Below are 57671 nucleotides of genomic sequence, written 5' to 3'. Positions count from 1 at the left end.
TACTATTGGCAGCCAGGCCAGTTTCCTGATCATTACAGGGTCTAATATGTCGGGTAAGAGTACTTTCCTGCGTAGCGTTGGTTCCAACCTGCTGCTGGCCATGTGTGGCGCGCCGGTATGTGCGGAAAGCTTTGTTTTCAGCCCGGTACGCCTGATGACTTCTATGCGGATCAAAGATTCTATTGCCAGTCATACTTCCTATTTTCAGGCGGAGCTGCTGCGGTTGCAGCATATTATTCAACAATTAAAAACCGGTGAACGCGTATTTATTTTGCTCGATGAAATTCTGAAGGGCACCAATTCAGAAGATAAACTCTCCGGTTCCCGCAGTCTTATAGAGCGTTTCCTGCAATATAACTGCCTGGGGATGATAGCTACGCATGACCTGGAATTAGGTCACCTTGAAGATGCATATCCGGCCCGGATTAAAAACTATTGCTTTGAAAGCACCATTCAGCAGGATCACCTTTTCTTCGATTACCGCATCCGTGAAGGTATAGCACGGAACAAGAATGCGACCTTCCTGATGAAACAGATGGATATCATTTAACGCGTTGTGCTGCCCCCTCCCAGCCTCCCCCGAAGGGGGAGGAGAAAGGAAACGAGGGTTTATTTTGACCTTTGATTACAACCATTTTACGGATATTACGGGAGTACCTTATATGACCAGATGACATAATATTACCTACCCACATTAGATGGCCACTTCAACTACTAAAATAAGCCCTCGTTTCCTTTCTCCTCCCCCTTCGGGGGAGGCTGGGAGGGGGCAGCACAATGCGGTATCATTTAGTCATTTGATGATTTATTTATTTGCTTATTTAGTTTCAGTGGGGAGTCTCGTTCTGAAACTAAATAAGCAAATAAATAAATCACCAAATGACTAAATATTTTAGTATTTTTACTAAAATATTTAGTTTATGACTTTGCCGTTTGAGGAAGGTGCAGCTGAAAATCAATACTACAAAGGTCGTGGTGCGCAATTGAATCCCGCTAATAAGTACCTGAAGGAGGAGTATGTGCAGGAGCATGCGGAAGGTATTGATGAATGGTGGCAGGCGGATGTGCCTACGCAGGTATTTGAGGAGCATGCCAAAACCCTGGTGAATAAGGTGGAGAGTCCGGATGTGGGGATGTGGTATTCCATGAATCCTTACCAGGGCTGTGAGCATGGCTGTATTTATTGTTATGCCCGCAATGCGCACCAGTACTGGGGACTGAGCGCAGGACTGGATTTTGAACGGAAGATCATTGTAAAACACAATGCACCGGAGTTGCTCCGGAAGTTCCTGGATAATAAGAACTGGGTACCCAAGCCGATTTCGTTGTCGGGGAATACGGACTGTTATCAGCCGGTGGAGCGGAAGATGTGGCTTACCCGGCAATTGCTGGAGGTGGCGCTGGAATACAAACAACCTATAGGTATCATTACAAAAAACTCGCTGGTACTGAGGGATCGTTATCTGCTGCAGCAGCTGGCGCAGGATAAGCTGGTTTGTGTGTATGTGTCTATCACTACTATGCAGGAAGACCTGCGGTTGAAGATGGAGCCACGCACTACTACCGCAGCGCAGCGTTTCAAAGTGGTGAAGGAGTTAAGCGATCTTGGTATACCCGTAGGTGTTATGACGGCGCCGATGATTCCCGGTCTGAACGACCATGAGATGCCCCGGATCCTTGAAACAGCAGCGGCCAACGGCGCTAAGTACGCAGGCTACACGGTGGTTCGTTTGAATGATGCCGTGAAAATAATTTTCAATGACTGGCTGTATAAAAACTTCCCGGACAGGGCGGATAAGGTATGGCATCTTATTGAAAGCATGCATGGTGGCCAGGTTAATGACAGTGAATTTGGCCGGCGGATGCGGGGAGAAGGCAATATCGCAGATCTGATCAAACAGCAGTTCCGTATTCACACAAAAAAGAACGGGATGAACCAGGAACGCTTCGAATTCAATACTGGCGCGTTCAAACGGCCTACGAGTCAACTCAGTTTATTCTGATAAACGGTATAAAAGCAACTACGATGAAAATAAATTGTTAACGTTATAAAAAAGTAGGGTGCAATATTGTTAATGAAAAAAATAAAAATTATCTTTGTAACAATAGTAAAATAAAAAGTGCAACTTCTGTCAACATATAAGATTTTTGTAATGGCCTGCAAACAAAAGCAGGTCCAAACTGGAATGCGGGCGCGTTGCACCGATTGTTAACATGAGAAAAGTTATCAAACGATACAAACAAAGGTCCCGCACTAAAAGGCGGGACCTTTTGCTTTTGAAGCAGTACTGAAATGATGGCATTGAAAGAAATTCAAAAGGTAACTGAACAAGATAAAAAATACACCTCGTGGTGTAAACGGGATGGCTTTGCCTTAAAAAAGCCATACGGGCATGGTATGTAGTAATGTAAGCTAACCCTTTACATTATTGAACCGGTCCGTAAATGCGGCCGGTTTTTTTGTGCATTTAAATTCCGGCATAGAAATGGCAAATAATTTTTAAATGATGTTATGTGCTAATCTATTTGATTAGAAACAGGTACAGCACATAACCCCAAAAGCGTTAGTATCATGAGAAACGTTATTCAAGTTGTAAGAGAGGCTTTACTCACAAACTTTAAGGAGTTAGACAATTGGTTTGAAAAAGACCAGGCATTACTGCATTTCAAACCAGACCGTGATCAATGGAACATCAGGGAAGTGTTGGAGCATATTACGCTCACCAACTATTTCCTGCTCCTGATCATTAATAAGAGCACACGTCGTGCGCTGGATCGTAAAAGGAATGGCCATACCGTGATACTTCAGGCAGATTATGAAGATAAATTTAACCAGATTGATGTCATTGGTAGTAAGTCTTTCGGCTGGGTAAGACCTGAACATATGGAACCTACCGGCCTTAAAAATATACAGGAAGTGAAAGCATTGCTGAAACAACAGTATGCACAGTGCATGTATAACCTGTCTTTGCTCAAAAACGGCGAAGGAGTACTGGTATTTACCAATATGTCCGTAAATCATTTGGGCAAGCTGGATATCTATCAGTACATCTACTTCCTGACGAAACATATTGAACGTCATATCCGGCAGATGAAACGGCTGGAGAAGGAGTTTGAAGAGAGCGCGGTCTTAACCTGATTTATGGTCGACCACCAACATCTATTATTGTTATCCTATTCGAGTGTTAATAACCGGAAGTACGCGCGCTTCCGGTTATTTTTGTTTCATGCCCGGATGTTTTTTTAATTTCGTATATGCGATGCCGTTGTATAGTTATTCCGGTGTCGTCATCTTTGCAGGTAAAAGACATTTTTTGTTACATAGAAAAAAAAGTTGGAAAAAGCTGAAAAAAATTTGTGTAATCAAAATATATCCTGTTATCTTTGCATCGTTAAAATTAATAATAAACAAAACGAATAAAAATGAAACGCATTCATCTACATATGGACTCCGCAATACCCTGCAATGTGCAGGATAGTAGAGGGTTCCGGGCGTTTTATGTTTACAGGTAGATCAATAATATTTGTATATATAACGAAAGCCCGGATCGATTGATCCGGGTTTTTTTGTTATCGGTTTGTGATGATGATATTGCCAATGAATACAGGAAACATCCGGTTGTTGCAGCTTCAGAATAGCTGTAGCAAAAGGTTCACGGATAGCATTAATGTGATTAATGCTAAACGGGCTTAGTATGTTTTTAACGTAGTGTATGCGTTAACGTTATAAGCCTGGTCCGTGTAAAACAGGCCGGGTTTTTTTGTATGGTAAAAAGGAACAGAAGATATGTTTTTTTCGTCTCTGTTTGTATTTAACCCCCAACCGTCAGGTTATCAAAAGGATAACCTGTAACTTCCCCCAAAACAGCAGCTGTGTCAGTGCTGTAATGATAACTGTGATTTGCCAGGGGTTATAAATGGCCCTGGTAAATCTTTATCAGATAGATTTAACATTAAAGAGAAGCAGTAAATGAAAGAGATACTTAATAATAACATTGATATTAAAGATGGAGAGCATTTTGATCCAAAAGGGGTGTATACCATTCACTTTAACAGGATTCCCAATATCAATAATATTTACGACATAGATGGTGATAAAGCAGCAACGGTTTTTGCAAAAGAGTTTGAAGCGTTGATCACCAATACTTATCACTATACTGATTATGATAACAAGAAAAAGAAATACAAACATAATCAGACACTGGTGGTATTGAACAACGATTGTGTGATTGCTTTCTGGCAATCATGGTGTGAGATCCTCCACAATGGAACGGATATTGATTTTGTGAATAAGGTAACGGAAACGGTTACACGTTTCAAAGAAAAGCAACGCCGTGAGCCACATGAAATCAACCTGATCACCAGCGGCCGCAAAGGACTGGAACTGAAAAGCCTGGAAATAAAACAGACAAAGCTAGACATTGGCATGTTCTATGAGGATGATTTTAGGGAGATAGATAAAGTAATACAGCAGCGACTAAAGAAGGACAAAGACAAAGGCATTGTATTATTGCATGGCTTACCGGGAACGGGCAAAACAACCTACCTGCGCTATCTCATCGGAAGGATTAAGAAGCGGGTACTGTTTGTATCACCTGATCTTGCCAACAACATTATGAATCCTGAGTTCATGGAGTTGCTCATCGATAATCCAAACTGTGTGGTGATCATTGAAGATGCGGAGAATGTAATTATGGACAGAAAATTTTCCGGTAATTCATCCGTATCCAACCTGCTTAATTTATCTGACGGGTTGCTGGCTGATTGTCTGAATATTCAACTGGTGTGTTCATTCAACAGTGATCTTTCTGCTATTGATAATGCGCTGTTGCGCAAGGGCAGGCTGATTGCCAAGTATGAATTCAAAAGACTGTCCGTGGACAAGGCACAGCAGTTATCAAAACACATGGGATTTGATACGATAGTCAGCAGACCCATGACCATTGCAGAAATTGCCAACCAGCATGAACCTTCTTTTGAAAGCAGGCAACATGTGATTGGTTTCAGAAGAGAAGTGTTGGAAGAGATTGCCTAGCGGTTTTATCTTCCAAAAAAATAACAAAGAATAAACCCAAAAAGATGCTTTCCGCCTTTCGTTTTTATAGTCTACAAAAATGGTAGGATAATTAAATTTTATTACTTAATATTGTAATCGTTTACCACCACCACCAAGCTGCAATATTATCTGTGCATGGACTGGCGCCATGCCGGGAATCTGTGCTATTATTGATTTTCCGGATTTAAAACGTTTTCAGGTGCATTTAAACTATCTGGCATTGGCAGTTCCTTTTTTCCTGACTTTCATAGGTCTGGAATACCTGGTATCACGTAGAAGGGGCAAGCGTTATTTCAAGTTTAATGATTCAATTACCAACATTAGTATAGGTATAGCGGAAAGGTTGCTGGATACATTTACCGTAGGACTATTTTATTTTGTTTATGATTATCTGTACCAGCATTATGCCATTTTTGATATTAAATCCAGTGTGTTATTATGGGTAACGTTATTGTTCTGCACTGATTTTGTGTGGTACTGGTATCACCGGTTGGCGCATGAAGTAACGATATTCTGGTGTGCGCATGTGGTGCATCACCAGAGCGATGAGTTTAATTACACGGTATCTGCACGTATCACCGTTTTCCAGGCATTTATCCGCACCGGTTTTTGGGCGGTATTGCCTGTTATCGGGTTTCCGCCGGCTATGATCACGAGCATGTTGCTGGTGCATGGGTTGTATCCTTTTTTTATACATACACGTACAATAGGAAAGCTGGGCATCCTGGAATATATATTGGTGACCCCTTCGCATCACCGGGTGCATCATGCCAGCAATCCGAAATATCTAGATAAAAATTATGGAGATGTTTTTATTATCTGGGATAAACTGTTTGGCACTTTTCAGCAGGAAGAAGAAGAGCCGGTGTATGGTTTGACGAAGCCGTTAGAGAGCAACAGTTTTTTGTGGCAGCATTTTCATTTTATCCTGGAGATGTTGTATTCCGCCCGTGCAGCCAAAGGCTGGCGGAACAGGCTGCGGGTGATTTTTGGTAAGCCGGATAATGTAGACCCGGCTGCGCGGGGTATCCTGGAAGAAAAGTTTTTACTGCGGGACAGGAGTATCACGGAAACGCCTAAACTGAATAGCTATGTTGTGTGGCAGATAGCTACTACCCTCACTTTATTGTTTTCTTTTTTATTGCTGGAGCATTATGTGCCGGTGTTTATCCAGGTATGTGTTACGTTACTGATCCTGCTGACGCTTATTAACTGTGGCGCTATCATGGAGCAAAAGAAATGGGTGTTTTACCTGGAGCATGCCCGTTTCCTGGTGTTGAGCCTGGCGCTGTATTATTGCTGGCCGCAGCCGGCTTTGCCGTTTGTGGCAGCGTTGATTCTCACAACAGCTATTTATTTCGAGACGCGGCTCAAGGAGCGTTATTTCCGGCTGGTGTACGGCTATACACGCACGTAGATCTTCTTTTTATCCATCCACCATCCTACGGCCGCAAAGAGGCATACATGAAAGAGGGCAAACAGCAGGGAGCCGACCATATTGCCGCCGATTGGGCGGAATATGTGCTGGTATAACCAGCTATAGGTATTTTGTCCTGGTACTGGTTTGATCAGCAGGTATAACTTTATCACTACACCTGAGAGGATATAGATAAACAGCGGGTTTTTGCCGAATACGGTAAAGAAGGTAGTCCACCTGGTTTTGCCGCGAAACTCGATGACGTGCATCAGTACGGACAAGAGCAGCAGCGCAATGCCTACAGTATACAGTACGTAGGAGCTGGTCCATATTTTTTTGTTGATGGGGAATACCAGGTCCCAGCACAGCGCCGCGAATATCATGATACAGCCTACTATCATCAGTCTTGCCAGCATCTCGTATGTTTTCCCCTGTTCCTGGATGAATTTGCCGGCGAGATAACCAAAGATGACGTTACAGATAGCGGGCAAGGTGCTCAGGATGCCTTCCGGATCGAAGGGAACGCCTTCTCCTGTGTACATATGGTTTTCGCCCAGTATTAACTTATCGAGTGGCGTACCCGCATATCCCTGGAGGCTGTATGGATCACCAGTGCCGAGGGCGGTCAACAGGAACCAATATACGAAGAGGATGATACCAGCGGTGAGGAAGGCACCTTTGTCTTTCAGGAAGTGAATGATCAGTGCGGCGGCGCCGTAGCAAAGCGCAATGCGTGGTAGTACGCCCAGGATACGGAGGTGACTGAGTGGTTTTATGGTGAGCCCGGTTTCGCCCCATTTTACAAAGGGGAACCAATTGAGTATAAGTCCTATTACGAAGATGAGTAAGGTACGGGTGAGGATCTTTTTGAGTACAACGATATTACCGGCGGCTTCATATTTTTTCATGGCAAAGCTCATAGCGTTGCCTACGGCGAAGAGAAAGAAGGGGAATACGAGGTCGGTGGGTGTGCAGCCGTGCCATTTGGCGTGATCCAGTGGTGCGTATACATATTCCCAGCTGCCGGGATTATTAACGAGTATCATGGCCGCAACGGTAAGGCCGCGGAATACATCCAGTGAAAGAAAGCGTTGCGGAGTGGTCACGATAGCAGTATTTGGTGTAATGTTAATGCACCAAGGTAATTATTTTAAAGGAATCGTCTTGCGGGCCGGTTAATGTCTTGGCACTTGTGTTTTTAATATTTTCCGGGCGAAGTGGATCCTGCTTTTGATGGTGCCGAGTGGTTCCCGGAGGATATCGGCTATTTCGAAGTATTTATATCCTTCATAGTAGAGGAGAAATGGTTGTTTAAATATTTTTGGAAGATGGTATACCGCCACGTGAATGTCTTTCATGTGCAGGTTGGTGTCTGCCTTGTTGCTGGTGGGGGTGAGTTGGTAGTTCATGAAAAATTCGCTGACGATAGGTTCTGCTATCATCCTGGTTTTCACTTTTTTGCGGTAATGATTGATGAAGATGTTGCGCATGATGGTGAAGAGCCAGGCGCGGATGTTAGTGCCTTCCATGTATTTTTCTCTGTTGGAGAGGGCGCGGAAGAGGGTTTCCTGGTAAAGATCTTTTGCTTGTTCCCCATCTTTGGTGAGGGTAAATGCAAAGGGTTTCAGGAAGTCAGCGTTCCCGATAAGCAAGGTGTTAAATTCAATAGATGACATATTGTTTAAGTTTTGCCTTAACTAATTTAAACAAAAAATTACTCGATTCAAGCGTTCAGAGGCGGTGGAAATAATTGATTTTAAAGGTTTTTTGCGGTTTAGCTTGGTTCTTTTTATGAATTTCCGGACAGTCTGTTTGAAATTTTGGTGGTTATTATTTGATTTTTTTAGTGAATATGAAAACAGGTATTTCTAAGTGACTCTCTAAGTATTAACGAGGAAAGCGGGAAAAAAGATTGTATTGATCAACTTATACCGGATATATATTGTATTATAAATAAAACGATACTATAAGGTATTTATAATTAGTTTTAATACAATTTGAATACTTTTTTTCCCGTTATTGTTACCGGAATGGTAAGATAGGAGTTTAAACGTTTACCATGCCGGAGCTAATGATTTAGAAACAAAACGGTTAGATGATTCTAATTCATGCGACATTTATATGTTATTTTTAATAGATTTGCAATCTTATTTGGCCAAAATCCGGATCGGGTCAGGCTATCAATTGTTTTTCCAAAAAAGAAGTTTTAGATCCTATTATACATGTTCAAAAAGTTATTGCTAATCCAGCTGTTCCTCTTTATTAGTTTTTGTGTGGTTGCCCAGGTACCTGCTGTGATACCCGGTCAGCAGAAGGAGGTGAACGTAGATAACTTACCAGATGATCAGATACGGAAGATTGTGGCAGAGATGAAGCAGAATAATCTGGGTATGTCGGATATTGATACTTATGCGGCGCAGAGAGGGATTCCACAAAGTGAGGCTGATAAGTTGAAGGCCCGTATACAACAGTTGGGGCTAGATAAGATACTGGAGAAAAAGAAAAATGAGGATACTTCACAGCAGAGTTCACAATATCCGGGGCGTCAGCTTAACAGTACGGATACCAGCACAGTAGACCTTTTCAGACAGAATGCTCCTCCGGAAGATACTAAAAGAAAGAAAATATTCGGCGCCGACTTATTCAGCAATAAGAACCTGACTTTTGAACCAAACCTGCGGATGCCAACTCCTCCAAATTACAGGCTGGCGGCTGATGATCAGGTAATGATCGATGTATATGGTTATGCGGAAGTACAGCATAATCTCACCGTAACCTCTGAAGGATATATCCGCATCCCGAACCTGGGCCCTGTGTATGTAAACGGGTTGACGATGGAGGAGGCGAAAAACAGGATTACCAAACAATTATCGACTATCTACTCTACTATTAACTCCGGTAAAACTTTTGTGCAGGTTTCTTTGGGTAATATCCGTAGCATACGTGTTTTGCTGATCGGGGAAATCCAACAACCTGGTACATATACCTTGCCTTCCCTGGCCTCTGTTGTGAATGCATTATACGTATCCGGCGGTCCGGATGAAAATGGGTCCTTCCGTAACATCCAGGTAATACGTAACGGGCAAGTGGTTACCACATTTGATTTGTATGATTTTATAACAAAAGGAGATCTTACCAATAACATCGTTTTACAGGACCAGGATATCGTAAAGGTAAACCCATATAAAACAAGGGTAGAACTCAAAGGAGAGGTGAAAAGACCTGCTATATTCGAAGCTAAGGACAACGAGACGTTGCAGACAATACTGGATTTTGCAGGCGGCTATACGGATGCGTCCTATAAAGAAAATATTACTGCTTATCGCGTCAATAATAAAGAAAGGGAAGTTGTTAATGTACCTGCAAGTGAGATTGCTTCTTTCAAGTTAAAATCGGGCGATCAGTTTTTTGTTGATTCGATCTTGAATCGTTTCAGCAATCGTGTGACGATCAGCGGGGCTGTTTTTCACCCCGGCGATTATGGGATAGAACCCAATATGAGTGTAACGGATCTGATTAAAAAAGCAGATGGTGTAAGAGAAGAGGCTTCCTTGAACCGCGGTATTATCCGCAGGTTACAGGATGATTTTACGCCGGCTATCATTAGCTTTAATGTGCAGGATGTAGTAAGTGGGAAAACATTGATTCCATTAAAGAAGGAAGATAGCGTTATCGTATTTTCCAAGCTGGATCTGCGGCAAACCTACCAGGTAACGATAGCTGGTGAAGTAAACAAACCAGGACCTTTCCCTTATGCAGATAGTATGCACCTGGAAGACCTGGTTTTATTGGCAGGTGGCCTGAGAGACGCAGCTTCGCTTAAACATGTAGAGATTTCAAGAAGGATCAGGAAAGGTGATGATAAAGGAACGGATAGTGCCACAGCGATTATCAAGCAATTTGATATTAATGCTGATCTGAGCAGTATCGCAGATGCAAGGGTAACGCTTGAACCATTTGATGAAGTAGTGATCCGTAAATCTCCGGCCTACAGTGAGCAGACCAACATCAACATTGATGGAGAAGTACTTTATCCCGGACAGTATGCTATTTTAAGTAAGCGGGAGCGGATTTCTGATCTCATCAAAAGATCAGGCGGCCTAAGGCCGGAAGCTTTCCCCGAAGGTGCTGTATTGCTTCGTAAAACTTATATCAACAGTGCCGATAGTGCATTACTGACAAACAAGCTTGATCTGTTTTATAATAAGCTGGAAGATAGTACAAGTATTACCAGTGTGAAGAGAATGGTAGAACGTAAGTATCAGTTACTGGGGATCAACCTGGATGATATTATGAAGAAACCCGGCTCCAAGTATGATATTTTACTGGAAGAAGGAGATGTGTTGAAAGTTCCTAAGAAATTGCAAACGGTGCAGATGTTTGGAGATGTTTATTTCCCTAAGAAGATTCGTTATGACGAAGGGTATAGTTTCAAGGATTATATAAGAGGAGCAGGTGGATTCACATCTTCTGCAATGAAGAGAAGGAGTTATGTTGTGTATGCTAATGGAGAAGTGAAGAGTACGCGTAAAGTATTTTTCTTTAATAAGTATCCGAAAGTGAAGCCTGGGGCGGAAGTGTATGTGCCAGCTAAGAAGGAGAAGAAGGGGCTGTCTGGTCAGGAAATAGTTGGATTAAGCTCTGGTATTGCATCTATTGCGCTGATAATAGTAACAATACTTACGCGGGTAAAATAAAATTATCAAATAATTAGAGTTTAAAGAAAGCGTAATGGAACAATCGGGGAAATCATCCAAGACCAACAGCGAAGGCGATGAAATATCGCTTAAAGAGTTGATTCTCAAGTTGCAGGAATGGTTCAGATACTTATGGCGAAAGAAATTCTGGATCATTGGGGTCGCTCTTATTTGCGCAGGAGCAGGGTTGTGGCTTGCATTGAATTCGAAACCAAACTATACTGCAGAACTCACTTTTGTATTGGAAGATAATTCCAGCAGTCCTTTAAGTGCATATTCAGGCCTGGCCAGCCAGTTGGGATTAGATTTAGGGAATACCGGTACAAGTAGTTTATTTGCCGGAGACAATATTATGGAGTTTCTAAAAACGCGACTTATTGTAGAGAAGGCTTTATTAGCTCCTATCCTTTACCAAGATCAAAAAATGACATTAGTGGAATGTTATATTGAATACAATCACCTGAGAAAGCAATGGAGTAAACTTGATGCTCCTTTTAATGTCCAATACCCTCTTGATGCTGATAGAAGTACCTACTCGCTTAACCAGGATAGTATTTTAAACATTATACAGGCAAAAATAGTTAAACAAAATCTGGTAATTGAAAAAGTGGATAAAAAGCTGAGCTTTATTTCAGTCCACGTACTTTCACCATTGGGAATTTTTTCAAAGTATTTCGCTGAAGCATTGGTCAGAGAGGCTATCGATTTTTATACCAATACCAAGACAAAACGAACCAAAGAAAATGTAGATAGGTTGCAAACGCAGGCGGATTCCTTGAAGTTGTTACTTGATCGTAAAACATATTCAACTGCGGCATTACAGGATTTGAATGCGAATCCTGCAAAACAGGTGGCTAGTGTTAATACGGAGCTTGCCATGCGTGATAAATTAGTGCTGCAAACCATGTATGGTGAGATAGTAAAGAACCTGGAGCTTAGCAAAATAACAATGGCACGTGAAATGCCCGTAATACAGATTATTGATACTCCTATACTTCCCTTGGAAATTAAAAAATTAGGAAAGCTAAAGGCTATCATAATCGGTGCTTTCCTAGGCGGTTTTATAACTACATTAGTATTGCTGCTATCCAGAGTTTATAAAGAAATCATGAATTGAACCTCTTCTAAATCGTTTCCTTCCTTATGAAACAATATGATAAAATAGCAGTTATAGGATTAGGATATGTGGGACTTCCGCTGGCTATTGAATTTGGTAAAAAATACAATGTTTTAGGTTTTGATATTAATGAAGCCCGTATTCATGAACTGAGCTTGGGAGATGATCATACCCAGGAAGCAGATCTCGTTGAACTAAGAGCACTAATAGCAAATAAAAGTGGGGGAGGTGAAACAGGGCTAAGGTTTTCGAATGTGCAAGAGGAATTAAGTGCTTACAATGTTTTTATCGTTACCGTTCCGACACCTATCGATCAATATAAAGCACCTGACCTGAGGCCTCTTTTAAGTGCCTCCAGAATGTTGGGAGAAGTGTTGAAGAAAGGGGATATCGTTATATACGAGTCTACTGTTTATCCCGGCTGTACAGAAGAAGATTGCGTACCTGTACTGGAGAAGTATTCCGGTCTTCAATTTAATCGCGATTTTCATTGCGGGTATTCTCCTGAAAGAATTAACCCGGGAGATAAGGTCAATACATTGACGAAGATACGGAAAGTAACATCAGGCTCCACTCCTGAAATAGCAGACATTGTAGATGAATTATATAAGAGTATTATTACAGCCGGAACACATAAAGCAGCTAACATTAAAGTGGCAGAAGCATCTAAAGCGATTGAGAATGCACAGCGGGATATTAATATCAGCTTCGTTAATGAGCTGGCATTGATCTTCGATCGTATAGGCATTGATACAACAGATGTAATAGAAGCGGCTGGAACCAAATGGAATTTTCTTAAGTATAAACCTGGCTTAGTAGGTGGACATTGTATAGGTGTAGACCCTTACTATCTTGCACATAAAGCGGAGATGATGGGATATTATCCGCAGGTTATTCTCTCTGGAAGAAGGGTGAATGACAATATGGGGATGTTTGTTGCCAATAAAGTAGTGAAGCTGATGATTAAGAAAGGCCATAAGATTGATGGTGCCAAAGCCTTGATTCTGGGCGTTACCTTTAAAGAGAATTGTCCGGATATACGCAATTCACGTGTGATTGACATTTATAAAGAGTTATGCCAGTTTGGTATAAATACAGATGTTTATGATATGCATGCTAATACTGCAGAGGTAGAAAATGAATATGGTATCAAATTGGTAAATAGTATTGCAAGTAAATATGATGCTGTAATATTAGCAGTAGCGCATAATGAATTTATTAACCTTGATTACACCGCACTTAAAAACGGTCATGATACTATTCTTTTTGATACGAAATCAGTATTAGACCGTAGCATTGTAGATGCGAGACTTTAAACGCTATTTTTTGTATGGAAAAAATTCAGATGGTTGACCTGAAAGGGCAGTACATAAAAATTAAATCATCTATCGATGACGCCATCGCTGATTGTATAAATAGTGCTGCGTTTATAAACGGTCCGCAGGTAAAACAATTCGCTGATAACTTGTCGGCATACCTGGATGTTCCCTATGTAATACCTTGTGCCAATGGCACAGATGCTTTGCAGATTGCTATGATGGCGCTTGAGTTGGAACGGGGGGATGAGGTGATTGTACCTTCGTTTACATATGTAGCTACTGCTGAGGTGATTGGACTTTTGGGTTTGGTTCCAGTCATGGTGGACGTAGATCCTTTATCATTTAATGTTACGGCAGATATTATAAAAGGGGCAATTTCTTCTAAAACTAAGGCAATTGTACCGGTACATTTGTTTGGACAATGTGCTGATATGTCATCCATCATGGATCTTGCCAGGGAACATGGATTGTATGTAATAGAAGATACTGCACAAGCATTGAGTGCAGACTATTCTTTTCCCGATGGCCGCATTGTGAAAGCGGGTACTATTGGAGATATTGGGTGTACCTCTTTTTTCCCTTCAAAAAACCTTGGGTGCTATGGTGATGGAGGTGCACTATTTACAAGGGACAAGGAATTGGCTGATAAAATAAGGATGATTGCAAATCATGGGCAGGTAAAAAAATATGTTCATAAATATATAGGGGTTAATTCCAGGTTGGATACTTTGCAAGCAGCTATACTGGATGTAAAGCTTTCGCACCTGGATAGTTATACAACAGCCAGGCAAGCTGGAGCTGCATATTATGATGAACACCTCAAGACCTTGAAGGCCATTAGTATTCCCTCCCATGTATCTTACTCCACGCATGTTTTTCATCAGTACACAATACTGGTAGGGGATAATAAGCGTGATGAGTTGAAGAAGTATCTTGAAAGTAAAGGTATTCCCGCAATGATTTATTACCCGGTACCTTTGAATGAGCAGGAAGCGTTTATGAAAATTGGAAGAACGGCGGGGGGATTGCCAACTACGAGGGAATTGTGTAGCCAAGTACTTTCTCTTCCAATACATACAGAAATGTTAACGCAACAACAGGATTATATTATTGAGCATATAAAGGCTTTTTTTAAATAACTGATCATGAATTATTATGCACATCCAACTGCTATTGTTGATGACGGTTGTACAATAGGAGAAGACACTAAAATCTGGCATTTCTCCCATATTATGACAGGTAGCAAGTTGGGACAACGTTGTAATATTGGACAAAATGTTGTGATATCTCCTGAAGTAGTTTTGGGGAATAATGTAAAGGTTCAGAATAATGTATCTATATATGCAGGAGTTACCTGCGGTGATGATGTATTTCTGGGACCTTCCTGTGTATTTACAAATGTAATTAATCCACGTAGTGCTGTAAACAGAAGAGGACAATATTCCAAAACTCATATAGGAACCGGTGCTTCTATTGGTGCAAATGCTACGATTGTTTGCGGTCATGATATAGGAGAGTTTGCCTTTATCGGAGCCGGAACAGTAATTACTAAAGATGTTCCGGCGTATGCCTTGATGATTGGTAATCCTGGTAAACAAACCGGGTGGATGAGTGAATATGGTCACCGGCTACATTTTGACGAAAATAATCATGCTGTTTGCCAGGAAAGCGGGCAGGTATATGTTTTAGAGAATAATAATGTAAAAAGAATTCAATGATGGTTGATCCTACTCAAAAAATAAAATTTGGAGTAATTGGTTGCGGACATATTGGTAAGCGTCATGCTGAAATGATAAGCAGGAATCCGGAAGCTGAACTGGTCGCATTGATAGATGCTAAGCCTAAACAGGAGCTGAAATTAGATGGATATAACACTCCTTTCTTTAACTCATTGGAGGAGTTTTTTGCTGCTGGAATCGATGTTGATGTCATCAATATTGCCACGCCAAACGGCTTTCACGCTACTCATGCACTTAAAAGCCTTGAACAAAAAAAACATGTAGTGATTGAAAAACCTATGGCATTGAATAAGCAGGATGCCGAAAAGGTAATATATAAAGCATTAAATGTACATAAGCATGTGTTCGCAGTGATGCAGAACCGTTATTCCCCACCTTCTGTTTGGATAAAGGAGATGATTGGATCTGGTCGGCTGGGTAAGATCTATATGGTTCAACTGAATTGTTACTGGAATCGGGATGATCGTTACTATAAGCCTGAGAGCTGGCATGGTAAGAAAGACCTTGACGGAGGAACTTTATATACGCAGTTCTCACACTTTATTGATATCATGTATTGGTTATTTGGAGATATAGAGAACATCAATTCAAGACTCAATTCTTTCAATCACAGTCATTTGACTGATTTTGAAGATAGTGGTTTCGTGAATTTTGATTTTGTTAATGGTGGAATGGGAAGTATTAACTTTTCGACCTCTATTTGGAACTCAAATCTGGAGAGCAGCATGACAGTCATCGCTGAGAATGGAAGTGTGAAAATTGGTGGGCAATATATGGATAAAGTGGAAGTCTGTCATGTAAAAGACTATGTAATGCCAGAGCTGGCACCCACTAACCCGGGTAATGACTATGGAGCTTATAAGGGATCTGCTCAAAACCATCATTATGTAATTGATAATGTAATTGATGTGCTTAAAGGAAGGGCAGCTATTACTACTAATGCGTTGGAGGGATTGAAGGTAGTAGAGATCATTGAAAGGATCTATCAGAGTAATGTTTGATTTTAGATCAAATTGGAATAATTTTCAATCATTAATCCTGCCTAACTAGCTTGGTAATAAGTATTTAGATATGGCTAGGTTATTAGGTGTAATAAGATTACATAATGGAGAAAATTTTATTTTTTTTCACGGAATCATTCCCGTACGGCAAAGGTGAATCTTTTATAGAGAATGAAATAGAATTTCTTTGCGGGAATTTTCAAAAGGTAATAATTGTTCCATCTCAGCAATCTGAGACAACTAACAATATAAGAACTATACCACAAAATGCTGTAGTTTTTCCATTGGGATTTGTTCCCAAATATAAGCTACTACTACTTCTGCCACGAAATTTATTCATTATAAGCAGAGCCTTTTTTTTTGATTTTTTTTCCGAAGAAAAAAAGAATTTTAAAAAGATTAAGCTATTTAGAAAGGGGCTCCATGCTATTCTTTGGGGCCTATATATGAACTCAAAACTAGATCAGGCATTCAAGTCTATAAGTGGAAAATACTATTCATATTGGATGAACAACGGGGCGCTAGCATTGACACTTAGAAGAATGAAAAATCCTGATATAGAGTTTGTTTTTCGTACCCATAGATATGATTTGTACCAGGAGCGATCTAAATACGGTTTGATCCCATTTCAACAACTGAATTGTTACTTTGCTAAATACATTCTACCTGTTTCTCAAAATGGACAGAACTATTTAAGAAATATTAAGCCACAGTTCTCATCAAAAATTATTTCGAGTTATCTGGGAGTCCCAGATAGAGGAATTAACATAATACCTGAAGAATGCAAAACGAATAATTTTGTAATTGTATCATGCTCTTTTATGGTTCCAGTAAAGCGTATTGATCTGATAATAGCTTCCCTGATGCTTTTAGAAATAGATGTAACATGGATTCACTTAGGCGGAGGGCCAGAAATGGGGAAAATAAAGAAGTTGTGCCAATATCTACCAACTAATATTTCGTATAAGCTTTTAGGGGATATGAGTAATTGGGAAATAATGAATTTTTATAAAGAGAATGCAGTGAACTTATTTATTCATTTAAGTGCATCCGAGGGTATTCCTGTTGCCATCATGGAAGCAGTTAGTTTTGGTATACCTGTTCTTGCAACAGATGTCGGAGGTGTTGCGGAACTTGTGAGTACTGAAACAGGTATTCTTGTGAATGAGGATGCTTCACCTGAAAAAGTGGCTTCTAGTTTAAAGATATTTTTACTTTCTGATCGAAATACGCAGGCATTTAGGAAACGAGTTCGGCAGTTTTGGGAGAATAACTTTAACGCGGAGAAAAACTATAATAATTTTATTAGTTCGTACCTTCTTGATCAATAATATAGTATTATCTCAAATAATTCTAATTTTTCTATTCATAAAAAGTGTTTGCTTACAATTATCAGTACCTGGGAACTGAAACAACAGAGAAATGAGTATAAATAAGAGTGTCGTTTCAGGCACTAGCTGGACTGCAGTATCAATGGGGACACAGGTGTTAGTGCAATTGTTAAGATTGTCCATTCTCACTAGGTTTTTATCTAAGTCGGACTTTGGATTGATCGCAATCGTTACCCTTGTACTAGGATTTACGCATATCTTTACAGATTTGGGAATTTCTGTTGCTCTTTTTTCAAGACAAAATATCACCAAAAAAGAATATAGTAGTTTATATTGGATTAGTCTCCTTTCTGGTATCGCATTGTATATTATTATATTACTATTAACTCCACTAATCAGTATATTTTATCAACTTGAAATACTGAATATTCTGATTCCTATCATGGGCTTGGATCTTGTTATAGCAACCGCTGGCAGGCAATTTAAAGTATTTAAACAGAAAGAACTTAGGTTTAAAGAAATTGCACTTATTGAAATCTTTTCAGCATTATTATCATTAATCTTATCAGTAGTGTTGGCATTTAATAATTTGGGTGTTTATAGTCTCGTTTACGCGACTATATTTAATTCCTTCCTTTCTTCTTTTTTGTATATTATTACCAGTCTTAAAAAGCATCCTGTTTCATTTTATATTAATTTTAATGAAAATAGATCGCTTTACAAGGTCGGTGCTTTTCAAACAGGTGCACAAATATTGGATTTCATCTCTAGTCAGATGGATATTATTATTATAGGGAAATTAATGGGACCTGCAGAGCTTGGTGTGTATAATTTAATCAAACAATTGCTTATCAGGCCGAGTAGCTTGCTCGCACAGCTTGTTCAAAATGTAGGGATTCCTGTTCTTGCTAGAATCAGAAATGATGTAAAGGCATTCAAGAGAAGTTACCTTCAATTACTGAAAATTGTTAGTCTCATAGGGTTTCCTATATATGCAATAATTGCTTTATATGCAAAAGAGATTTTATTGATACTGTTTGGTAAAGCATATGTTTCGGCAGCATTACCCTTGCAGATACTTTCTGTCTGGGGGGCTGTCGTTTCTTTATTAGGACCTGCTAGTGTGTTGGTAGTGGTAACGGGGAAAACAAACCTTGGATTTAACTGGACAATTTTTAGGGTATTAACTATTCCGATTTTTATAATAGTCGGTGGATCGTGGGGAATCCTGGGTATTTCAGTGGGACAGGCCATTTGTGTCCTATTATATTTATTTCTTTACTGGTTTGTCTTTATCAAGCGCGTGGTTGATATTCCTTTTAGGGATTATACTTTTTCCTTTCTACCTACGGTTCTTAGTACTGGACTTGGTCTATTGCTTGCTATTATTGTTAAAACCATAGTGAGTAAATGGGTGCATGTATATATAGCAGATGTTCTTGCATTAGTTATTTTTGCCACCTTTTTCTTAAGGTTTAATAAACGTGTAATGATTGAATTTTATAAATTATTTTTCAAAAAGGATTAAATATTACCTCAATTACTAATTAATGAAGTTATAAATTTTATTAATTAGTCCGATCTTTTTCACGCAGGAAATTCTAATATTGAGAAGTTGATAGTGATTGCAATTATTCATAATTGCAATTTTACTTGATTGAGATATAGATGGTAACAGTCGTATTGGATAAAGTGAAATGCAGGCTAAAATGTGGAAAAGTCAGGAGCGAAATTGTTATGTGTTTTGTATAAAGAAATGAGATTTTCACCTAGAATGTTCACCCAAACGATACTTTTCGCTTCAGGGGTATGCTGGCTGGAGTATTATTAGTGTTGCCTGTTTAGTATTGAGAGTGGAAAATATTCGGTTTTGCTCAATTATCATCTTTGCCGACAGTTGCGAATCTTGATTAGCAAAATGGACGTTCCGATTTATCAAAGGCGTCTTTTCTTTATGAGATGACAAGGAATATGTATCATATTTTATTTATTTGAGGAGCCGCTTTAATGCCCATTTGCGAATGGTGAAAAGCGTTTTACGAAAAAAATTAGTTAAGAAGACGACTTTTATTTCGCAATAGTATATAGTGTAATGTTTTAAAGTGTATAACCATTTGTAAATGAGCTGTCATTTGTATTTATAATATATAAATTTATCGTTAATTTAAAATAAAGGAAAAGGAGGCTAACTGATCTATGGAGGTATCGCTATATGATATAACTATTATTTGAACAAATTAAGCAGGGATTTTCTGAGAGGAAGCCTAGAGTACATCAAATATAAATATATAGTGTTAATTACTGATGGTTATGATAAGGAGAAAATAGGCTATCTCTGATAGCAATTCCATAGAGTGGTGCCTACACGGGCAATGTTGGTTTTCTATATATCATCATAATTTTTTAAGTAAGATTAGCCTCCCGGGATATTTACATTTTAATCAAAGACGTTTTTTAATTGGTTTAAAAAAGATTCTTACCTTCGTAGCTATAAATGATAATTTATTATTCATTATACTACATAATCAATGAACGTCATAAATAGACGTGTTAATGCTCAACTATTAATACGCATATTCTAGGCCCTAATTCATAAAGCATGTACCATGCAGATCCAATGCAAAAGTATTGTAATGTACTACAATTCGTATTGGCATGCATTACAAACAGCTGAAATGATGCTTGAAATGGAGCAGGTTGTTATAGAAGAGAAGCCTGATGCCATTCTTGTCTACAGAGATACCAACTCTATTCTTGCAAATACTTTGGTAGCTTTTAAGTTGCATATTTCAGTTTCCCATATTGAGGCAGATTCAAGAAGATTCAATCGAGATATTCCGGAGGAGATCAATCGTGTTCTAATGGACCATGTATCGGAACTGCTCTTTTGCCTTACTGAGATGGCTGTAAAAAGATCTCAATGCGAAAGAAATTGAGAATAACGCATTTTCCTATATAGATAAATGAAAGATATTCTCAGTTTATCTTCAGGATAAATTGGTGGAGAAATCTGATTTACTACTAGATCGGCTTTATAATACGGATGTAATTGAAGGGATATTATTATTCCTGAAATCATTGAATTTTTTAATTGCTCCAGTAGTATTTGTAATTCATCCATGCAAGGTATAGGAATTAGAAGGTCATGACTTCGTCGCTATTACAGATTCAGGTAATATGTAGAAAGAAGCCAGTTGGTTAAAGATAAAATACATCACATTGCGAAAAGAAAAGGATAGGAAGATTGAGACAGTGACATAATAAGCTCATTTTTGACCTGATTACTACTAGAGATGATCAAAGAGGGGATAAGAAACTAGTTCGAAACGATGAGGCATCCATACTGTAAAACTCATAAAAGTGCAGTATGCTTAAGCATTTTTTGAAGAATTGAATAATGTAGACATTTGTTTATAGGAGTATAATAGTTTTTTTAGAAAGATTTCCTTCGATAATAAATAAAATATGAGGATAGCATATATTACTGATATTGATTTAAATGCTCATTCGGGAGTTCGACTTAAGCATGTAATGCAATGTGGAAATTGGGAGAAATTGGGGCATGAAGTTGTAATTTTTTCAATGCCCAATACAGAACAAGTTAATATATCTAAAGTTGATATTCCTATTAAGCATAAAATATTTGATAATAAAATTGCTAGCTATTTCGGAGGAGGCTTTAAAGCGTATTGCAGAAAGATTCTATCTATACCATCGGTTTTAAGAGCATTAAGAGACTATAATCCAGATTTTGTTTATTTGCGAAGTATGATATATTTCCCAGGGTTAATAAGAATTTTGAATGCTTACCCGACTTTTATTGAGTATAATACACTTGTGGAAGAAGAGCTAAAAATGGTTAGTTCTTTTAAAACGCGCCTGATGCATGGAATGGGATACGAGCACTTGAATAAATCAGCAAGAGGATTTATAGGAGTAACAAATGAAATCACTCAGTACTACAGAGATAAGTATGCAAAGCCTTCCATAGCTATAGGGAACGGGTTCGATTTAAATAGCTATCCCGATCAAACTCTTAAGAGTAAGAATCAACGTCCGCAGTTAGTATTTGTAGGTTCACCTGATATGCCATGGCAGGGAGTGGATAAATTTTATCAGATGTCCCAGCGTATTGAAGCGGACTTCCACCTTGTAGGCCCATCTATATCAGATAGTTTGGGATGTAAAGATAATTTTTTTCAACATGGCTATTTACAAAAAAACTTGTTGGATGCACTCTATCTAAAGATGGATATCGCTGTAGGTTCATTGGCATTACATCGTAAAAAAATGTCTGAGGCTACTCCCTTAAAGGTACGGGAGTACTGCGCATATGGCCTCCCAATAATACTTGCTTATAATGATACAGATTTATCTGGGCAAGAGTTTGTATTAGAGATTGATAACACAGAAGATACAATTGATAAAAATATTCAAAGGATAAAAGATTTTATTCAAAAGTGGCATAATCGAAGAGTCCCGAGACAAAATGTCATTCCGTTGATTGATTATTCTGTAAAGGAAAGAATAAGGTTGAATTTTATAAAAGATGTACTTGATAATAATGGGGTGTAATAATTACTATGTGGTATGATGTATCTGCTGATTTTTATTGTTCTGGGAATATTTGGAATCTTAAATCTCGTGTGGCTTCCAAAGGAACAGGCGTACCTTAAAGACATAGGATTAATTAGCTCTTTTTTTATTCTTGTTTTGTTTGCAGGTTTAAGGTATCAGACAGGACCAGATTGGAAAGATTATAATGATTTTTTTTCGGGTATTGCTCCTTTGTATGATTACGGGCAAACAAGTATAGCAATCCGTGATGTACTTGAGCCGGGATTTGTTTTTCTGTGCTCACTATTTAAAGCAGTAATTAACAACAATCAATTTGTTTTTTTGGGGTTGGCTGCGGTTTCATTATCATTCTTTTTTTCCAGAATCAAAGAATATAGCGCATTTCCGTTAATCAGTATTCTATGCTTCTATATTTATGGCTATTCGGGCAATTTTAGTATACTGCGTCAAGTAATGGCAATAAGCATTTTTTTTTGGGCTGTTAAGTATATAGTTAATCGGAATCCTTTTGCATATTATGGAGCTGTAATCTTAGCGTTTCTTTTTCATACTTCAGCTATTATTTTACTACCACTCTATTTTGTTATTAACATACGTTGGAGTGGTAAGCTCATTATGTTTTTTTTCCTGATAGCAATTATTTTATATCAGTTTGATATAGTGTCGCAGCTGTTCTCTTATTTGTTAAGTAGTGTGGGAGGGTTGGCAAGGTATTCTGATTATCTTACTAATCAGCTATTATCTAAGCCCAAACTCTTAGGGACTCTTTTTTTAGAAAGAATGTTAATCTTTGTTCTTCTTTTTTATAAACGCAATGGTTTTGAAAAACAGTACAAATACTTTAATGTTTTTTTTAATATTTATATAATATATATTCTCTGCTACCTCGTGTTTAGTCAGGTACTTGTTTTGTTGAGATTTATAGAATATTTCACATATGCAAGTTGTATATTATATCCTCTTCTATTGCTTTATTTTAAAGAGTCGTATGGGAGGTATATTGTATACATGTTCTTGTTTATAATATTATTTTTTCGAGGTTACACGTCTCTTGTTTTAGATGGCAAAGAAGCAAATGTTCACAGCAGATACCTCCCCTATAGAAGTATTATTGAAAATTAATTGCAATTATGGACAAAAATAACGAGCCAATCCTAATAAGTTGCGTGATGGCGGTAAACAAAGATGATGGTTTTTTGGATGAGGCAATTAACAGTATTCTTGCTCAATCGTTTTCGGACTTCGAATTTATAATAGTTGCAAATAATTGCGATGACATCTTTTTTAATAGGTTGATTGAATATGAACGGAGGGATCTAAGAATCAGGGTATACAGAACCAGTATTCCTCAACTGCCTTATAATCTCAATTTTGGGATCGATAAGTCAAATGGAAAATATATTGCGAGAATGGATGCTGACGATATTTCAGAAAAGAATAGATTCGAAGAACAAGTGCGGTATTTGCAAGCTAATCCAGAAGTAGTTGTTTTAGGAACTAATTTTGAGAGAATTAATGATAAAGGAATGACAATTCCTTCTAACTATATTTTCTATAAAAATTACCTGGATATCAAGCGTAATATGAAGTTAAAATGCTGCATATGTCATCCCACTGTAATGCTTAAGAAAGAGGTATTTTTGAAAACTGGCGGATATGCATATGGTTTTACTGCTGAAGATTACGATTTATGGTTAAGAATGTTGGATCAGGGGGCAATAATTCATAATCATCCGATGAAATTATTGAAGTATAGAACACATCTTAATAGTGTAACAAATAATAAAAGTAATCTGAAAAGAAATATAGCATATACAACTAGTTTACTTTACAGAAAATTTGTTGAAACAAAGGACTCACGTTATCTGTTAGGAATGTTTATCGCTGGTGGATGGGGAATTAGGCTGGTCAGATTCAGAGCATGGTTGTTGCGTTTTTTTCGTTCAATAGGTAGTAAGAATTGAATATTATGAAAAGATATTTTGAAGTCATCAGTATTTGCATAATAACTATGCAATTTACAAGTAGCCTTGCAGCGACTACTGTGGATTTTAAGGATAGTAACCAATTGAATGTAAGAAATTACGGTGCGATTGGGGATGGCGTTTCTGATGATTCTAAAGCTATACAAAAATGTTTTGATGAAGCGAAGAAATTCTCTAAAGCAAAAATTGTATTTCCGGGAGGAACCTATTTAATAAGTACTCCAATTCAATATAATAATCAGAATCCTTTCTCTATTGAAATATCTGGGGGAAAAGGGGAGAGCAAATTACTCTCAAAAAAGTTTTTGAGCTTTTTTATTGTCAGGGGAAATACAACTCCTTCTGGGAATGTTACTATTCATGACCTTTCTATTACTGGCTTTAACCCACCCTACTCTTCCAATCATCCATTCTATGATCAACCCGGAATGTATGCTTATGGTGTTGCCTTATTTAATTTGGCCTCCGCCAATATTTATAATTTAACAATCAGAGACATTTATGGGGAGGGAATTTATATGGTTAATGACCAGAGATCTAAAGCTCCGTTAAGCGCCTCAGCCAGAAATGTAAAAATTACAAATAATCAAATTCTAAATTGTTGGGGTTTGCTTCCTTCTTTAAAGAAAGGATATCAGGACGAATATGGTGATGGCATTTATTTATCCAATGTTCAAGGAGCTCAGGTTCGTAACAATGTAGTTAAGAACGATTTATCTGTAACCAAACAATTTGGGCGAGCCGGGATTGTGTTAGAATTTAATGATGAGGAATGTCTTATAGACAAAAATGAAATATTTGGTTATGACAGAGATATACATATAGAAGGTGATCTTGGTGGTCATATCATTTCAAATAACAAATTAACAGGATCAGAAATTGGTATTTTGACATCTTTATCTTGTAAGGATAGGGCAACTCCTAACCCGATAGTTATTTCCAATAACTATATCTCAAATGAGGGAATTCCGCTTCATAATTCTCTTACGAGGGTGTTTCCTATGGCGAGTAGAGCATTGGTATCATTGAATGGCGATTGGAAAAAGGCCAGGGTGGGAAGTACTTTATCCGGTAACACAATTGTTTTTGATCCCCAAAGCGATTATACTAGCAAGGTATTGGTGAGTACATGGATATCATTTCTTAATTTAAAGGACAATGTATTTTCTCAAGCAAACATACCGGATAAGAAATTATCTGTTGTTTTCGGATATGAAGTAGGGGATCTTATTAATAATTCTTTTAAGAATGTTGCTGACGTGAGATTCCCCGGTGTTAAAGTGAAGGGAGATAGAATAGTTACCGGAAAGAATAGCGGTAATACTAAAACGGCAGGTACTATTTCGAATTTAAAGTTTTAATATAACCTATACGATAAAATTCAATATTTTGAATATTACACATGTAATTACAGGATTAGGCCGAGGGGGAGCGGAGAAATTTCTTTACAATATTTCCAGTGCATTTAATAACCTAGGGTATCCACAGAAAGTTATCGTATTGAATAATGAGCAACTGGACCTGATGCCACTTTTTAAGGATACTAATATTGAAGTAGAAGTATTAAACGTTACTCGAAATCCCTATTCATTAGTATTGAAAGCATATTATTTCAGCCGTAGTTTAAAGAATACAACGTATAATATTTTGCATGCGCATATGTTTCATGCTTTAGTCTTTGCGTGCTTAACGAAGCTTTTTTTGCCACAGACAAGAATTGTCTTTACTTCTCATAGTTTTAATATAGGGTCAAAATTAAGAGAGCGTTTTACATTTTTGCTTAGACCATTTAGAGATATGGATATTCTGTTTTCCCGGAAAATGCATAGAAGATTTTATAAAAGAAATGAATATTCTATTATTCCTAACGGTATACCCACGAGAAATTATTGTTTGGATATTGCTAAGGGACAAGACTATATTTTTATTTCTGTTGCCCGTTTAGAAAAGGTAAAGAATCAAAAAGTTATTATTGATGCAGCAGCAAAATTGGTAAAAGATGGCCTGAAGTTTAAAATATGGTTGGTCGGAGAGGGTGAAATGAAAGATTACTTGCGACAATATACATCATCACTCAACTTGGATGAGGTAGTCCTATTTAAAGGGTTTAGCGAGGATATACCTCGATTATTGAATAAGTCCAATTGTTTTCTGCTTCCATCCTTATGGGAAGGATTGCCATTAAGTTTATTAGAAGCAGGAGCAAGCGGACTACCGATTATTTGTACTCCTGTTGGTAGTATACCAGAATTCTTTTCAAGAGAGCAGGTAGAATATGCCGATATTTACAATTTATATCCTGCTATGAAAAAAGTATTATTAGATCAAGAAGGATATGTCAGGAAGGGAGAACAGTTAAAAAAGTATATAATTGAAAACTTTGATATCCAGATAACAGTTCAACAACATTTAGCTGTATATAAGAAATTAATTAAACAATGACCTCATATAAATGAATATAAAGAAGCGAATTTTGTTCTTAATTACCAAAAGTGAGGTAGGTGGCGCTCAGAAATACGTTAAAGAACAGATAGATATCTCCGTGAATCAATTTGATGTATTCCTTGCAACCAATGAGGTGGGATGGCTAACGGAAAACATAGCAGATAAAACAATGGGTTTGCTATTGGATAAAAGAATTGAAAGTCGAATGGCATTTGGGTATCTGATAAAGTTAATAAAATACATAAAACAGCACCAGATTGATCTTGTTGTTTGCAATTCCGCGAATGGTGGTCTTTATGGAAGAATAGCCGCCAAATTAACAGGGGCATCCAGTATTTATGTTTCTCATGGGTGGTCCTCAGTTTATAATGGTGGACGATTGACGTTCATTTTAAATAGAATAGAACGCTTTCTAGGTAATATTTCGGGTAAAACCATATGTGTCTCAAATAATGATTATTTAACAGCTCAGAGAAAAATTGGTTTAGCTGAGGATAAGCTTATTTTGCTCAAAAATTGTATTTTCCCGGTAGAATTACAATTATCTGCCCCATCAAATAGGCGAGGTGCAGGAAGCCGGTTGAAACTTTTATCACTTGCAAGATTGGCGTATCCTAAGAGGATGGACATCTTGATAGAAGCTATGAGTGGAATAGATTTCGCTGAATTATATCTTATTGGGTTGGGGCCGGATGAGGAAGAGATTAAAAAAGATGTTTATGCTCGTAGATTGGATAACGTATTTTTATTAGGAGAAGTCAAGAGTTTTAACAGTTTTGCAGACTATCATGCTTTTATACTTATTTCAGATAGCGAAGGTTTGCCTATGTCAGCATTGGAAGCTATGTCAGCCGGATTACCACTAATATTGAGTAACGTTGGTGGTTGTAGCGAGATTGTCGTTAACCCCAGTCTTTTGGTTGAGAACTCCGTTGAGGATATTCATAGAGCCTTGTTTGAGCTAAACGAAAATTTCGATTCATATAAATTGCCTGTTAAAGATTTTTTCGATAAGAATTTTAACTTATTGCTTAATAAGGATAAATATTTGAATCTTTATAGTTCATTAATTAAATAAGTGCTACGTTATGGTTTTTATAATAGGTGGATCGGGTTTCATCGGTACAGTATTAAGTAAAGGATTTGTTAGTAATGAAATCACTTTCAAAATTATAGATAAACAAATGTCTACTTCATTTGAGAAGTTCACTGTTATAGGTAATGTGCGTAAGCCTGATGAAGTAGAACAACATTTAAATAAACATTCAGAAAATGATTGGGTAGTTTTATTAGCAGCTGAACATAGGGATGATGTAACTCCGGTTTCTTTATATCATGATGTGAATGTAGAAGGGGCCGAAAATGTATTGAAAATAATGAAGGCAAAGGGAATTAATAAGATTATTTTCACCAGTTCGGTTGCAGTATACGGACTGAATAAAGAAAACCCAACTGAAGAACATCCTATTGATCCTTTTAATCATTATGGCAAAAGTAAATGGCAGGCGGAAGAAGTTTTACGTGAATGGTATAATCAGGACAAAGAGAACCGGACATTAATTATAATCAGACCCACTGTGGTATTTGGCCCGGGAAACAAGGGGAATGTCTATAATTTATTAAAGCAGATTTCAACGGGCAAGTTTCTTATGATTGGAAAGGGACAGAATAAGAAATCCATGGCTTATGTTGAAAATATAACCAGCTTTATTCAATATTGTATTGATGAGAAAATGAATGGTTATAAAGTATTTAATTATGCTGACAAGCCCGATTTAACGATGAACGAATTAGTTAAGGTAGCAGAAGAGACTATGTCAAAAAAATTACCTCCGTTACGGATTCCATATTGGTTGGGATATACCAGTGGAATAGGGTTTGATATATTAGCTAAAGTTATTAATAAAAAATTACCGATCAGCTCAGTGCGGGTCAAGAAGTTTTGTGCTACTACGCAGTTCGCAAATAAGGCTGTTGAATTATCTGGTTTTAAGCCACCTTTCAGCTTGGAAGAAGGACTTTCTAAAACGCTATCTGCAATTATGAATGAATCCTCCACTGCTAACAATAGCATTTAAACAACTATTTATGTAATTTTTCATTCCAGGAGTGAGGACTAATTCTGTTGAAAAATATTTCTAATCATGAAAATCGCCCTTATCACAGGCATCACCGGTCAGGACGGTGCCTATTTGGCTCAGCTCCTACTAAAGAAGGGCTATGAAGTTCACGGTATCAAACGCCGCTCTTCGCTCTTTAACACAGATAGAATAGACCATCTCTACCAGGATCCACATGAAAAAAATGTGCGGTTCAAACTCCACTATGGCGATCTGACGGATAGCACCAACCTCATACGTATCATCCAGGAGGTACAACCGGATGAGATATATAATCTCGGCGCGATGAGTCATGTGCAGGTGAGTTTTGAAGTGCCTGAATATACCGCTGATGTGGATGGAATAGGCACCCTACGTATATTGGAGGCCGTTAGATTGCTTGGATTAGTTAAAAAAACCAGGATTTACCAGGCTTCTACATCAGAGCTGTATGGCCTTGTACAGGAGGTGCCGCAATCAGAAAAGACACCGTTTTATCCCCGTTCTCCTTACGCAGTAGCAAAAATGTATGCTTACTGGATCACTGTAAATTACCGGGAAGCTTATAATATGTTTGCCTGTAACGGTATTCTGTTTAATCATGAAAGCCCGTTGCGGGGGGAAACCTTTGTTACCAGAAAGATTACCCGAGCCATTGCCAGGCTTTCTTTGGGCATGCAGGATAAGCTCTATATAGGTAACCTGAGTGCAAAACGCGATTGGGGTCATGCGAAAGATTATGTAGAGGCGATGTGGCTGATCCTTCAGCAGGAAAAACCGGAAGACTTTGTGATCGCTACCGGTATCACTACTACTGTACGGGATTTTATTAAGATGGCATTTAGTGAGGTAGGAGTTGAAATAGAATTCAAAGGCGAGGGTGAAGCAGAAAAAGGATATGTAAAAAGTAACCGCGATACTGCTTGTCCACTCCAGCCAGGCCAGGAGGTAGTAGCAGTGGATCCGCGTTACTTCCGTCCAACGGAGGTAGATCTGCTGATTGGTGATCCTACGAAATCCAAAACACAACTGGGATGGGAACCTAAGTACGACTTACCCGCGTTGGTAAAAGAGATGGTAGCAGCTGATGTAGAGCTTTTCCAACGGGAAAAGCTGTTGAAAGATGCCGGGTACAAAGTATTGAATCAATTTGAATAGCATATGATGAATCCACAGGATAAAATATACGTTGCAGGGCATCGGGGAATGGTTGGTTCTGCTATAGTAAGGCGTTTGCAAAAGGATGGGTTTAACAATATCATTACCCGTACTTCAAAAGAACTGGACTTACGTGAACAGGCTGCTACGGCTGCATTTTTTGAACAAACGAAACCTGATTATGTTTTTCTGGCCGCCGCCAAAGTTGGAGGAATTATGGCGAATAATACCTACCGTGGGCAGTTCATCTATGAAAATCTGATGATACAGAATAATGTGATCCATTATTCACACACGAATGACGTTAAAAAACTGATGTTCCTCGGGTCTTCCTGTATTTATCCTAAAATGGCTCCCCAGCCTTTAAAGGAAGAGTACCTGCTCACTGGTCCATTGGAGCCTACCAATGAACCATATGCCATTGCAAAGATTGCCGGTATCGAAATGTGTGATGCTTATCGCGCGCAATATGGGAGCAATTTTGTTTCTGTGATGCCTACCAACTTGTATGGCCCCAATGATAACTATGACCTGGCCAACTCTCACGTATTGCCTGCCATGCTGCGTAAAATGCATGAAGCAAAAGTGAATCAGAAAGAAGAAGTCATAATATGGGGAACAGGCACGCCTAAACGTGAATTTTTGCATGCAGATGATATGGCAGACGCCTGTTTCTTCCTGATGCAAAACTATAATGAAAAAGGACTCGTAAATATTGGTGTGGGTGAGGATATCAGCATTGGTGATCTTGCCCGCCTGATCCAAGGAATAGTAGGTTTTGAAGGTAAATTGGTATTTGATACTACCAAGCCCGATGGCACTCCCCGGAAATTAATGGATGTTACCCGGTTACATAGTCATGGTTGGAAAGCAAGTATCCCGCTTGAAGATGGTATCCGCAACGTTTACGCTGAAGTAAAAGACCTGGATTGGTCAAAATAGAATAGATTTGCCCTGACCCGCCACCGGTGCAGGGTATATTTTAATTGTCTACTAATTCCCTGCTGTCACCACAATTTACTGAAAACATTATCTTTGCATCTTAATTAGCTGGCAATTATACTTTTGACAGATTAATTATAAGATGTTTGTGATACCTGATCCCGTGCATTGAAATTTAAGAATCAAAAAGAAATTAATGAAGCATCTTGTTTGGATGGTAGCAATTTTATTGCTGACACGTGCAGTAAATGCACAAGAGAAGTTACCCGTCATTGTCCCCTATAACCCCCAGGACATCAGGGAGCTTTATCTCGACACCAGTAATCATCACACTGCTTTTAAGACAATCCTGCATGAGGATACCAGTGCGATGTACACCCGCCCCGATACCACAAAGCGTAGCTGGGTACACCGGAAATTATTTGATGAACACCTGTTGGAGTACCGTAATAAGGATTATAATGTATTCATCGACTTCCTGCCTGATTTCCAGATAGGGAAATCCCATGACGGTAGTAGAACTACATGGCTGAATACCCGTGGGGCCAGTATCCAGGCAAACATTGGCACTAAATTCTACTTTGAATCTTATTTCTATGAAAATCAGGGTAAGTTTCCTGCTTATCTTGATGAGTATATCCGTAAAAACGATATCGTACCCGGACAGGGAGGAATTAAAAGTTATAGTGAAGGCAAAGCATTTGACTTCAACTATGCCAGTGCTCTTCTTTCCTATACACCCAATAAATATCTTAACCTCACTGCCGGCTACGGACAGAACTTCATTGGTGATGGCTACCGGTCGCTGATCCTTTCCGATATTCAGTTCAGCTACCCTTATCTGAAGATCACTGGTACCCTCGGGAATGTGCAGTATACGGCTATGTGGGCGCAATTCATGGATAAGCACAGCAAAAGCTTTGCAACTGCCTATGATGACCTGGGCTACTATAAAAAATGGGGCGTATTTCACTTCCTGGATTGGAATGTAAGCAAGAAATTAACCATCGGGCTTTTTGATGCGGTAATATGGCCCGATTCCGATTCTACCGGCCGTAAGCGTGGTTTCGATTGGAGCTATATGAATCCGATCATCTTCCTGCGTTCGGCTGAGTTCTCCGAAGGGTCTTCTGATAATGCACTGGTGGGGATGAATGCCAAATTTAAGTTACTGCCCAAAACAACTATTTATGGTCAGATAGTGCTGGATGAATTTAAACTGAAAGAAGTATTTGGTGGTAAAGGCTGGTGGGCAAATAAGCAATCTATGCAATTAGGTTTCCGCTCATTCGACCTGTTCCAGGTTGATAAGTTGGACCTGCAGGGAGAGTTTAATGTGGTTCGTCCGTACACGTATTCCTATAAGAGTACAATGATTAACTACGAACATTACAATCAATCGCTGGCCCACCCACTGGGAGCCAACTTCTGGGAAGTATTGGGTATTGCTACCTATCGCATTAAACGCTGGTATGGAAGGGGTGAATTGATGTATTCCAAATATGGTGATGATCCTGATCCTAAAACGAATTATGGCCATGATATCTCTAAGCCATATACTACGCATCCAACCGAATATGGTAACTGGATAGGACAGGGTGTTAAAACAGATCTGCTGTATGTCCAGGGCACCATTGCTTATGTGCTTAATCCTAAATATAATCTACGGCTGGAAACCTCGCTGGCGGCCCGTCAGCTCACAAATGAGCTGCAAACCAGAAAGGACCTGATCTTTAGTATAGGTCTCCGGACTACTTTCCGCCAGTTCTATTACGATTTCTAAAAACCGAAAATCATAAAAACACGCAAGCCCTTCCGCATTCAGCGTAAGGGCTTTTTTTTATTTTAACGCAAAGAGGGGACAGGATAATGGACAAAGGCCGAAACAAAACTGACAACGAAAAAGTTTATCATTAGGTGCAGGAAATTCAGTCAGTCCGCTTATATCCTTTATTGAATATACGAAAAATCCTGTTATATCAAATACATAATTCCGGATTCCGGGGAGTTTTGCCGATAATGTATAACTTCGCGCCATGCATTATGTTACAGTAGAAGGGCTCACCAAATCGTATGGTACCAAGCCATTATTCCGGGATATTTCATTTCATATAGAAGAAGGCGACAAAATAGCACTGGTGGCGCTTAACGGCACAGGGAAGTCTACCCTGTTACGTATTATACTCGGAAAAGAAGTGCCCGATAAAGGGAAGGTATGGATCCATAAGGATGTGACCGTAGTGATGCTGGAACAGCAATCTGACTTCGATCTCTCTAAAACCGTGATCGAAAACATTTTTAACCACGATAACCCCGTCCTGAATGCCATCAAGGAATATGAGCTGCTCACAGATGAAGACGGTCCCGAGCCTGATGTGAACAAGCTGGCAGATGCTTTTGCCAGAATGGACGAACTCAATGCCTGGCATTTTGATACCAAAGTAAAACAGATCCTTGGGAAGCTGAATATCCATAAACTGGATCAGGTCGTTGGTTCCCTGTCCGGTGGTCAACAGAAAAGGGTGGCGCTCGCTAAGGTGTTGATTGACATCGGGTTCGAACACAAACATGTGCTCCTGATCATGGATGAGCCTACGAACCACCTCGATGTTACCATGATCGAATGGCTGGAAAACTATCTCGACCAGGAACGTGTTACCCTCCTGCTGGTAACGCATGATCGTTATTTCCTCGATAGTGTGTGCAATGAAGTCATGGAACTGGACCAGGAACAGCTGTTTATCTACAAAGGTGATTACGAAAATTATCTTGAAAAGAAGGCTGCCCGCGAGGAAAGTGATAAATCCAGTACAGAGAAGGCCCGCAATACCTATCGTAAAGAACTGGAATGGATGCGCAAGCAGCCCAAAGCCCGTACTACCAAGTCAAAGTCGCGCCAGGATGCCTTTTATGAAGTAAAGGAGCGCGCCAGTGCAAAGGTGGTGGATCAGCAGCTGGAACTCAATGTGAAGATGACCCGCCTGGGCGGAAAGATCCTGGAACTTAAAAAAGTGAACAAAGCCTACGGGGATCATGTGATCCTGAAAGGATTTGATTATACTTTCAAAAGAGGGGAGCGTGTAGGCGTAGTCGGTAAGAACGGGGTAGGTAAATCTACCTTTCTGAATATGCTCCTGGGTACTGAGCAACCGGATTCGGGTAAGATCAATATAGGGGAAACCATCGTTTTTGGTAACTATTCCCAGACCGGCCTGGTAGTAAAGGAAGATGTCAGGGTGATTGAGTTTGTGAAGAATATCGCAGAAAACTTCCCGCTGGCAGATGGCTCAAAAGTAAGTGCCGGCCAGTTCCTGGAATTGTTTCTGTTTCCTGCAGAGAAGCAATATACCTACATCTCCAAATTGAGTGGCGGGGAGAAAAGAAGATTGCATTTGCTTTCTATCTTGTTCCGCAATCCCAACTTCCTGGTGTTGGATGAACCAACGAATGACCTGGATCTGCCTACGCTGGGTATCCTGGAAAGCTTTTTACTGGAGTTTCAGGGCTGCGTGATCATTGTGAGTCACGACCGTTATTTCATGGATAAACTGGTAGAACATTTATTAGTTTTTGAGGGAGATGGAGAAATACGCGATTTCCCCGGGAACTATACACAGTACCGCGAAGCGCAGAAAGAAGAAGAAAAGAAGAAAGCTACCAATAAAAAAGAAGGCCGTGCCGAACCTGTAGTGGTGGCTGCTCCTGTGGCAGCACCTGTGGAAAACACCGCACGTAAAATGTCTTTCAAAGAAAAGCGTGAGCTGGAGTTGTTAGAGAAAGATATGGAAAATCTGGAAAAGGAAAAGAAAATGATCGAGGCTAAACTAGCCAATGGTGATCTGCCTTATGATCAGATGGAACCGCTCACACACCGCATTGGTGAAATATTGCAATTGCTGGATGAAAAAGGAATGCGCTGGCTGGAGCTGAGTGAACTGAATGCATAAAGTAATAGTGAATAACATAAATTAAAGGAATTATCGACCAGGAGGTCTGCAAATTAAATATTTGCAGACCTCTTTTTTTAATGGTAGCCCCATCTCATCTTCCCCTATATCTCATCTCCATTTTCTGAAAAATAATACTACAAATCTGAACAAAAGTGACATAATCGGGAATTGCGGTAAGCTAATTTTGGACTCGCAGGAGATAGAAATGCGAAATTCTTAATAATTGATTTATGGGCAAAGTAGGTGTTAATCATCCAGACAGGGATCCTTCATTTATTACAGGAGCTTATTCGGATGCTGTTTTGGTAGATGGCTTTTTATTCGTTAGTGGACAAGCCGCTGTTGACTTCAAAACCTCGAAGTTTGTTTTAGGAACCATTGAAGAAGAAACAAAACGTACGCTGGAGAATATTAAAGCCATTGTAACGGCTGGAGGAGCTGCTATGGAAGATGTAGTAAAGTGTACCGTGCATTTAACTGACATTGGTGATTTCGATAGGTTCAATAAAGTATACGCCACTTTTTTTCCGGGAATAAGACCAGCCAGAACCACCGTACAATCTGTCTTGGCCGAAAGTATAAAAGTTGAGATTGATTGCATTGTCAAATTACCCACTAAGCCTTAAAATAATGACAGATATTAAAAATATCCATATCGGTATTGTCGGATTGGGTTTGATGGGAAGCAGCATTGTGGCTTCACTTTTAATAGCTGGTCATACCGTAAAAGCGATTGCTCCACTGATGGGTGAAGAGGCCATTGCTGCTGGCCGGATCAGGGATCAGCTTCTTGTTTGCGAGCAGGGAGGACTTTTAATAAAGCCTGTAGAAGCTTATCTATCTTCCCTGACCATCTCTAATAATTATGAAGAATTGCATGATTGCAGCCTGGTAGTGGAATGCATCATAGAGGATGTGCAGATTAAAGAAAAGGTTTTCAAAAAGATTGCAGCAGCAGTAGGACAAGACACCATTTTAGCGAGTAATACCTCGGCCATACCAATTAGTATGCTACAGGGATTTATCCCGGTTCCTGAACGGTTCATTGGCATTCATTGGGCCGAACCTGCGTTTGCGACCCGGTTCCTGGAAATCATTTGCGGTGAAAAAACAGCTACCCGGACAGCTGATTGGGTGTTTGAACTGGCGCATGCATGGGGAAAAGAACCAACCTTGCTAAGAAAGGATATCCGGGGCTTTATTACCAACCGCCTGATGTATTCAGTATACAGGGAAGCGTTGTCGCTGGTAGGAAATGGCCACACCTCCATTGAAGATGCCGATAAGGCTTTCAGATATGATGCCGGCTCGTGGATAACCCTGATGGGGATCTTCAAACGGATGGACTTCATGGGACTGGAAGATTATCTTGTCATCTTCAACACCTTGTTCCCTGCTTTGAGCAATTCTGATGAGGTACCTGTCATCATTCAACGATTGATGAATGAAGATGCCAGGGGGACCCAGAATTCCAAAGGGTTTTATAGTTATACAGAAGAGGATTCCGTAAAATGGGATAAAGCTTTTGCTTCTTTTAATCAGGACATTTACCGCTTGGCAGCTATGTTCCCATCGGAAACGATTACCCCTGCATTAAAAAAATAGCCATCGTTTTTCGCGCATTTTATTATTCATATAACCCCATTTCAATTGTAATGGAAAAGATAAAATATACCCGGTCTGCCGACTTGCTTGAAAGGGCAAAGAAGGTAATGGCTGGCGGTGTTTCTTCAGAGTTCAGGAAATATAATCATCCGCATGCTATCTTTTATACACATGGAAAAGGAAGCCGGATTTATGATGTGGATGATAATGAATATCTGGACTTCACCCTGAGCCAGGGACCATTGATATTGGGGCACTCACATCCACATGTATTGAAATCAATACATGAATATACAGAGCAGGGACAATTGTTTGCCGGGCAACATATAAAAGAAATAGAGCTGGCAGAAACCATCCACCGCTTAATCCCATCTGCTGAACTGATGCGCTTTTGCCTGGATGGATCGGAAGCAGTGCAAACAGCTTTAAGGGTAGCGAGAGCTAAAACAGGCCGCAAAAAATTCCTTCGTTTTGAAGGCCATTATCATGGTTGGTTGGACAATATGTGCTGGGGAATTTCCGCTCCTTCCGTAGCTGCTTTGGGCAGTAAAGAAGCACCGGAAGTACACCCATGGACGGCAGGTTTGCCGGCACAATCCAGAGATGAATTTATCATCGCGCCATGGAATGATATTACGATACTTAAAAAGATTGTAGCCGCACATAAAAACGAAATAGCAGCCATTATTACAGAACCCGTGATGTGTAATAATGGTTGTATCCAGCCTGTAGAAGGGTTCCTGTCCGGACTCCGCGAGCTATGTGATGAGCATGGAATGGCATTGATCTTTGATGAGGTGATCACTGGCTTCAGACTGGGACTTGGCGGTGCGCAGCAATACTTCAACGTTACACCGGATCTTTCCATTTTTGCGAAAGCTCTCGGAAGCGGTTACCCGATAAGTGTAGTGGCGGGTAAAAGGGAGTGGATGAACTTAATAGAAGAGGCGAAGGTGATACATGCAGGTACCATGAATGCAAGTAATCCAACCATTGCTGCGGCCCTTGCTACTATTGAGGTGTTGGAAAAAGAGGCTCCTTACGACCGCATGTTTCAATATGGCAAAAGACTGATGGAAGGATTGCGCGAAGCGGCGGCGAAACACGGCCAGCATTTGGTTGTTCAGGGCCCTGGTCCTATGTTTCACATGGGCTTTACAGACGGCGGTGAAATGCATGATTACAGGGATACGCTGGCGCTGGACCGCGTTAAACTAGGCAAGTTTATAGCAGGAATGCATGACAGGAAGATAAGAATCATTGGAAGAGGCTTGTGGTATATCAGTGCTGTACATACGGAAGAAGAGATAGAGCACGCCATTAAAATTGCATCAGAAGTGTTAAGTGGCATATAGCTCCGGAGTGGGGCATTACTTATGTTCAAATAAATAATGTACATGGAATTGAATGGAATTAAGAAGGAACCTGTATTGATTGTAGGAGAGGGGAAACTGGTGTATAGCGTTGTTGTGTGTTTGTTACAGTCAGGATATGCTGTAGTATTATGTACGGAAAATAAACATAAGGCAGCAGAAAATATTGCTATTCATTATGCAGACTTAACGCAACACACGGCGCAGGTGATCAACCGGAAGCTACTGGACATTACAGATGTACTGGATAGTGAGCTGCCGTACAAAATGGCCATTGTGATAACGGAAGAAGCTGTATTGAAGAAGAAATTACTGATTGAGCAGTTAGAAAATAAGCTACCGGCGCATGCAGTGATAGCGATAAATACAGAAAGTATTCCGTTAAGCACTTTGCAGGAAGGTTGCCATTATCCGGAGCGTATCATAGGACTTAATTGGTCCGAACCTGCGCACACTACTTATTTTCTTGAAATTATTGCTACCGGTAAAAATAAGATGGCCTTGGTTGATCAGTTGGCCGATACTGCAAAAACAAGTTGGGGAAAAGATCCTTATATTGTTTCCGGTGGTCTTGGCATCCGGGCAAAAATGATCGCTGCCATGACCAGGGAAGCTTTTTTCCTGGTATCCAATGGATATGCTTCTATTGAGGATATCGACCGGGCATGCAGAAATGACCCCGGATATTATTTGCCATTTGCAGGGAATTTCAGGTACATAGATCTGATGGGTGGCGCCTGTAGTTATGGCCGCGTGATGAAGGACCTGAACCCTGAATTATCGAAGGATAGCACTATTCCGGAATTTTTTATTGAGAGCATTGAAAAACTAAAACGACCGGCTGAAAAAAATAAGGGTCTTTATCAATACCAGGAAAGCGATTCGAAAAAATTAGCGGAAACATTCCGGAGATTCAGTTATCAGATACAGCGCATCATGGAGAAGTATCCCTTCAATTATAAAAGGGAAAACGCTGTTTCGTCAACCACTATCAATCGTAGCATTAATGAGTAAGACATTCATTTTTGACGCACATCTTGACCTGTCCATGAATGCAATAGAATGGAACAGGGATCTATCCCGTCCGTTGGATGAGATACGGCAAAGAGAGATGCATTTAAAAGATAAGCCGGATAGGGGAAAAGGAACGGTTTGTTTACCGGAGTTACGAAAAGGTGGAATAGGACTGGTAGTGGCTACCCAGCTTTCCCGGTTTACACCGCCGGGGAGTTCTTTACCCGGCTGGCATTCTCCCCAGCAGGCATGGGCTATGACACAGGGGCAACTGGCCTGGTATAAAGAAATGGAAGCCATGGGAGAAATGACCCAGGTAAAAGATCTCGAAGGACTGGAAGCACACCTGGACTTATGGAATGATGCTGCTATCCCTGATGAAACCAAACCTGTTGGTTATATTTTAAGCCTGGAAGGAGCAGATTCGTTCGTTGATATTTCTTATTTACATAAAGCCTACGATTACGGACTACGTGCAGTAGGGCTATCGCATTTTGGTCCCGGAAGATATGCGCCTGGCACTAAGATGGAAGGGCCTTTGACTTCAGCCGGCATAGCATTGCTGAAAGAAATGGAGAAACTGAACCTGATCCTGGATGTAACCCATTTGACGGATGAAGGTTTTTATCAGGCAATGGATAACTACAGTGGTCCGGTTTGGGCCAGTCATTGTAATACAAGAAAGATAGTACCAACACAGCGGCAACTGACCGATGATCAGATAAAACGGTTAATCGAAAGAGGTGCGGTCATTGGTGGTATGCTGGATTGCTGGGCAATGGATATCCGTTTTATAGATACAGTTTCAGATCCCTGGCAACTCAATATAAAACTGGAAAATCTGGTAGATCATTGGGATCATATTTGCCAGATTGCAGGCAACAGTCTGCATGTGGGTATTGGTAGTGACCTGGATGGAATTTTTGGCCGGGAACAATCTCCCTGGGATTTAAACTCCATCGCGGACCTTCAGAAGTATGAAGGTATTCTTTCGCGTCGGGGATATACAGCAGCAGATATTGATAATCTATTCCATAAAAACTGGCTCAGGTTTTTGCGTAAAGCATGGGCGTAAGAGATAGTATCTTAATAAGATAATTTCCTGGCTATATAATTTTTTTTAATGAAAGAGCTGTTTTCTGCGGGAGCCTCACAAGTTGATATTACGCCACCTTTGGGTACACTTGTTAATGGTAATCTTATCACTTATTATGCAAAAAAGATACATGATAATTTGCACGCCAAAGCATTGGTTGTAAAGGACGCCCACACCACTGTGGCGCTTGTTGTGGTAGACATTTGTGCGATGCAGATAGATTTCCTGAATGAAGTTAAATCAGAAATATTCCGACAGACAGGCATCCCGACAGCAAATATTCTTATTTCAAGTACGCATACGCATTCCGCAGGATCTGTGACTGATCTGTTGGGGTGTGCGGTGGATATGGCCTATAGAAAGAAGTTGCCGGCATTGATTGTACAATCCGTAATGCAGGCTCAGCAAAATCTGCGGCCGGCGAAAATAGCATTTGCTGTGGTAGATGCCCCTGAGCACGTAGTATGCAGGCGCTATTTTATGAAACCGGGATTTGTGGCACATAATCCGGTAACAGGTGGAAATGATACTATAAAAACGAACCCGTTAGGGTATGAAAGCGATATTGAAAAGCGGGCCTCCCGGATAGATACCAGCTTGTCTTTTCTGGCGGTAAAAGGGATGGATGAAAAATGGATCAGTGTATTGGCTAATTATTCCATGCACTATGTAGGCGATTGTGAGGATGGTACCATTACACCTGATTATTTTGGGGTGTTCTCAAAACAAATTGCGGCTAAACTGAATGCCGGAACTGATTTTATTGGCATGATGAGCAATGGAACCAGTGGTGAAGCCAATATCTGGGATTTCCTGCAGCCGGACCGCTATCCCAAAGAAAATTTTAAAAAGAGTGAGTTGATCGGCTCCGATCTGGCAGAGAAAGTTTTTCAGGCTGTCAAAGACATTCAATGGGAAGTGAATCCTGCAATAGCTGTTGCATATAAAGAAGAGCAGATGGGGGTTCGTAAACCATCCGCTAATGAATTAATGTCTGCAAAAAAAATAGTAGGGGAAACAATATATGAGCGTCTTGTTACTGATCAGGATGGTATTGATAAGATCTATGCGAGGGAACAGGTTTTATTGAATGAGTTCCCGGACAGGGTTGCTTTCCCGGTACAAGCTATAAGCATTGGCAGTGGCGTGATCGGTGCGCTGGGAGGCGAATTTTTTTCGGAAACGGGTTTGTGGCTGAAAGCACAAACTGCCGGGACACCTTATTTTACAATATGTATGGCTAATGGTTATATCGGTTATGTGCCACCTGCCCATGAAATTGAAAAAGGGGGATATGAAACCTGGCGCTGTCGTACCTGTCATCTTGAATTGCAGGCGGAAGATGATATCCGTAATCAATTGCTGCAATTAATACATCGGGTAAAAGATGTGCATGGGCCGCAATAGATACCTTTCATTCCTGTAAATTCTTTTCCCCAGTAGCATACGTTTCCCGATGATTCCGATACAGCTTTTTAAAGGATGAAACGAGTGATTTTTGCGCTTAAAAACCAGGCACAGTAACTTATCTTACTTTTTGGAGAATAGTATTATAATTTGAAATAAAAGTAGCATAGTGCAAGGTTGTTTGCATATTAACTTTGACTAAGCAGTATAATTATTCCTGTAAATCTTTTAACAAGTGGATTCCAATCGCTGGCTCATTTTAGTTTCGGATATCCCGACACGGAAAACTCAGAACTTTGTATACGTAATTAATGCTCGATAGAGGATTCCTGGCAGGGCTGTCACAAGATTAATTTAATAATTACCGCCTGGCTAGATATAATTACGGATTGAATAAACTAAAATAATTTCTTCTCCCTCCCATTTCCTATACGTGCAAAATAATCTGAAAACAAGTATTAGGAATATAAAGAATAGTAGCAAATATTGGTAGCTGGTATGGCTATTTTTGGTTGTGTGGTGTTACTTTCCTGATGTCCACGGAATTGAAATGATCGGGGTGAATAACGAGCATAAACGATATGAAAATAATAAGAAAATCAATATGGCTGAATCGAAACAGATAGGTATATATACTTATCAGGGCATTTTGTCTTTATGGACAAAGATCTGTTTTATCATGATCCCGCTTTTGTGTATTACACAAATAGGTAGCAGTCAATCTCTGAAAACAGACGTGCGTCATATGAGAACTGATAATGGGGTGGACTTTGGTATATGGGGTTATGTTGAAGGAAAATCACCACAACCTATATTAGTTATTTTATCTAATACAATAGATGAGACGCTGAACAGTGAATATTTTAGACAATGCGGGACCCGCCTGGCGAAAGAATATGGCTGGCTATGTGTATCGTTGGATATACCTTATCATGGAAAAAGAATCCGGAAAGCAGCTGAAAGCGGATTGACGGGCTGGGCGGTTGCCGCAAAGCGGGGGGAAGATTTTGTAAAAGATAATAATCGTAGCGTGAGCGAAATTCTGAAGTTCCTCATAAAAAAGGGCTATGCTGATCCTGATAAGATTGCCGTGTGTGGAACTTCCAGGGGTGGTTATTTAGCACTTCAATTCGCTGCATCCGAGCCTGGTGTGAAAGCCGTTGCTGCTTTTGCTCCGGTGACCGACTTGCTGGCATTAAAGGAATTTTCGGGCTTTTCTGCTACAGATATCCCTGCGTCACTTAATCTTGATAACAAAATTAATTCGCTGTCACAAAAAGGAGTATGGATTGTAATTGGCGACAGGGATGAACGGGTAGATACAGATAAAGCGATTGAATTGGCAAGAAAGATAAGTAAGGCCTCATCAAAAAGTGATGTAGAATTAAATGTAATGACAGAGCCAAAAGGTCATAGCACTCCCAAGGGATCGGTAGACCGGGCGGTTAAATGGATAACAGATAGATATGGCATGACAAGATAGTAGCTATCATCCGGACTTGTGAAAGGTGGAAATATATTTGACAATTAGGGTGAACATGCTCATCTCAATAACAAAATCGGACAAACATTATTATCAATAATAAAATGAATTAAAATGAATCTAAAGAAAAAGTGCAAATTAATTAATTCTTCGGGGCTATCAACTATAGCACTTATCCTGACATTGCTGCTGGGCGTGGGTAAAATCTCGATGGCACAACTAAGCGTGCAACCTCCTGAAAACGGTGAATCAAACGTAAAAGTATTATTTGCTTTTGATGACCATAGTATACCCTGGAAAAAGAATCTCAAGCTTACGATGGTTACTCCGGACAAGCATCCGAATAACCCGGTAGTAGCAAGGGGTCCGAAAGGTTCAGTAGATGAGTGGGCAGTACAATTTTACGGCTCGGTGATCCGTGATAAGGGAAAATTCAGAATGTGGTATATCTCTGCAGATGACCAGGGGTTGAAATTAATCAAACAAGGAAAAGGGTTTTCCGGGCTGCGTCCTGCTTATGCAGAAAGTGAGGATGGGATTAACTGGCACAAACCCGATTTAGGTTTAGTAGAACATAATGGCAACAAAGCAAATAATCTGGTAAAGATAGATCCACAGGATGCTGCTGCCGGGGTGCATCTTATCGTGATACATGAGCCCAAGGATCCGAATCCTGGTAAACGTTACAAAATGTTGTTAACAGTGATGGCGCATCTTGGTACTGGCGAAGGCAGAGGTAAGGGGTCTACGACCATCGTATTGTTTAGCGCGGATGGACTTAGTTGGAAAGCTGAAACACCAATGCAGTTCGAAAATGGCTTTCTGCTCGAAAAGGACCTCATGCTGCCGGCTATCAATTTTGAACAGGGTGGTCTCTATCGCTGGAATGGCATCTATTACCTACCAGGTCAGGTATTTTCCCCCACTGTTTGGCAGCCTGATGGCAAGATCGTAGGACGTGTTATGACTATTCTCCGTTCCCGCGATTTAATTAAATGGGATTCATTGTTGAGTTACAGCTTTATCCGTAATGGAATGAGTGGTAAGGTTGTTCCGGTAGGAGAAGGCGAGGAATCTCATATTGCATCTTCCACCTGGAACAGGGGTAATGTTTTGCTTGGTGTTCATGGACTGTGGCATGGAGCACCAAAATGGCAGGACAGGTCTATGGATTTGGGACTCATGTTGAGCAATGATGGTATATCTTATCGGGAACCAACTGCGGATTATGTATTGATTTCAAAAGGGAAAGAAGGTGAATGGGATCAAGGTGGACTTATCCAGGGACAAGGCTTTGCCAATGTAGGAGATAAAACATTCATATGGTATGGTAGCTGGGATATGACCAAACCTAGTTATCCTCCAAGAGGAGGTGTTGGGTTGGTTACATTGCGGAGAGATGGTTTTGGATATCTGGCAACCAGAAACCAGGAGGAAACCGCGAGTTTTGAAACAAGGATCATAGAGAAGAAAGAGATTACTTCCGGTAAAGTACGATTGCTTTTAAATGCAGAAAACATTAGTAAGGATGCTCCCATTAAAGTGGAACTTTTAGATAAAACAGGTTTGCCGATTCCTGGTTATGCCGGTAAGAATGCTGCCCTGGTTGTCAATGAAGGATTATACCAGGAGATTAAATGGGCCGGAAACAGATATGCTAAGGTAAACAAGGATTTTTCGGTGAAGATATCTTACCCCAATGGTGGTGAAGCCAGGGTATATGCACTATACTTTGAAAATATACCCTGAGGAAGGTGATTAAATTAGGATAAAGAAAAAATGAAAAATCGGCGATGAAAATAACTGACGTTAAGACTATACTGTTAACAGGACCCTGTACACTGGATCCATTTTTGTCTGAATCCAGGACATTAAGAAGTGCGGCATTTATTATTATTGAAACAGACACCGAGTTGACTGGGTTGGGAGAAACTTACGCCGGGTACTTTTTCCCTGAAGGGGTCCCGCCTATAGTTGATTTTTTCAAGCCTATTTTAATAGGGAACAACGTAGATGATATTCCGGAACTATGGAGAAGAATGTATCATTGCGCAAATTTCTGGTGCAGGGTTGGTTTAGGAGCAATTGTACTGGCGGGAATCGAAGCCGCATTATGGGATCTGAAAGGTAAGATGGAGGGACAGCCGGTTTACAAATTAATGAGGGATCTTTGGAGTAAGGACTTTCCATTAACGGCATCCGAAAACACCGGGATTCCCATGCCTGCTGCTTTACCCTGTTATGCAACCGGAGGACCGAGCAACTATCCACTGCACAAACTCGAGGAGAAAATTGAATTCTATTGTTCGCTGGGTTTTCGTGGTGTAAAAATAGGAGCAGGCTCCTTTGAAAAGGGCAAGGGATTTGAAATACCAAATGAGCCCAATGCTGCTGCGGATTTTGAAGCGGGAAAGGTTCGTTTTATAAGAGAACGTTTTGGGGATGATCTTTGGCTCATGCTGGATGCCCACATGGGAAACAGTCCTGGCATTACCTGGGGCCTGGAAACAGCTTCCGCTGTAGCCAGGCAACTTGAGCCATATAACCTGATTTTTCTTGAGGAGCCTTTGCATTATACACGACCTGATTTGTATGCCCAGCTATGTCGTGAAACCACCACTCCGATCGCCGGAGGCGAATGCCTTACAACAGTTTCCGAATGGCAGACTTTCATCAATGAACATAGTTTTATGATTGGTCAACCTGATGCATCGTTCACCGCTGGATTAGGTTCATTTATCCAGGTGGCAGGCATGTTAGCTTCCAGTGGCCAGAAAATAGCTCCCCATGCCTGGGGAGCTGGTGGCTCACAAATGCAAAATATTCATTGTGGTTTCGCCTGTCCGAATACAATTATACTCGAAGTAGCGCCCGCATACGGTCCCTTACATTCCGAGGTAATTGGCGATTCTTTGCAAATGAAAGGAGGCTATATATTACCACCGGAAAAACCTGGGTTGGGAATTACATTAACTGAAGACACTATCCGCCGGTTCCCCTTTATTCCGGGGAGCGGGGAATTCAATAGCGTTCCGGGTAAAATTTTAACTACATAGTTCACGATATGATTAACATATTAATTGACATGCCGGTTTATCAACCCTTGCTAAATTCCCTGAAAGAAATAGCGGGTGTAAATGTGGCAGTAATAAATGATCCCCAGGAAAAAGTGCGCGTACTCCCAATTGAGCAGCTGCAAAATTGCGATGTGCTTTTCTGTACTTTCCCACCGGAAAATCACCAGGAAATGAAGAACCTGAAAATGCTTCAGATTTCTTCTGCAGGCTATACTCAGTTAATGGGGCATCAGTTACCTGAAAGAGGTGTAAAAGCATGCAATGCATTGGGTGTTTTTGATGTACCTATTGCAGAATGGAATATAGGCATGATGATTAATCTTGCGCGCGATATGCGGGGTATTATCCGTAACCAGGAATCCCGGATATGGGATCGTTCCGCAAGGTTCCAACGTGAAATAAGAGGGTCTGTTGTGGGGATTTGGGGTTATGGTGGTATCGGTCGTGAAACAGCGCGACTGGCTAAAGCTCTTGATATGAAAGTGCATGTGATGACACGTGGAGGTGTTTCTGAACGAAAAAATATTTACTGTGTTCCGGGAACAGGAGATGCGGCAGGGATATTACCTGACCGGGTGTTCCTGATGGATGAAAAAGAAGCTTTTTTGAGCGGGCTGGATTTTCTGATCATGGCCCTCCCACATACGGGCGATACAGCGGGGCTCATTGGAGAACCCGAACTTAAAATGCTGCCTGCGCATGCATTTATTTTAAACCCTGCCAGGGGGCCACTCATTCAGGAGCAGGCACTATTGAAAGCGTTAAATGAAAATTGGATCGCAGGCGCTGCCCTCGACACGCATTATTATTATCCAATGCCACAGGAACATCCGCTTTGGCAGATGTCCAATGTAATTATGAGCCCGCATATATCAGGTTCCAGCGCCAGTTCAAGATTCCTTGAAAGGGTTTGGGATATTTTTGTTCAGAACGTCGCAAATCTGGTCACAGGGAAACCTTTGGTAAATGAACTTAACCCGTCTAACCTGAATTGAAACAAACAATAATTTAAGCAGCTATGATTGTAGATTTTATTAATAACTGGCATTGCTATTCAAAAGGAAACCAGGAGGTATGGCGTGAAGCATTTGACTTTATAGCTTCCGTTACTCCCGATACCGAAGCAAAAAAATATTCTATAAGAGGCGATGAATTATTTGCCCTTGTACAGGACTACAACACAAAGCCCGTGAATGACGGGAGCATTGAAATTCATAGACAGTATGCAGATATCCATGTACTCATTTCCGGCAAGGAATTGATTTACTACAGCTCGATAGCACTACTCGAGCAAATCAAAGACTTCACGCCTCAAAGCGATGACGTACTATATACCTTTAAGGAAGATAAATCAATCGGTATTCCACTTTTGCCGGGTATGTTTGCACTTTTCCTCCCGGAAGAAGGCCATATGCCGGCCATCAACCTGGACGCATCAAATAGAATCAAAAAAGTTTTGATAAAAGTACATAAGGATTTACTATACTAAGAACAAGAAAAATGCAGCAGCCGGTTTTGGCTATTTAGAAATCAGGCTTAGACCGAGGGCACAAAGAGAAGTATAATATACTAATTGAAATTCCCTGTACCTATATGCTAAATTATTATTTGCTACTATCCTGCCTCTGAAAAATAGTATTATTAATATAAACAAAAGTAGCATAGATATAAATGAATCAAAAGTAGATTTGGATTTGCATTTTTACTTTAAGCATATTTTAGTCAGTAAGGCTTTACAAATACTGGCAAGAATTTCCCAAAGAAAAAATATATCAACCAGGGTCGTAAATCAATTTCATTTTAAAGCAACTAAAACCAAAAACTAAAATTATGATTAATAATTTTATCGTAAAGGATGATATCCGTAAGTCTGGATATCGGCCTTTTGGAGCGCGGTTGGTTAAGGCATGTTCCCTTATACTCTTATTCCAATTCCTATGTGTTTGGGCTATGGCGCAAACTGTTATAACGGGAAACGTTACGAGCGCGAATGGGGAGCCACTGATAGGCGCCACCGTTAAATTAAAAGCATCATCTATTGGCACGCTCACCAATAAAGATGGACACTATTCCCTATCTGTACCTAATCCCGATGGAACGCTGGTCATCAGCTTTATTGGGTATAAGTCTCAGGAAGTAGCCATTGCCGGCCGGGCTTCCATCGATTTGATCATGGAAAATAAAGATGGTACTTTATCCGATGTTGTAGTTGTTGGTTATGGAAGCCAGAAAAAAGCAAACCTCACAGGGGCTGTTGACCAGATCGGTACCGAATTTTTTACTGACAGACCAGTACCTAACGTGACCAGAGCCTTGCAAGGGGCTATTCCTAACCTGAATATCAAGATATCCGATGGTAGGCCTGTTGCTAACCCTTCCTTTAATATCAGGGGAACAACTTCCATAGGTGCGGGTGGTCAGGCACTGATATTGATTGATGGTGTACCTGGTGATCCGCTTAATGTTAACCCTAGTGATATAGAAAGCGTAACCGTATTAAAAGACGCTGCCTCCGCTGCTATTTATGGAGCCAGAGCGGTTTTTGGCGTGGTGCTGATTACGACGAAATCTACGAGGAAAGGAAAAGCACAGATAACTTATTCGGGTAGTTACTCCAACAATCAACGTACTGTTACGCCCGATCTGATTTGGGATGGTTACACCTGGGCCGAACGCTTTAGGGAGGCATCGATTGGCTGGACGGACTATATTCAGCAGCCCGCCACTGTAAATAATTACCTCCCGTTCTCGCAGACGTATCTCGATTCGTTGAAATACCGTTCAGAGCATCCGGGCTTGCTCCCGGAAGTAACGATCAATCCGGCCGATGGAAAATATGTTTACTATGGGAATACAGACTGGTACAAGTTGCTTTATGTAGATAACATACCCTCTACAGAACACGCTTTGAGCGCCTCTGGGGGAAATGATCAAATGGATTATGCTATCTCCGGAAGGTATTATAGTCAATCAGGGCTGTTTAGATTTAATCCGGATAAGTATAATAGATATAATCTCCGGTTTAAGGGTGGTATTAAGTTATCCAGCTGGTTGAAACTAACTAACAATGCTGACTTCTCCAGTTACAATTATAGAGAACCTATGACTTCTAACCGTGCACAGGACATTTGGACCAACATTAACAATTCCGGGTTCCCGATGGCTGTGTTACTTAATCCGGACGGTAACCTGAGCCAGGCTGCTGCACAAGGTGTGGGAGAATATTATTACGGTAAGAGCAGGTCCATTACACAGCAAACTTTTATTAGGAATACGCTGGGATTAGCCGCTACTGCAATAAAGAACAAGTTGAATATAAAGGCGGATTTTACTTATCAATATACTAATCAGGGAGTCGATCAGAAAGTGGTTCCCGTTCCCTTTAGTGTTAAGCCGAATGAAGTGATGTATTCAGGTAGCAATTATTTGAAGAACGTAACAAATAAAACCAGCTACTATTCGGGAAATCTCTATGGAGAATTTATACACAATTTTGGTAATCATCATCTGAAAGTATTACTGGGAGAAAATGTAGAAATCAGTAACTATAGAAGTCTCTCAATGCAAAGGGATAATCTTATTTTACCTGATAAGTCATCCTTTAATTTGGCTACGGGCCAGAATTATAGTATCGTGGAAGGAGCGGACCAGTGGTCAACTGTGGGCACGTTTTACCGCTTAAACTATGATTTCAAGAACAAATACCTGCTGGAATTTAATGGAAGATATGATGGGTCTTCTAAATTCCCTGCAAACGAAAGATTTGGATTTTTCCCCTCTGTTTCCGCAGGATGGCGGCTTGCAGAAGAGGGCTTCATGAAAGATACCCGCCGGTGGCTTGATAATTTTAAGTTGAGAGGGTCATATGGTACTTTGGGTAACGGGCAAATTGGTTCTTATAGGTATATTCAACAAGTAAGAGCTGGCACTTCCGCAACCATCGTCAATGGTGTTTTCCCAACCTATATACAACAACCGGGTGTAATACCGGATGGATTAACCTGGGAAAAAGCAACTACACTCGATTTAGGCGTTGATATTGACGTATTGCACAACAGGCTGAGTGCTTCTTTTGATTGGTATCAAAGGAATACGACCGATATGATTACTTCCGGACAACCATTGCCGGCTGTATTCGGCGCGGCAGTACCGGTTGGGAATTATGCGGATTTAAGTACGAAAGGATTTGAAGCTTCTTTAAGATGGTCTGACCAGATTAAATCGAATAAACCCATCAATTACAGCTTCCGCTTTACGTTATCTGACAATCAATCCTATATTACAAAGTTCTACAACCCTAATAACCTGATTTCTACCTACTACGTAGGACAGCGAGTGGGCGATATCTGGGGCTATGTAAATGACGGCTTCTTCACTTCAAAGGAAGATATTGCCAGTCATGCTGACCAGAGCTTTGTGATCATCTCTTCTGGGAATAAATTGTATCCCGGAGATATTAAATTCAAGGATTTGAATGAGGATGGGAAAATTAACAAAGGGAAAAGCACGGTGGATGATCATGGTGATATAGCCATCATTGGCAATTCACAACCGCGTTTTACCTACAGCATCAATTCAAATTGGGATTGGAATAATTTCTCTCTGTCAGTTTTCTTTCAGGGTGTAGGAAAAAGGAATTGGTATCCAGGCTATGAAAGTGATTTGTTTTGGGGCCAATACGGAAGATCATATGCAGTTTTACCAAAACATACGTTGGATCATTGGACAGAAGATAATCCTGATGCCTACTTTCCACGGTATAGATTTGGAACTACCTATCCTCCCCGTCAGCTCGGGACGCCTCAAACACGTTATTTGCAGAACGTATCCTATATAAGATTGAAAGATCTGACCATCGGATATACGCTACCGCAGCATATCACCAAACGCATGAATATTAGTAATGTCAGGTTTTACTTGTCCGGACAAAACATTTGGACCTTTTCACCCATGTTCAAACACATACCTGATATAGATCCGGAAACAATTGAGGTGGGTACTTATCAGACTACGCAGGGTGATGGGAATGTTTATCCTATGCTCAAGACTTACACTTTCGGCGTGAACGTAACTTTTTAGTCATTCAATATTAATTTTTATTAGATGAAAAGATATTATCTATTTCTGGTATTAATATTGTTAGGCTCCTGTAAAAAGGCGCTTGAACGGAATCCATTAGATAGCCTGACTCCAGACGAGGCGTTTTCTAGTGAAGAAAATCTACAATTGTATATTAATTCATTCTATAGCCAGATGATTCCCACGCCTGCCGACATTTATGGTTACGGGGACTTCAGTAACCTTTATATCGGTGATAAGCTGAGTGATATCATAACCGTTAGGGATGTTTCTCCTTATTTGTACGGTGTATATTCTGCCCAGCAAGCAACTGGTTGGACCTGGACCACGCTTAGAAATGTGAATTATTTTCTGGCTAACTACCAAAAGGCTCCTGTAGCAGAAGCCCGGAAGAATCACTATGCAGGCATTGCCCGTTTTTTCAGGGCATGGTTTTACTATAATAAGGTTAAACAGTTTGGCGATGTTCCCTGGTACAGCCAGCCGCTATCACCCACCGATGAAGCACTGTATAAAGCAAAAGATCCGAGAACTTTGGTAATGGATTCTGTATTGGCAGATATTAATTTTGCCTGTGAGAACATCGATTCAAAAAAGGATAATACCTGCTCAGCAATCACCAAATGGGTTGCGCTGGCCTTAAAATCCAGAATTTGTCTTTACGAAGGAACTTATAGAAAATATCATACTGAATTGTCGTTATCAGGTACAGCACAAACCTGGTTACAAAATGCAGCTGAGTCGGCCAATCAGATCATGACAAGCGGAACCTATTCGCTTAATTCAACCGGTAACCCCGATAAGGATTACAGAACATTGTTTGTATCTGAAAACCCTCCTAGCAGTGAGGTAATGCTGGCCTCTATCAGTAATAACACTTTGAAAAAGTGGCATGTTGCCAACTGGACATTTACCAGTGCATCGCTCGGTCCTAAAATCAGTTTTGTAAAGCGGTTTATTAATACCTATCTGAATATCGATGGTACGCGCTTTACGGATGGTGCGGGCTATGCCACAGAAGAGTTCCAGGATGAAGTTAAAAACCGGGATAAAAGGTTATCTCAAACGATACGCCTGGGAAACTACAAAAGATCCGACGGTTCACCTGCTCCGCCAGATTTTCTCTACACATTCACCGGGTACCATATTTTGAAGTTCACTACCGATGACAAATCCCTTGATGGCATTAATGGCAATTTCAATTCCATACCTATTATACGGTATGCAGAAGTACTGTTGAATTATGCAGAAGCAAAAGCTGAATTGGGTACTTTTTCTACTGACGATTGGAACAAGACCATAGCTTTGTTGAGACAACGTGCGGGTATTACGAATATCGCCATGCCAACCACCATCGATGCCTATATGCAAGCCAACTTCTTTGATGATATCAGTTCAATTCCTGTTCTCGAAGTAAGAAGAGAACGTGGTATAGAGTTGGCTGGCGAAGGTCTTAGATATGATGACCTGAAACGCTGGAAGAAAGGAAAGCTGCTGGAGAAAGAATATGACGGGATTTATGTGCCGGAAAAAAATAAACTGGTAGACTTAAACGAAGATGGCGTACCTGATGTGTCATTTGTTGACCAGGCGCCCGCTGTCAGCGTTCCGGGAGTTGTCTATGTCATTATAGACAATGCTTCGGTTAAACTATCAGAAGGAGATAAAGGTAGAATCATCTGGCGCGCTAATATTGTGAGAGATTATGCTGATAAAAAATATTATGCGCCAATTCCATTCAACGAATTAGTGTTAAATAAGAATCTGGTCCAGAATGATGGATGGGATCATCCTTAAGTTCTTTGATTAAAGAGAAGAAATATACCGGGTTTATAAATTCTGTGTGAAATGAAGTTTCATTTATCAGTAGTCATTATTTTATCTGTCTTGCTGAATCCTCTAAGGGGCGTTGCGCAGGAAATTAAATTGGACAGCATATCCCGTCCTAACGTATACGTCCCGAGGTTGGAGCTGTTTAAGTCCTTTCGCCATTCAAAAAAGGACATTGTATTGTTGGGAAACAGTATTACTTTCTGGGGAGAATGGGGTGAGCTATTACGCTCATCCCATATTAAAAACAGGGGTATTCCAGGCGACAATACTTTTGGGGTACTTGAACGGCTGGATGAAGTAATTGATGGGAAACCGCGAAAGGTTTTTATATTGATTGGAATCAATGACGTGTCTGCCGGCATTCCCGACAGTATTATCATCAGAAATTATAAAAGGATGATTACACGGATCAAAGAGGGCTCGCCCAGGACAAGGATTTATTTTCAGACCTTACTTCCTACCAATAGCTCCTTTACAAGACAGATGAACCATTTCAATAAAGAAGCACACATCCTAAAGATAAATGCCGCCCTTATAGAAATTGCAGCGGAGGAAAGAATAACGTTGATAGATATTCACACGCCATTTTCAGATGCCAGTGGTCATCTCTTTAAAGATTGTACCTGGGATGGCGTGCATTTAACAAAGAAAGGATATTATATATGGGCGGATATTTTGAAAAAGTATATTAATTAAGCGCAGCAATTACTATCGTTGAATAGCTGAATTAAAGGCTGTAAATGTTTCTCTGGTGAAAGGGAGATTAATTTTTACAGCCTTTAAATATTTTTCTTTTAACAGGCGGAATTGCCTTCTGACACATTAATTTGATAATAACTAAACGCTATTGGAGAATGAATTTTAGGTGTATAATTTGGGCCGTCTTCCTTATAAGTATAGTATATAATCCCATCGTAGGTTTTGGGCAGCAACATCAGATTGTGCGTCTCGGCGATAAGCGTGAGATTTTTGTAGATCATTACCTGATCGATAAACTTACAGATGTAAAGATGGTGATGCACACACCGCGTAATGAAGGAGCTGTATTGAAATTTGACAGCCCTTGGGAGGGTCCGTTTAGCGGTTATACGACCATTATTAAAGATGGAGATATTTTAAGAGCATATTACCGGGGATTACCAGTGCCGGGAGACGGTAGCCCAATGGAAGTAACCTGTTATGCGGAGTCTAAGGATGGGGTGCATTGGATTAAACCTGATCTGGGAATTTATAACGTTCGGGGGTCTCTTAAAAACAATGTTATTTTGGCCGATGCTGCTCCGGTAACACATAATTTTTGCCCGTTCCTGGATGCAAATCCGGCTGCTCCTAAAGATCAGCGATATAAAGCTTTGGGTGGATACCATCCTGGTGGCTTGCTCCCTTATGTTTCGGCAGATGGTATTCACTGGAAGAAACTTCAGGATAGTGCCGTATTAAAAGCGAAGTCTTTTGCCTTTGATTCTCAGAATGTGCCATTCTGGTCTGAAAGTGAGCAAAAGTATGTATGTTATTTTCGTACATGGACAAAAGATAAATTCAGATCTGTTAGTAGGTCTACGTCCCAGGACTTTATAAACTGGACAACGCCTGTTCCGATGGAATTTGGTGATACACCGCCGGAGCACCTCTATACGCACCAAACAAGCCCTTACTACAGAGCACCACACATTTACGTGGCTATTGGCGCTCGTTTTATGCCTGATCGCCAGGTTGTTGCTGATAAGGAGGCTATTAAATTGAATGTAAATCCCTCTTATTATAAAGATTGTTCTGATGCCGTTCTGTTGTCTACCCGTGGGGGCAATGAGTATAGCAGAACCTTCATGGAATCGTTTATCAGGCCGGGAATTGGTTTGGAGAACTGGGTATCTCGCTCTAATTATCCGGCATTAAATGTTGTACAAACCAGCCCGGTAGAGATGTCTGTATATGTCAACGAGAACTATGCACAACACTCCGCCCATCTGAAAAGGTTTTCTTTAAGAATAGATGGATTTTCGTCGTTGTCCGCCCCCTATAATGGGGGAGAGATGCTCACAAAACCATTTGTATTTTCAGGTAAGGAACTTGAAATTAACTACTCCACTTCTGCTGCGGGTGAAATCCGCATTGAAATTCAGGATGAAAAAGGGAAGGCTATTCCCGGATATACCTTAAAAGATGCGCAAATAATCATTGGAAATGAAATAAAGAGAATAGTGTCATGGAATGGGAATGAAAGTGTAAGTAAAATCGCTGGAAAGCCTGTCAGACTGCGTATTTATATGAAAGATGCAGATTTATATTCTATAAAGTTTAATTAGCTTATTTATCTGACAGGGCTTTGTTCCTCCCGTTGTTTGAAACCATTATCGTAGTGCATTCATTTCATTTGTTTAATTTAAAACGAGTATGCTTGGAAATTCATCAGTTATCGATAAACCTGCGATTAAAAAATTGGCTAAAGGAGCATGGCTTGTTGTTGCATTACTTTCTGTTGTAGGCGCATTAAACTATATAGATCGCTCCATGATCACCACGATGAGGAGTTCTATTGTAGAAGATATGCCAATGACCGATGGACAATTCGGACTGCTGACTTCTGTTTTTCTATGGGTGTATGGTTTGCTAAGTCCATTTGCCGGATTTCTTGCGGACAGATTTAAGCGTAGCCGGGTTATTATCGTGAGTTTGTTTGTATGGTCGGCGGTAACCTGGTTAACTTCATACGTAACAACTTTTGAAGGCTTGTTAGCTACGCGGGCATTGATGGGGATCAGTGAAGCCTGTTATATTCCGGCGGCGCTGGCACTGATCGTAGATTATCACCGCGGGTCTACGCGTTCACTGGCTTCCGGTATTCATATTGCCGGTATTATGATCGGGCAAAGCCTGGGCTTTGTTGGTGGGTGGATTGCGGAAAAACATGAATGGACTTTTGCGTTCTATATTTTTGGCATTATCGGCATAGCTTATTCAATTATCCTGGCATTCACGCTGAAGGATGCTCCCGTGGAAAAGGCGGATATACCTGCCGGGGAAGAGGCGACTAAGGTCAGGTTTTTAGAGGCTATTAAGGACTTGTTTAGCCGGAGAGCTTTTATCTACATGCTTTTCTTCTGGGGATTGATGGGCATAGTAGGCTGGATGATTATGGGATGGTTGCCCACGTATTATAAAGAACAGTTTAATCTTTCACAGGGAATGGCTGGTTTGTATGCTACAGGCTATTTTTATCCGGCCTCCATTGTTGGATTACTGTTAGGAGGATTTTTAGCTGACCGCTGGAGTAAAAACAATCCCAGGGCGCGGGTAATGGTGCCTGTAATCGGACTTTGCATAGCAGCGCCCTGTGTATTTATAGCGGGCAATACGGCCATCCTTCCGGTTGCCATTGTTTTTTTTATGATTTATGGTGTCACACGTACATTTACAGATGCGAATATGATGCCTATCCTTTGCCTGGTGGCAGACCCCCGTTATCGTGCTACGGGGTATGGGGTGCTGAATATGTTCGCTACAATTATTGGCGGAGCCGGATTGTATGCAGGTGGCTTGCTGCGTGATGCAGATATAAACCTGGGAATGATATACCGGTCTGCTGCTTTTATTTTGATTATCTGTGCTTTCCTGTTGTATCTGGTGAAACCTGGAACTGCTGAGAAGGCGGAACAGTAATAATAAATCTTAAAATACTTTCCATGCAAATGAGAAAAAGCCGGGTACTCCGGCAGCTGAGGGCCGGCAAAACGACCAGTTGCTTTAAAATAAATTTATCGGATGCAAGAGTGTCTGAGGTGGCGGCTATTTCCGGGTTCGATTGTATCTGGATAGACCAGGAACATATCGGCCAGGACTGGTCAATTGTTGCTGCAAATATCTGGGCAACAAAAGCGCATAATACCGATATAATGGTAAGGGTATCGCGCGGTGGATACAGCGATTATATTAAACCGCTGGAACTGGACGCTACCGGTATTATGGTGCCGCATATAATGGGACTGGAAGATGCCAGGAAAGTAATACAAATGACACGCTTTCATCCAATTGGCCGCAGGCCCATAGATGGTGGTAACACAGATGGTGCATATACCTCCCTGGATTTTAATGATTACCTGAAACAGGCTAATGAAGAAAGATTTATAGTATTACAGATTGAAGATGTTGAACCACTCGATGAGCTGGAAGCTATTGCCGCACTGGAAGGTTTTGATATGCTCTTCTTTGGCCCCGGCGATTTTAGTCAGAGTATCGGCGCTCCGGGAGACTGGCAAAACCCTAAGATCATTGAAACCAGGAAAAGAGTGGCTGAAGTAGCCAATAAACATGGCAAGTTTGCCGGTACGGTAGGAAGTACCGATAATCTTGATGAGTTGACTGCTATGGGGTATCATTTTGTAAGTATAGGGGCAGATGTAGTGGGCTTAAAGAACTATTGCGCGGGTATTGTGCATGCGTTTAATAAAACCGATAAGGATGCAAATCAAAATTCTTATTTGGAAAATCAGACATCAAACAAATGAAAAAAAGGATTTTAGGAAGAACTGCTATACAGGTATCCGAAGTTGCTTTTGGTGGCGTAGAAATTGGAATGCCTTATGGAATAGGGGTGAACAGTGCTGCTGATATGGTGTCGGAGAACGAAGCAATCCGGCTGTTACATGCTTCCACCGATGCAGGCATTAATTTCTTTGATACAGCACGCTTATATGGTAATAGCGAAACCATTATGGGCAAAGCATTTGCCGGTAGAAGAAAAGATGTGGTGATATCAACTAAATGCCGCGGATTTCGCGATAAGCAGGGAAATTTACCACCCGATAACGAAATCAAAAAAATAATAGAAATTTCTGTCAGTGAAAGTCTGCTTGCACTTCAAACAGATTAT

At 40.4% G+C, this 57671-nt stretch carries 45 protein-coding genes (2 of these 45 cut by a window edge); 43 read left to right on the top strand and 2 right to left on the bottom strand.

Annotated features, from left to right (window positions below; genetic code table 11):
* From ABQ275_RS22290 to ABQ275_RS22270, 5 genes are all read left to right on the top strand, one after another.
* On the top strand, positions 1-550 hold the 3' portion of the coding sequence (locus ABQ275_RS22290) for a MutS-related protein (RefSeq protein ID WP_349315349.1). It extends 1241 nt beyond the left edge of the window; the window shows 550 of its 1791 coding nt (coding positions 1242-1791); the start codon falls outside the window, past its left edge; it ends in the stop codon at positions 548-550.
* Between the two features lie 370 nt (positions 551-920).
* Positions 921-2003: a PA0069 family radical SAM protein gene (locus ABQ275_RS22285; RefSeq protein ID WP_349315348.1), complete on the top strand. Its 1083-nt coding sequence runs from the start codon at positions 921-923 to the stop codon at positions 2001-2003.
* A gap of 569 nt (positions 2004-2572) precedes the next feature.
* Complete coding sequence (locus ABQ275_RS22280) at positions 2573-3139, top strand: DinB family protein (protein ID WP_349315347.1); 567 nt, start codon at positions 2573-2575, stop codon at positions 3137-3139.
* An 831-nt stretch (positions 3140-3970) separates the two neighbouring features.
* Positions 3971-5035: an AAA family ATPase gene (locus ABQ275_RS22275; protein ID WP_349315346.1), complete on the top strand. Its 1065-nt coding sequence runs from the start codon at positions 3971-3973 to the stop codon at positions 5033-5035.
* A 220-nt stretch (positions 5036-5255) separates the two neighbouring features.
* Positions 5256-6473, top strand: coding sequence for a sterol desaturase family protein (locus tag ABQ275_RS22270; RefSeq protein ID WP_349315345.1), 1218 nt, complete (start codon positions 5256-5258; stop codon positions 6471-6473).
* Here ABQ275_RS22270 and ABQ275_RS22265 read toward each other — a convergent pair.
* Both ABQ275_RS22265 and ABQ275_RS22260 read right to left on the bottom strand, forming a co-directional pair.
* A complete protein-coding gene (locus ABQ275_RS22265; protein WP_349315344.1) occupies positions 6458-7579 on the bottom strand; it encodes a DUF5009 domain-containing protein in 1122 nt (373 codons plus the stop codon). The genes ABQ275_RS22270 and ABQ275_RS22265 overlap by 16 nt on opposite strands.
* Before the next feature lie 69 nt (positions 7580-7648).
* Positions 7649-8149: an RNA polymerase sigma factor gene (locus ABQ275_RS22260; RefSeq protein WP_349315343.1), complete on the bottom strand. Its 501-nt coding sequence runs from the start codon at positions 8147-8149 to the stop codon at positions 7649-7651.
* A gap of 546 nt (positions 8150-8695) precedes the next feature.
* Between ABQ275_RS22260 and ABQ275_RS22255 the strand changes: the two genes are divergently transcribed.
* The 38 genes from ABQ275_RS22255 to ABQ275_RS22070 form a co-directional block, all read left to right on the top strand.
* Positions 8696-11170: an SLBB domain-containing protein gene (locus ABQ275_RS22255; protein ID WP_349315342.1), complete on the top strand. Its 2475-nt coding sequence runs from the start codon at positions 8696-8698 to the stop codon at positions 11168-11170.
* A 34-nt stretch (positions 11171-11204) separates the two neighbouring features.
* On the top strand, positions 11205-12287 hold the full coding sequence (locus ABQ275_RS22250) for a Wzz/FepE/Etk N-terminal domain-containing protein (RefSeq protein ID WP_349315341.1): 1083 nt from the start codon (positions 11205-11207) through the stop codon (positions 12285-12287).
* Positions 12288-12313: 26 nt separating this feature from the next.
* Positions 12314-13603, top strand: a complete 1290-nt coding sequence (locus tag ABQ275_RS22245) for a nucleotide sugar dehydrogenase (protein WP_349315340.1) — start codon at positions 12314-12316, stop codon at positions 13601-13603.
* Positions 13604-13617: 14 nt separating this feature from the next.
* Complete coding sequence (locus tag ABQ275_RS22240) at positions 13618-14745, top strand: DegT/DnrJ/EryC1/StrS family aminotransferase (RefSeq protein WP_349315339.1); 1128 nt, start codon at positions 13618-13620, stop codon at positions 14743-14745.
* A gap of 6 nt (positions 14746-14751) precedes the next feature.
* The gene (locus tag ABQ275_RS22235; protein ID WP_349315338.1) at positions 14752-15324 is read left to right on the top strand and encodes an acyltransferase; all 573 of its coding nucleotides are present in this window, start codon (positions 14752-14754) and stop codon (positions 15322-15324) included.
* Positions 15321-16346, top strand: a complete 1026-nt coding sequence (locus tag ABQ275_RS22230; RefSeq protein WP_349315337.1) for a Gfo/Idh/MocA family oxidoreductase — start codon at positions 15321-15323, stop codon at positions 16344-16346. The genes ABQ275_RS22235 and ABQ275_RS22230 overlap by 4 nt, the downstream gene beginning before the upstream one ends.
* A 104-nt stretch (positions 16347-16450) precedes the next feature.
* On the top strand, positions 16451-17677 hold the full coding sequence (locus ABQ275_RS22225; RefSeq protein WP_349315336.1) for a glycosyltransferase: 1227 nt from the start codon (positions 16451-16453) through the stop codon (positions 17675-17677).
* 91 nt (positions 17678-17768) lie between these two features.
* Positions 17769-19205 carry an MOP flippase family protein gene (locus tag ABQ275_RS22220; protein ID WP_349315335.1) on the top strand — a complete coding sequence of 479 codons (1437 nt, stop codon included), beginning with the start codon at positions 17769-17771 and terminating at the stop codon, positions 19203-19205.
* Positions 19206-20310: 1105 nt separating this feature from the next.
* Positions 20311-20613 carry a UDP-N-acetylglucosamine 2-epimerase gene (locus ABQ275_RS22215; RefSeq protein WP_349315334.1) on the top strand — a complete coding sequence of 101 codons (303 nt, stop codon included), beginning with the start codon at positions 20311-20313 and terminating at the stop codon, positions 20611-20613.
* Between the two features lie 529 nt (positions 20614-21142).
* Positions 21143-22252 carry a glycosyltransferase gene (locus ABQ275_RS22210; protein ID WP_349315333.1) on the top strand — a complete coding sequence of 370 codons (1110 nt, stop codon included), beginning with the start codon at positions 21143-21145 and terminating at the stop codon, positions 22250-22252.
* 15 nt (positions 22253-22267) lie between these two features.
* Complete coding sequence (locus ABQ275_RS22205; RefSeq protein ID WP_349315332.1) at positions 22268-23377, top strand: EpsG family protein; 1110 nt, start codon at positions 22268-22270, stop codon at positions 23375-23377.
* A gap of 8 nt (positions 23378-23385) precedes the next feature.
* Positions 23386-24219 (top strand): glycosyltransferase, encoded by an 834-nt coding sequence (locus ABQ275_RS22200; RefSeq protein WP_349315331.1) that lies wholly within the window; start codon positions 23386-23388, stop codon positions 24217-24219.
* 5 nt (positions 24220-24224) lie between these two features.
* Entirely contained in the window at positions 24225-25601 is a 1377-nt protein-coding gene (locus ABQ275_RS22195; RefSeq protein WP_349315330.1) for a glycosyl hydrolase family 28-related protein, read from the top strand.
* Positions 25602-25629: 28 nt separating this feature from the next.
* Complete coding sequence (locus ABQ275_RS22190) at positions 25630-26682, top strand: glycosyltransferase (protein ID WP_349315329.1); 1053 nt, start codon at positions 25630-25632, stop codon at positions 26680-26682.
* Between the two features lie 10 nt (positions 26683-26692).
* Complete coding sequence (locus ABQ275_RS22185; RefSeq protein ID WP_349315328.1) at positions 26693-27763, top strand: glycosyltransferase; 1071 nt, start codon at positions 26693-26695, stop codon at positions 27761-27763.
* Positions 27764-27773: 10 nt separating this feature from the next.
* Positions 27774-28763 carry an NAD-dependent epimerase/dehydratase family protein gene (locus ABQ275_RS22180; RefSeq protein ID WP_349315327.1) on the top strand — a complete coding sequence of 330 codons (990 nt, stop codon included), beginning with the start codon at positions 27774-27776 and terminating at the stop codon, positions 28761-28763.
* 66 nt (positions 28764-28829) lie between these two features.
* The gene (gmd, locus tag ABQ275_RS22175; protein ID WP_349315326.1) at positions 28830-29942 is read left to right on the top strand and encodes a GDP-mannose 4,6-dehydratase; all 1113 of its coding nucleotides are present in this window, start codon (positions 28830-28832) and stop codon (positions 29940-29942) included.
* A 6-nt stretch (positions 29943-29948) separates the two neighbouring features.
* Positions 29949-30884, top strand: coding sequence for a GDP-L-fucose synthase (locus ABQ275_RS22170; protein ID WP_349318803.1), 936 nt, complete (start codon positions 29949-29951; stop codon positions 30882-30884).
* A 196-nt stretch (positions 30885-31080) separates the two neighbouring features.
* Positions 31081-32667: a hypothetical protein gene (locus tag ABQ275_RS22165; protein WP_349315325.1), complete on the top strand. Its 1587-nt coding sequence runs from the start codon at positions 31081-31083 to the stop codon at positions 32665-32667.
* Positions 32668-32920: 253 nt separating this feature from the next.
* The gene (locus ABQ275_RS22160; protein ID WP_349315324.1) at positions 32921-34831 is read left to right on the top strand and encodes an ABC-F family ATP-binding cassette domain-containing protein; all 1911 of its coding nucleotides are present in this window, start codon (positions 32921-32923) and stop codon (positions 34829-34831) included.
* Between the two features lie 233 nt (positions 34832-35064).
* On the top strand, positions 35065-35460 hold the full coding sequence (locus ABQ275_RS22155; protein WP_349315323.1) for a Rid family detoxifying hydrolase: 396 nt from the start codon (positions 35065-35067) through the stop codon (positions 35458-35460).
* 4 nt (positions 35461-35464) lie between these two features.
* The gene (locus ABQ275_RS22150) at positions 35465-36439 is read left to right on the top strand and encodes a 3-hydroxyacyl-CoA dehydrogenase family protein (RefSeq protein WP_349315322.1); all 975 of its coding nucleotides are present in this window, start codon (positions 35465-35467) and stop codon (positions 36437-36439) included.
* Between the two features lie 50 nt (positions 36440-36489).
* Positions 36490-37794 (top strand): aspartate aminotransferase family protein, encoded by a 1305-nt coding sequence (locus tag ABQ275_RS22145; protein ID WP_349315321.1) that lies wholly within the window; start codon positions 36490-36492, stop codon positions 37792-37794.
* Positions 37795-37836: 42 nt separating this feature from the next.
* Positions 37837-38826, top strand: a complete 990-nt coding sequence (locus tag ABQ275_RS22140) for a 3-hydroxyacyl-CoA dehydrogenase NAD-binding domain-containing protein (protein ID WP_349315320.1) — start codon at positions 37837-37839, stop codon at positions 38824-38826.
* A complete protein-coding gene (locus ABQ275_RS22135; protein WP_349315319.1) occupies positions 38819-39901 on the top strand; it encodes a membrane dipeptidase in 1083 nt (360 codons plus the stop codon). Before ABQ275_RS22140 ends, ABQ275_RS22135 begins: the two co-directional genes overlap by 8 nt.
* Before the next feature lie 48 nt (positions 39902-39949).
* Positions 39950-41329 carry a neutral/alkaline non-lysosomal ceramidase N-terminal domain-containing protein gene (locus ABQ275_RS22130; protein ID WP_349315318.1) on the top strand — a complete coding sequence of 460 codons (1380 nt, stop codon included), beginning with the start codon at positions 39950-39952 and terminating at the stop codon, positions 41327-41329.
* A gap of 559 nt (positions 41330-41888) precedes the next feature.
* Positions 41889-42812, top strand: a complete 924-nt coding sequence (locus ABQ275_RS22125; protein ID WP_349315317.1) for a prolyl oligopeptidase family serine peptidase — start codon at positions 41889-41891, stop codon at positions 42810-42812.
* A gap of 114 nt (positions 42813-42926) precedes the next feature.
* On the top strand, positions 42927-44561 hold the full coding sequence (locus ABQ275_RS22120) for a hypothetical protein (RefSeq protein WP_349315316.1): 1635 nt from the start codon (positions 42927-42929) through the stop codon (positions 44559-44561).
* Positions 44562-44605: 44 nt separating this feature from the next.
* Positions 44606-45868: a mandelate racemase/muconate lactonizing enzyme family protein gene (locus ABQ275_RS22115; RefSeq protein WP_349315315.1), complete on the top strand. Its 1263-nt coding sequence runs from the start codon at positions 44606-44608 to the stop codon at positions 45866-45868.
* An 8-nt stretch (positions 45869-45876) separates the two neighbouring features.
* Positions 45877-46884, top strand: a complete 1008-nt coding sequence (locus ABQ275_RS22110) for a D-2-hydroxyacid dehydrogenase (RefSeq protein WP_349315314.1) — start codon at positions 45877-45879, stop codon at positions 46882-46884.
* Positions 46885-46907: 23 nt separating this feature from the next.
* Positions 46908-47378 (top strand): YhcH/YjgK/YiaL family protein, encoded by a 471-nt coding sequence (locus tag ABQ275_RS22105; RefSeq protein WP_349315313.1) that lies wholly within the window; start codon positions 46908-46910, stop codon positions 47376-47378.
* Between the two features lie 461 nt (positions 47379-47839).
* Positions 47840-50968: a TonB-dependent receptor gene (locus ABQ275_RS22100; RefSeq protein WP_349315312.1), complete on the top strand. Its 3129-nt coding sequence runs from the start codon at positions 47840-47842 to the stop codon at positions 50966-50968.
* A 24-nt stretch (positions 50969-50992) separates the two neighbouring features.
* Entirely contained in the window at positions 50993-52765 is a 1773-nt protein-coding gene (locus ABQ275_RS22095) for a RagB/SusD family nutrient uptake outer membrane protein (RefSeq protein ID WP_349315311.1), read from the top strand.
* Positions 52766-52816: 51 nt separating this feature from the next.
* Positions 52817-53497 carry a GDSL-type esterase/lipase family protein gene (locus tag ABQ275_RS22090; RefSeq protein ID WP_349315310.1) on the top strand — a complete coding sequence of 227 codons (681 nt, stop codon included), beginning with the start codon at positions 52817-52819 and terminating at the stop codon, positions 53495-53497.
* 131 nt (positions 53498-53628) lie between these two features.
* The gene (locus ABQ275_RS22085) at positions 53629-55107 is read left to right on the top strand and encodes a hypothetical protein (protein ID WP_349315309.1); all 1479 of its coding nucleotides are present in this window, start codon (positions 53629-53631) and stop codon (positions 55105-55107) included.
* Positions 55108-55195: 88 nt separating this feature from the next.
* Entirely contained in the window at positions 55196-56461 is a 1266-nt protein-coding gene (locus tag ABQ275_RS22080; RefSeq protein ID WP_349315308.1) for an MFS transporter, read from the top strand.
* 23 nt (positions 56462-56484) lie between these two features.
* Entirely contained in the window at positions 56485-57306 is an 822-nt protein-coding gene (locus tag ABQ275_RS22075; RefSeq protein ID WP_349315307.1) for an aldolase/citrate lyase family protein, read from the top strand.
* Positions 57303-57671, top strand: partial view of an aldo/keto reductase gene (locus tag ABQ275_RS22070; protein WP_349315306.1) — the 5' end (the start) only. The gene runs 588 nt beyond the window's last position; the window shows 369 of its 957 coding nt (coding positions 1-369); its start codon is at positions 57303-57305; its stop codon lies off the right edge, out of view. Before ABQ275_RS22075 ends, ABQ275_RS22070 begins: the two co-directional genes overlap by 4 nt.

The sequence above is a fragment of the Chitinophaga sp. MM2321 genome, from assembly GCF_964033635.1.
Lineage (GTDB): Bacteria > Bacteroidota > Bacteroidia > Chitinophagales > Chitinophagaceae > Chitinophaga.
The sequence above is the reverse complement of the archived record's forward strand: the minus strand, read 5'-3'. Positions and strand labels throughout refer to the sequence as shown.

Coding starts and splice junctions, on each gene's coding strand:
- gmd (WP_349315326.1), top strand. CDS start 28,830: ATGAAAATCGCCCTTATCACAGGCATCACCGGTCAGGACGGTGCCTAT.
- ABQ275_RS22145 (WP_349315321.1), top strand. CDS start 36,490: ATGGAAAAGATAAAATATACCCGGTCTGCCGACTTGCTTGAAAGGGCA.
- ABQ275_RS22155 (WP_349315323.1), top strand. CDS start 35,065: ATGGGCAAAGTAGGTGTTAATCATCCAGACAGGGATCCTTCATTTATT.
- ABQ275_RS22165 (WP_349315325.1), top strand. CDS start 31,081: ATGAAGCATCTTGTTTGGATGGTAGCAATTTTATTGCTGACACGTGCA.
- ABQ275_RS22160 (WP_349315324.1), top strand. CDS start 32,921: ATGCATTATGTTACAGTAGAAGGGCTCACCAAATCGTATGGTACCAAG.
- ABQ275_RS22100 (WP_349315312.1), top strand. CDS start 47,840: ATGGCGCAAACTGTTATAACGGGAAACGTTACGAGCGCGAATGGGGAG.
- ABQ275_RS22210 (WP_349315333.1), top strand. CDS start 21,143: ATGAGGATAGCATATATTACTGATATTGATTTAAATGCTCATTCGGGA.
- ABQ275_RS22105 (WP_349315313.1), top strand. CDS start 46,908: ATGATTGTAGATTTTATTAATAACTGGCATTGCTATTCAAAAGGAAAC.
- ABQ275_RS22200 (WP_349315331.1), top strand. CDS start 23,386: ATGGACAAAAATAACGAGCCAATCCTAATAAGTTGCGTGATGGCGGTA.
- ABQ275_RS22250 (WP_349315341.1), top strand. CDS start 11,205: ATGGAACAATCGGGGAAATCATCCAAGACCAACAGCGAAGGCGATGAA.
- ABQ275_RS22235 (WP_349315338.1), top strand. CDS start 14,752: ATGAATTATTATGCACATCCAACTGCTATTGTTGATGACGGTTGTACA.
- ABQ275_RS22130 (WP_349315318.1), top strand. CDS start 39,950: ATGAAAGAGCTGTTTTCTGCGGGAGCCTCACAAGTTGATATTACGCCA.
- ABQ275_RS22115 (WP_349315315.1), top strand. CDS start 44,606: ATGAAAATAACTGACGTTAAGACTATACTGTTAACAGGACCCTGTACA.
- ABQ275_RS22230 (WP_349315337.1), top strand. CDS start 15,321: ATGATGGTTGATCCTACTCAAAAAATAAAATTTGGAGTAATTGGTTGC.
- ABQ275_RS22110 (WP_349315314.1), top strand. CDS start 45,877: ATGATTAACATATTAATTGACATGCCGGTTTATCAACCCTTGCTAAAT.
- ABQ275_RS22120 (WP_349315316.1), top strand. CDS start 42,927: ATGAATCTAAAGAAAAAGTGCAAATTAATTAATTCTTCGGGGCTATCA.
- ABQ275_RS22245 (WP_349315340.1), top strand. CDS start 12,314: ATGAAACAATATGATAAAATAGCAGTTATAGGATTAGGATATGTGGGA.
- ABQ275_RS22285 (WP_349315348.1), top strand. CDS start 921: ATGACTTTGCCGTTTGAGGAAGGTGCAGCTGAAAATCAATACTACAAA.
- ABQ275_RS22080 (WP_349315308.1), top strand. CDS start 55,196: ATGCTTGGAAATTCATCAGTTATCGATAAACCTGCGATTAAAAAATTG.
- ABQ275_RS22170 (WP_349318803.1), top strand. CDS start 29,949: ATGAATCCACAGGATAAAATATACGTTGCAGGGCATCGGGGAATGGTT.
- ABQ275_RS22280 (WP_349315347.1), top strand. CDS start 2,573: ATGAGAAACGTTATTCAAGTTGTAAGAGAGGCTTTACTCACAAACTTT.
- ABQ275_RS22260 (WP_349315343.1), bottom strand. CDS start 8,149: ATGTCATCTATTGAATTTAACACCTTGCTTATCGGGAACGCTGACTTC.
- ABQ275_RS22215 (WP_349315334.1), top strand. CDS start 20,311: ATGTACTACAATTCGTATTGGCATGCATTACAAACAGCTGAAATGATG.
- ABQ275_RS22140 (WP_349315320.1), top strand. CDS start 37,837: ATGGAATTGAATGGAATTAAGAAGGAACCTGTATTGATTGTAGGAGAG.
- ABQ275_RS22255 (WP_349315342.1), top strand. CDS start 8,696: ATGTTCAAAAAGTTATTGCTAATCCAGCTGTTCCTCTTTATTAGTTTT.
- ABQ275_RS22090 (WP_349315310.1), top strand. CDS start 52,817: ATGAAGTTTCATTTATCAGTAGTCATTATTTTATCTGTCTTGCTGAAT.
- ABQ275_RS22205 (WP_349315332.1), top strand. CDS start 22,268: ATGATGTATCTGCTGATTTTTATTGTTCTGGGAATATTTGGAATCTTA.
- ABQ275_RS22240 (WP_349315339.1), top strand. CDS start 13,618: ATGGAAAAAATTCAGATGGTTGACCTGAAAGGGCAGTACATAAAAATT.
- ABQ275_RS22275 (WP_349315346.1), top strand. CDS start 3,971: ATGAAAGAGATACTTAATAATAACATTGATATTAAAGATGGAGAGCAT.
- ABQ275_RS22095 (WP_349315311.1), top strand. CDS start 50,993: ATGAAAAGATATTATCTATTTCTGGTATTAATATTGTTAGGCTCCTGT.
- ABQ275_RS22075 (WP_349315307.1), top strand. CDS start 56,485: ATGCAAATGAGAAAAAGCCGGGTACTCCGGCAGCTGAGGGCCGGCAAA.
- ABQ275_RS22185 (WP_349315328.1), top strand. CDS start 26,693: ATGAATATAAAGAAGCGAATTTTGTTCTTAATTACCAAAAGTGAGGTA.
- ABQ275_RS22225 (WP_349315336.1), top strand. CDS start 16,451: ATGGAGAAAATTTTATTTTTTTTCACGGAATCATTCCCGTACGGCAAA.
- ABQ275_RS22150 (WP_349315322.1), top strand. CDS start 35,465: ATGACAGATATTAAAAATATCCATATCGGTATTGTCGGATTGGGTTTG.
- ABQ275_RS22135 (WP_349315319.1), top strand. CDS start 38,819: ATGAGTAAGACATTCATTTTTGACGCACATCTTGACCTGTCCATGAAT.
- ABQ275_RS22195 (WP_349315330.1), top strand. CDS start 24,225: ATGAAAAGATATTTTGAAGTCATCAGTATTTGCATAATAACTATGCAA.
- ABQ275_RS22180 (WP_349315327.1), top strand. CDS start 27,774: ATGGTTTTTATAATAGGTGGATCGGGTTTCATCGGTACAGTATTAAGT.
- ABQ275_RS22220 (WP_349315335.1), top strand. CDS start 17,769: ATGAGTATAAATAAGAGTGTCGTTTCAGGCACTAGCTGGACTGCAGTA.